The organism is Mesorhizobium sp. M0800 (genome assembly GCF_040320095.1).
Lineage (GTDB): Bacteria > Pseudomonadota > Alphaproteobacteria > Rhizobiales > Rhizobiaceae > Mesorhizobium.
This window is the reverse complement of the sequence record NZ_JAMYOZ010000021.1, coordinates 54,185-110,761: the sequence shown is the minus strand read 5'-3', so window position 1 is coordinate 110,761 and position 56,577 is coordinate 54,185. Positions and strand designations below refer to the sequence as shown.

The following is a 56,577-nucleotide window of genomic DNA, read 5'->3' as shown; positions in this document are numbered from 1 at the left end:
ATCGCCGGCCAGCGTGCGGGCCGAGACATTGCCCGAATGCGACGCGCCGCGCATGACGTTCGGCGCGCCCATCAATACGCCGAGCCCTGCCTTTTTCGAAGCCCGCGCCGCCTCCTCGGTGGTTGGGAACTCGGCGACACGGACGCCTTGCTCGATTGCTTCGTCGACATGGCCGACGGTTGCGTCGTCATGGCTGGCGAGCACGATGCCGCGCTCTTGGCAGGCAGCGGCGATGAAGCTGCGGTTCGGGCTCGAATTCCTCGCCGATTCCGCCATCCGCTTTTCGCAGAATTTCTGGAAATCGCGATCGGTCAGCTTCAGCTTGCGCTGGTAGTAATAGGCGTAGGTTTCCAAATTGACGAACTGGCGCTGTCCGGGCGCATGGTCCATCAGCGACGCCAGCCTGACCCGCTCGTCGCCGTCGAAATTGGCGAAGGCCGTGAGGCAGTCCGGCGCCGAAACCTCGCAACGCAGATGGAGGAAATGGTCGGCCCTGAGCCGGTCCTGCTGCACGCTGTCCTCGATCGCGTCGGCCAGCTTGCGTATGTCGGCGGCCGTCAGGTCGGCATCCTCGTCCATGCCGACACGCAAGGCGTCGAGCACGGTGGTGATGCCGGCGGTCGCCACCTGCGCGTCATGGGCGAGCACCGCGGCGATCGGGTTCCAGCGCACTTTCGGCCGTGGCGCGTAATGGCCTTCGAGATGATCGGTGTGGAGCTCGACCAGGCCAGGGATGATGAAGTCGCCGCCCATGTCCTCGCCGCTGCGGCCGGGTCCGGCATCGATGGCGGTGATCATGCCGTCGCGCAGCACGATCGACCCTTCGACGATCTGGTCGGCCAGCACAATACGGGCATTGTCAAGAACGGTCTCGGCAGTCATTTCAGGCAGTCCTTGCAGCATTTTGCAGCCAATTGAAAATGAATTGGCGTCGCACCATGCGGTTAAAGCAAATAGTCATTTAGGCAGTTCTTCTGGCCGGGCGGCGCCCGAGCGCGTGATGGGACAGCACCATGAACGGTGCGCCCGGTTCAGTTTCCACAAACAGCGTCAGCGCGTCCACCGCCACCGGCCGTTGCAGCACGTCCGCAAACAGGCTGTCGATTGCTAGGCGAAGACGAGGGCTTTCCTGTGACGACACCCGGCCGGACAGCGTCATATGGAAGCGAAACGTCTCGAAGACATAGGGATAGCCCCACTGGCACAGATTGCGGAACTCGTCGGGCTTCAGCGAATCGGGGCTGCGCCGTTCGATCTCGGCTTCCGTCAACGGCGCGCGAAAGCGGTCGAAGTCGCGCACCACGTCGTCGGCGAAGCGGTTGAGCGCCGGCAGCGGTGCTTCCGGCAACAGCGCGAAGAAGCCGTCGATCTGGCTGACGATGAGGCGCGGGATCGTAACCACCGGCGTCGCCTCGGCAAAATCGTCGAGTGCTGCACGAAGCGACGTTTCCGTCTCGTTGGAGGCCAGTCTGAAGGGCGCCTTCAGTGTCGCATGAAAGCCATAGCGGCGCGCCGAGGCGGTATGGAAGGCAACTTCTGCCGCCGACAACTCGCCCGCAGCCTCGACCGGCTTTGTGGCGGCACCGAATGGGTCGCGGCCGAGCCAGTTGGCGGCGATACGTGCCAGCGGTTCGTCTTGTCGGGGGGTGAAATAGATCGCGTAGCGCATCGAAAGTCCTCGTCAGCCCCGCTGCCATAGGTGATTTCCATGACGAATTGACGAAGCTTTGCGGCGTTTTCGGTAACAAAACCACACAGCCGGGTCGTTAGCCGACGATTTTTCGCTTGGACCAGCGGTTGGGGCGAAGGGGAAGTGGTTAGGCCTTCATCAGCCATTCGTGCTCGGGCGCGTTATGGAATTTCCACGTCCGCTTCGGTCCGGCCATGACGTTGAGATAATAGAGATCATAGCCGTGGCAGGCTGCGCAGGGGTGATAACCCTTGGGGACCAGCACGACGTCGCCGTCCTCGATCGCCATCGTCTCGTCGAGCGAACGAGCACCGTTCTCGTCGGCATCGGTGTAGACGCGCTGGAAAGCAAAGCCCTGTGGCGGGTTGAGACGGTGGTAATAGGTCTCCTCGAGATAGGATTCAGCCGGCAGATTGTCCTGGTCGTGCTTGTGCGGCGGATAGCTCGATGTGTGGCCGCCGGGTGTGATGACCTCAACCACCAGCAAGGAATCGGCCGGCTTGCCCTCCGGCAGGATGTTGGTGACATAGCGCGTGTTGGTGCTTTTGCCGCGAACCTCCTGGCCGAGATCGTCGGGCCCGATGACACGGACCGGCAGACCGCCGCCCAGTCCCGGCGCCGAGCAGACGGCAAGTTCGAGATCGGTATCGGCGCTCACCGACCACTCCGAGCCCTGCGGCACATAGACCGACCAAGGTTTGCCGTCGAAGGGCGACATGCGTTCGCCGAGTAAGCCGAGATCCTTGCCGCCGGCCTTGGCCTTGCCCTTGCCGGTGACGAACACCAGGCAGACCTCACGATCCGCGGTTTGCCCGGAAGCGCTCTCGCCGGGCCTGAGCCGATGCAGATCGAAGCCGACATAGGTCCAGCCGGCGCTTTGCGGCGTCACATGGGCGATGCGGCCGTGGCCCTTGTTGGCTTTGACGAGCAGTTTCGACATGGTCATTCCTTCGGTTTGGCGTCTGCCGATGGCTCGTCCTCGTCAGCCGGCTTGTAGGGGTAGAAAAACTGCCAGACGGCATAGCCGGCGAAGCCGAGCGCGATCACGCCCCAGAACGGCGTGCCGGTGGCGAATTCGATCACCGACCAGACCAGGCAGACCGCGACAACGGCGACGCGCCGCCACAGCGGCCGGAAAAACGGGTGCTCGGAGTCTTTCATCGGATCAACACCTTTCCTTGCGAACTCTCAAGCATTGGGAAAGCCCTGTGTCTCCACCGTATAGCCGGCCGCCGTCATAGCCCGCATCAATTCCTTGTAGCCGACCTGCGCCATCTTGAGCGGCGGGTTCTTCTTCGGATCCTGCTCGGCCTCGACCACGAACCAGCCTTCATAGCCATGGTCGGCGAGCCTCTGGACGATGGCGCCAAAATCCAGCGAGCCATCTCCCGGCACGGTGAAGGCGCCAAGTGCCACCGCGTCGAGGAACGATTGCTTCTCGCGATCCAGTCCCGCGATCACCTCCATGCGCACATCTTTCACATGCACATGGTTGATGCGCGGGTGGTGGTTATCAATAGCGCGCAGCACATCGCCGCCGGCAAAGGCCAGGTGACCCGCGTCGAGCAGCAATGGAATGCCTTCTCCCGAATAGCGTATGAAGGCATCTAGCTCTGGCTCGGTCTCAACTACTGCCGCCATATGATGATGGTAGGAGAGCGGCATGCCTTGCTCTGCACACCATTCGCCGAACTGGGTGAGCCGCCGCGCGTAGGCTTTCATTTCCTCGTCCGAAAGCCTGGGCTTGCCGGCGAGCGGCTTCGAGCGGTCGCCCTGGATGGAGCGGCCGACTTCACCATAGACGATGCATGGCGCGTTCACCGCCTTGAACAGGTCGATCATCGGCTGGATACGATCCTTGTTCTTTGCCATGTCTTCGTCGACCAGCGTCCCCGAGAACCAGCCGCCGCAAAGCGTCACGTCGGCCTCTTTCAGGATCGGCAGCATGATTTGCGGATCGTTGGGAAAGCGGCGGCCCATTTCCATTCCGGTAAAGCCAGCCGAACGCGACTGGCGCAGGCACTCCTCCAGCGACACATCATCGCTGAGTTCCGCAAGATCGTCGTTCCACCATGCAATGGGGGACATGCCCAGTTTGGCTTTCAAGTCGTCACTCCAGTTTCTGACATTCGAGGCGGCGTTGGCGGGCGCGTTAAAACCGCCGCCCGCTCAGCGCTTCCTCATATTTCTTGCGCGCCGCGTTCACTTGCGGCCGCACTGAGACTTCCGGCACGGCGACATCCCACCAGCTTCCACCGGCTTCGGTCGAAACCAGCGGATCGGTATCGATGACCAGTACCGTCGTTCGTGGGTTCTTCTTCGCTTGCGCCAGCGCCGTTTCCAACCCGGCGATCGACGGCACTTTTTCGGCAATCGCACCCATGCTCGCAGCATGCGCGGCGAAGTCGATCTCGGGCAAGGTTTCGTGACGGGCGTCCTTCAGCAGATTGTTGAAGTTGGCGCCGCCGGTCGCCATCTGCAACCGGTTGATGCAGCCATAGCCGCGGTTGTCGAGCAGCACGATGGTCAGCTTGAGGCCGAGCATCACCGAGGTCGCGATCTCGGAATTGAGCATCAGGTAAGAGCCGTCGCCGATCATCACCACGACCTCTTCGTCCGGCTTGGCCATCTTGACGCCAAGCCCGCCGGCGATTTCATAGCCCATTGTCGAGAAGCCGTATTCTGCGTGATAGGAGCCGGGCGCGCCCGCCTGCCATAGCTTGTGCAATTCGCCGGGCAAGCCGCCGGCGGCATGAAGCAGTACCACGCCGGAGCCCACGGCGCGCTGTACTGCGCCGATCACTTGCGCGTCGGACGGATAGGCGGCATTGGTCGACGCCGTCACCCTGTCGGCATCCGCTTGCCAGTTCTTCTTGCCCGTGATCGCATTGTCGGTCCAGCCTGAAGGGGCTTTCCAGCCTTTCAGCGCCGCAGCGAGTTCGGCGAGCCCTTCCGCCGCATCGGCGACCAGCGGCAGCGCCTGGTGCTTTCCGGCGTCAAAAGGCTGCACGTTGAGCCCGATGATGGTCCTGCCGGTATGCTTGAACAATGCCCAGGAGCCGGTGGTGAAATCCTGCAGTCTGGTGCCGACGGCAAGCACGACGTCGGCCTCTTCGGCCAGCCTGTTGGCCGCCGAAGTGCCGGTAACGCCGACCGCGCCCATGTTCAACGGATGATCGTCCGGGAGCGAGGATTTGCCGCCTTGCGTCTCACAAACTGGAATGCCGGCGCCTTGGACCAGTTTTGCCAACTCCTCGGACGCCTGCGAATAGAGTACGCCGCCGCCCGCGATCACCAGCGGCTTTTTCGCCGCTTTGAGTACCGCGACTGCGGCCGCCAGTTCGTTGCGGTCCGGGCGCTGCCGTCGCGGCGTCCAGAGTCGCTCGGCAAAGAAACTCTCGGGGTAGTCATAGGCCTCGGCCTGCACGTCCTGGCACAGCGCCAGCGTCACCGGGCCGCATTCGGCGGGATCGGTCAGCACCTGCATGGCGCGGTTGAGCGCCGGCATGATCTGCTCCGGCCGCGTGATGCGGTCGAAATAGCGCGACACCGGGCGGAGGCAGTCATTGACCGTCGCCGTGCCGTCGGAAAAATCCTCGGCCTGCTGCAGGACGGGATCGGGAATGCGATTGGCGAAGACGTCGCCTGGCAGAAACAGGACAGGCAACCTGTTTACATGCGCAAGTGCCGCAGCGGTCACCATGTTGAGCGCGCCGGGGCCGATCGAACTGGTCGCGGCCATGAAGCGACGGCGGAAATTGGCCTTGGCGTAGGCGATCGCCGCATGCGCCATTGCCTGCTCGTTATGGGCACGGAAGGTCGGCAGTTCGTCGCGAACCTGGTAGAGCGCCTCGCCGACGCCGGCGACATTGCCGTGGCCGAAGATCGCCCAGACGCCGCCGAAGATCGGCACTTTCTTCCCGTCCATCTCGGTCATCTGTCGAGCAAGAAAGCGGGTCAGCGCCTGCGCCATCGTCAGGCGGATTGTCTTGGTCATGTCGGTTCCTCCGCAGTCCTTATGCCGCGCCTTCTTATGCTGCTTTGCGGCCGCGCGCCGCAAGCCATGCCTCGGTCAGTCTCTCGAAGCGAGATGCCATGTCGGCAACCGCTTCATCGTCTGACATCTTGCCGGCAAGCCATTGTTCGGCCGCGTTGATGAAGATGGTGCGGCCGACGGCAAAGCCCTTGACGATAGACGCCTTGGCGGTGGCAGCAAAGGCCGCTTCCAATTCGTCCTGCGGCGCTTCGAGGCCAAGCAGCACAATCCCGCGGCACCACGGATCGTTCTTCAGGATCACCGCCTCGATCTTTGCCCATGCGCCGGCCGATGCCTGCGGTTCGAGCTTCCACCAATCGGGCTTGATGCCGAGTGCGTAGAGTTCCTCGAGCGCGCGCGGGATGGTCATGTCGTCGAGCCTGCCGTGCTTGCCGGCGATGATCTCCACCAGAAGTTCTCTGCCCACTTTCCGCGCGGCCTCGAACAAAGCGCGCAGTTTCTGCTGCTGTTCGCTCTTCAGCGCCGCGGGATCGTCGGGATGATAGAAGCACAGGCACTTGATGCAGTGGTCGACCGGCCATTCGGTCAGTTGCGAACCTATGTCTTGCGAGAACTCGAAGCGAAGCGGCCGCGAACCCGGCAACTCGACCGGCCGGCCGAGCCAGGCGAAGGAATGGTGGGCGAATTCGAACATCGCCTCGCGTCCGTATTTTTCGTCGAGCAGCATGCCGTAGCCGGCGCGGCCAGCCGCAACCTTGGCCGCAGCCTTGACCGTCAGCACCTTGAAAGCTGGGATTCGCGACGGATCGGCGCCGGCTTTTGCCGCGACATCCTCCAGCTGGACGCGGTGGTCGCAGGCGAACGCCATCAGCGAGGGGATGTCGCGCCGGCGCGTGGTCGCCCAATGGATGTGATTGATCGCCTCGTCCTTGCGCAGCGCTAGATGCTTGCTGCCGTTTTTCAGGAAGAACTGCAATTCCTCGAAAGTCGGGTATTCCGGTGCGCAGAGCAGCCGCGACACGGCAAAGGCGCCGCAGGCATTGGCCCAGGTCGCCGCCGTCGCCAGGCCTTCCTCGCCGAGCCAGCCGCGCAGGAAGCCCGACATGAAGGCGTCGCCGGCGCCGAGCACATTGTAGACCTCGATTGGAAATCCCTTGCCGACGATACCGTCCTCGAGGTCGTCGCTGATCGGCCCGTCATAGACGATGCAGCCCATGGCGCCGCGTTTCAGCACGATGGTTGCCGCCGACAGCGAGCGGATGGTTTTCAGCGCGCTCAGGCAATCGTCTGCACCCGAGGCGATCATGATTTCCTCTTCGGTGCCGACGATGAGATCGCAATCGGGCAGCACCGTCTTCAACTGCGCCGAGACGCGGTCGGATTTCACATAGCGCTCGAAGCCTTCGGCGTGGCCGGCGAGACCCCAGAGATTGGGGCGGTAGTCGATGTCGAACACCACCTTGCCGCCCTTGGCTTTCATGACACGGATCGCCTTGCGCTGGGCGGCGTCGCTGTTGGGCCGTGAAAAATGCGTGCCGGTGACGACGACCGCGCGTGCCGAAGCGATAAACGCCTCATCGATATCGTCTTTCGAAAGCGCCATGTCGGCGCAATCGCTGCGATAGAAGATCATCGGCGAGACGCCTTCATCCTCGACCGACAGCAGCACCAGGGCGGTCAGCCGCTCCGGATCGGTCTTGAGGCCTTGGACCGAAACGCCCTCGCGGGTCAGCTGCTCGCGGATGAAGCGGCCCATCTGCTCATTGCCGACGCGGGTGAGCAGCGCCGAGCGCAGGCCGAGCCTGGCAGTACCGACCGCGATATTGGCCGGACAGCCGCCGACCGACTTGGCAAAGGAAGTAATGTCCTCGAGGCGCGAGCCGATCTGCTGACCATAGAGATCGACGGAAGCGCGGCCGATGGTGATGATGTCGAGCGGCGAATATTTCGCTTCCACGGCTTCGCCCATTCGAACCTCCCATCGGCTTTGTTGTCTTGAGTAACACGCGCGAGCGGCAGCGTGGCGCCGGCAATATGAAATAATAATTCCAATCCATAGTCAATATGGAACGAGCATTCCCAAGGCTGAAAAGTGCTGTGCAAGGCTCGCGCGTTCAGAAACTTTGAAGTCAGACGAACGTCAAGTGTCTACCACTGAAACCAGCTGATTTACCAAGGAAGCGGGCCATCATCGTTGAAGTACCCGGCGGTCGGGCCATCGGCGTCCAAGGTCGCCAGGTGAATGACGATCTCGGCCGCCTGCTGCACCGTGCGGTGACCTTTATACCCGTTGAGATCGGTGGCAGTGTAGCCGGGCGCCGCGGCGTTGACCTTGATGCCTTGGGGCGCGAGCTCCCTGGCGAAGGCCACCGTGATGGCATTCAAGGCTGTCTTGGAGCTGCCGTAGCCCATCATGTTAACGGCGTGGTTCGCAGTGGCGGGATCGAGCGCCCGGCCGATGGACCCGGTGGAGCTGCTCACCATCACGATCCGGGCAGCAGGTGCTGCTAGCAGCAGCGGCAGGAATGCCTGGGTCACGCGGATCGGGCCGAAGACATTGACGTCGTAGGTGGCCTGGATGTCGGCGATCCGCTGCTGGCTCGGCGGCAGGTCGTAATTGATGGCGACGCCGGCGTTGTTCACCAGCACGTCGAGGCAGGGGCTGGCCTGCCTGAATGCCTCGGCTGCCGCCTTCACACTGTCATCCCGCGTGACGTCCAGCTCAAGCCACTCCACGTCGAGGCCTTCGGCGCGCAATGCCTGCGCCGCCGCCATGCCGCGTTCGGCGCTCCTGGCGCCGAGCCAGACCTTGAAGCCCATGGTCGCCAGTCGCCGGGCGATTTCACGGCCTATACCCTTGTTGGCGCCGGTCACCAGCGCGCTTTTCGATGTTCTCATAATCGGTGTCTCCATTTTTCTTGTGGAAGACCCACAAATGGTGCGAGGCAGCGGGCGTTGCGCGCCGGAAATTCTCCGGCTCTTGCCTAATCCTCTCACGCTGTTGCGCCGCCGGTGCGAATGCGCGATGCTGGCGCAATGAGCGAGGCGCTGCAGGAGTTGATCGAGATCGCCGGCCGCCATGCGCGCGGGCGACGAACAAGAACGGCGGTTCCCCGCGTTTCGATCGGCCGCAGCGAAGTCGCCACGGCGCCAATGCCAGGGGTGTGGGGGTCGGGGATCTTATTCGTACTGCAGGGCGCGAAGACGGTTCTGATCGGCGACCGGGCTCTTCGTTACAATCCGGCCAGCTATTTCATCTATACTGTCGAGACGCCCACCATCAGCCAGATAATCGAAGCGAGCGCGGCGCGTCCTTACCTAGCCATTGGCTTGACCCTTGACCTGCAGGCCGTCGCCGCGCTCCTCGTCGAGCACGCGCCGGCCCTCAGTGGCGACAGTTTCTCCACCTCTCCCGCTGATGACGATCTGCTCGACGCGTTGCGTCGAATGATGCGGCTGCTTGACCGGCCAGCGGAGATTCCCGTGCTCGCGACCATGATCGAGCGAGAGATGCTGTTTCGGCTCCTGCAAGGCCCCCAAGGCGGAAAGCTTCGTGAACTTGCGCGCGCCGATGGCTATCTGTCCCGGATTGGCCGGGCGATCGCCTGGATCCGTTCGCATCCCCATCAGCCGGTCCGGGTCGGCGATCTGGCCGAGATTGCCCGTATGAGCAGTGCTGCGTTTTATCGTCATTTCAAGGCGGCGACGGCCATGAGCCCAATCCAGTATCAAAAGCAAATCCGCTTGCTGGAAGCCCGCCATCTGCTGATTACCCAGCCGGGCAACGTCGCACGTGTCGCCTTCGCCGTCGGCTATGAGAGTGCTTCCCAGTTCAGCCGGGAGTATGCCCGCCAGTTCGGGTCGCCGCCTGCCCGCGACGCAGCGCGGCTTTCGGCAGAAGGCGAAACGGCAATAGAGGTGATCTAAGGCTTGCGCTTCTTGCCAGTATCGCGCCGCTTCTCGCCGACCGCGACGGTCAGCGCCATAGCCAAAGCCATCGTCGCCGACAGCGAGCGGAAGCCGGCGAAATCGGCCTCGGCGACCTCGAACCAGACCCTGGCGAATTGGGCGAGTGGCGAAAAGGAGCTGTCGGTAATCGCCACGATCGGCACGCCTTGCTCCGAAATGACGCGCGCCTCCTCGATGGTGGCCGGGGCATAGGGCGAAAAGCTGATGGCGATCACGGCGTCCCTTAGAGAGGCAAAGCCGATCATCTCTGCATTGAGGCCGGCGGCCGATTCGATCAGCTGGTTGCGGATCTTGAGCTTGCCCAATGCATAGGCGATATAGGAGGCGACCGGGTAGGAGCGCCGCTTGGCCAGCACGTAAATGGTTTCGGCCTTGGCCAACACGGTGATCGCATCTTCGAAATGGTCTTCATTCAGCGTGCGCGAAATGTCGTTGAGCGAGGTACTGGCTGCGGCAACAAAACCGTCGAAAATCGCGCGGTGGCCGGCGCCTTCCTCGGCCTTGGCGCGCAATGCCGCCAGCCTCTCATCATAGGATGAGTTGCGCTCGCGCAGGCGCTCGCGAAACACCAACTGCAGGCTGGTGAAACCATCAAAACCAAGCTGCTGGGCAAAGCGGATCAGGGTCGAAGGCTGGACACCGGCGGAAGCGGCGATGCTGGCAGCGGTGCCGAAGGCGATATCGTCTGGGTTGTCGAGCGCATAGGCGGCAATCTGGGCGATACGTTTCGGCAGGCTGTGGCGCCGCTCCAGGATCGTCGCCCGCAGCGTCTCGAAATCGCGCGGCACCCGTTCGTCCATCGTCGCTCCGCCCAGGCTCATCGTCTGGTTCCCTCTGTGCCCCATCATAGCGGGCCTGTGCAAGAACACCATAAAAAATGAGACAAGCGTTCCATCTGCAGACAAAATGGACTAATTCATCCACACAATTTTGCACACAGGGAGGCAAGCGGATGGTCGGGGTAGGTCTTATCGGCACGGGTTTCATGGGCAAGTGCCACGCCATTGCCTGGAACGCGGTCGGCACCGTCTTTCCCGATGTGGCCAAGCCAAGGCTGGTCCATCTGGGCGAGGTCAACGAGGATCTTGCCAAACGCCGTGCCAGCGAATTCGGCTTCGCCAAGGCGTCCGGTGACTGGCGCGCCGTCGTCGACGACCCGGATGTCGATGTCATCTCGCTGACCACGCCGAACCAGTTCCACCCGGAAATGGCCATCGCCATCCTCGAAGCCGGCAAGCATCTGTGGTGTGAAAAACCGATGGCGCCAAGTTTTGCGGAGGCGCAAGCCATGGCTGCGGCGGCCCAAAAGTCCGGCAAGATGGCCGCGCTTGGCTATAACTATATTCAGAACCCAGCGATCCGCCATATCGGCGCGCTGCTCGACGAGAAGATCATCGGCGAGGTCAACCATCTGCGTATCGAGATGGACGAGGACTTCATGGCCGATCCGGAGGCGCTGTTCTTCTGGAAGCACGAGGCGGCGTCCGGCTACGGCGCGCTCGACGATTTCGCCGTGCATCCGTTGTCGCTCATCGCCGTGCTGTTCGGCCGCGTCGCCCGCGTCATGTGCGACATGGCCAGACCCTATGCCGACCGCCGTGTCGCCTCGGGCGGGCGCCGCGCGGTGGAAACCTACGACATCGCCAGCATCCTGATGCATCTCGAAAACGGCATCGCCGGCACCTTGCTGGTCAACCGTTCGGCCTGGGGCCGCAAAGGACGGATCGCCATCCAGATTTTTGGCTCGAAGGGCTCGATCCTGTACGACCAGGAGCGGATGAATGAGTTCCAACTCTATCTGACGGCCGACCGGCCGACCGAGCAAGGCTATCGCACCATCCTGGTGGCGCCGCATCATAAGCCTTATGACGCCTTCCTGCCGGCGCCCGGCCACGGCCTTGGCTTTAATGACCTCAAGATTATCGAATGCCGGGAACTGTTGACGCGACTTGCCGGCAAGCCGGCGCGGATCATCGATTTCGACGAAGGCCTGGAGATCGAGCGCACGGTGCACGCGATGGCGCGCTCGTTCGCGGAACAGCGCTGGATGGAGGTGCGGTAGTAAGCCCGCGCTGGTTTCCCTTCTCCTCCTGTGGCAGAAGGTGGCCGAGCGAAGCTCGGTCGGATGAGGGGTGTTGGACGGATCGCTACAGCAAAGAAATAAGCGCTTCAAATCCCTCAATATTTTTGCGCCGAGTTTCTTCCAGCACCCCTCATCCGGCTCGGCGCTGCGCGCCGATCCACCTTCTCCCACAAGGGGAGAAGGAGAAGTGCTCAGGCGGCTCCTGGCCGGCCGGCGATCATGGCGCGGCGCGCCGACCGGCGCTGCTCGACGGCGTCGGCAAGGCCGTGCAGCACCGTTTCGGTAGTTTCCCAGTCGATACAGCCGTCGGTGATGCTCTGGCCATAGACGAGCGGCTTGCCGGGCACGACGTCCTGCCGGCCGGCGACGAGGTTGCTCTCGATCATGATGCCGATGATGCGCTCGTCGCCTGCCGCTACCTGGCCCGCCACGTCAGCCGCCACCAGCGGCTGGTTTTCCGGCTTCTTGTTGCTGTTGGCATGACTGACATCGATCATCAGCCGAGGTGCCACGCCGATCCGGCCGAGCTCAGCGGAGGCAGCAGCTATGCTTGCCGCGTCGTAGTTGGGCACAATGCCGCCGCGCAGGATGACGTGGCAGTCCTCGTTGCCGGTGGTCGTCGCGATGGCGCTGCGCCCGCCCTTCGTCACCGCCATGAAATGATGCGGCTGGGCGGCGGACTTCACCGCCTCGGCGGCAATCCGCAGATTGCCGTCAGTGCCGTTCTTGAAGCCGACCGGGCAGGAGAGGCCCGATGCGAGCTCGCGGTGGATCTGGCTCTCTGTTGTGCGCGCGCCGATCGCGCCCCAGGCGACGAGGTCGGCGATGTATTGCGGAGTTGTCATGTCGAGGAATTCCGTCGCCGCCGGCAGGCCGAGATTGTTGACGGCGGAGAGCACGTTGCGTGCCATCCTCAGGCCCCTGTCAATGTTGAAGCTGCCGTCCAGGTCGGGATCGTTGATCAGGCCCTTCCAGCCGACCGTCGTGCGCGGCTTCTCGAAATAAACCCGCATCACGATCTCCAGCCGGTCCGACAGGTTTTCACGCAGCGATGCCAAACGGCTGGCATAGTCTACGGCGACGGCCGGGTCGTGGATCGAACAGGGGCCGACGACGACCACCAGCCGATCGTCGGTGCCGGTCAGCACGGCGTGGATCGCATTGCGTGACGCGGCAACGGTGCGCGTCGCCGTCAGCGTGCGCGGTATCTCCCGCATCACCTCGTCCGGCGTGCTCAATTCCCTTATTTCTTTGACCCGAAGATCGTCTGTGGTCGTCAACACGGCTTATGCTCCTGATTGGGAGACCTGCCGGCTGAAACAAAAAAGCCGCCAGGTCTGGCGGCTGTTCGGATATTGTTGCTGCAATCTTCAGATCGAGCGCAATCCTCCCGCCGCCAGCGAGCTCATAAAGTACCAATAGGTGGCGGTCAGGTTGATCATGAGGGCTGATATAGTCGATGCGGAGGCGCTTGTCACGTGCCTGGTGAGGAGGAGGTCTACTCCAGCCCATTCGCGATTGGCTGAAGCCCCCCGAACTTCGTCATCCCAGGGCGAAGCAGGAGCGGAGCTCCGTCGCGGAGACCCTGGGATCCATGCCGTTGCCTTGGCCAAGGAGTGCTGCGGAACTAAATTCTGCATTGTAGCGACGCCTAGATGTCACGGCATGGATCCTCGGGTCTGCGCCGCGTCGCTGCGCTCCTTGCTCCGCCCGTGGATGACGAAGTGATGGGCGGCGTTCCGCTAGACTTGCCGGCGTTATTCCGGTGACGCCCCGGCGATGCTCTGATCGTAGTCGACCAGCGACCCGGTCATGACGCCGGACTGCGGGCTGATCATATAGCTGATCAACCGGGCAAGCTGCGCCGGTTTCACCAATTGGCCCGTCGGCTGCGCGGCTTCGGCCTTCTCCAACCAGTCCTCCGGCGCGTCGTGCCATTTCTTCTGCACGATCGCCTCGCCCTCGGTGTCCATCCAGCCGGGCAGCACCGCATTGCAGCGGATGCGATTGCCGCGATAGGCATTGGCGACATTCTTGGTGAGTGTCGCCAGCGCTCCCTTGCTCGACGAATAGGGCGCCAGGAACGACTGGCCGCAATGCGCCGACATCGACAGCACGTTGACGATCGAGCCCGGTGCCTGGCGCGCCAGCAAATGCGCCACCACGCCCTGCATCAGGAAAAACGGGCCGCGCACATTGGTCTGGAATATCTGGTCGAACAGATCCTCGGAGGTCTCGACCAGCGAGCCGCGAGCCGAGGTGGCAGCGGCGTTGACCAGCGCGTTGACGGTACCAAAATGGCCAATCGCCGTTTCGACCGCACGCTTGCAGTCGGCCACTTTTGAGACGTCGGCGCTGATGAAGATGGCATCGACGCCTGCCCCCTTGAGGATGGCGACAGCCTTGTCGCCCTTCTCCTGCGAGCGGCCGATCAGCGCCAGCGCCCGGCAGCCCTCATCCGCCAGCGCTTCGGCGACGGCAAAGCCGATGCCTTGTGCGCCGCCGGTGACGATGGCGCGTGTTTCGGAATTGCGACCGGCTGAACCGTTCATCGCCTTGCTCCTGTGCTTGATAGTCAGATTGTTTTGTCGAGGCGGACGGTCTTGCCTTCCTTGGCCGATTTCAGCGCCGCATCCGCCAGCCTGAGCGCCACCAGCCCGTCCTTGCCGCTCGGCGCCGCCTTCTTGCCTGACGTCGCTGCCGCGATGAAGGCAGCGATCTCGTTGGCATAAGCGTCGAGATAACGGGTCATGAAGAAATCGTGCAGCGGCGGCCGCGTATAGCCTTTCTCATTGGCCAGTTCGATCGACACCGGCCGCTGGTTCTCGGCCGCAATCATGCCTTTCGAGCCATGCACCTCGATGCGCTGGTCGTAGCCGTAGGTGGCGCGGCGTGAGTTGGAGATAACGCATTGCTTGCCGGAGGCAGTTTCGAGGATGACGCTGACGCTGTCGAAGTCGCCGGCCTCGCCGATCTTCTTGTCGACCAGCACCGAAGCATGCGCGCTGACCGCCACCGGCTCCTCGCCGAGCAGGAAGCGCGCCATGTCGAAATCATGAATGGTCATGTCGCGGAAGATGCCGCCCGAGCGGCCGATATAGTCGAGCGGCGGCGGGCCGGGATCGCGCGAGGTGATTGTCACCATTTCGACAGTGCCGATGGCGCCGTCGTCGATCGCCTTGCGCACGGCGGCAAAATGCGGATCGAAGCGGCGGTTGAAGCCGACCATCAGGGTGGCGCCGGCCTTGTCGACGACGGCCAGGCAACGTTCCACCCGGGCGGCGTCGAGGTCGATCGGCTTTTCGCAGAAAATCGCTTTACCCGCTTTGGCGAAGCGTTCGATCAGATCGGCATGGGTATCGGTCGGCGTGCAGATGACGACCGCATCGATATCGCCGGCCTTCTCGATGGCATCGATGCTGCGCACTTCGGCGCCATAGGCAGAGGCCAGATCGGTCGCCGCCTTCTCGAAGGCGTCGGCAACTGCGACCAGCCTGGCCTCAGGATTGGAACCGACGGCGCGAGCATGGACCTTGCCGATACGGCCGGCACCGAGAAGAGCAAAGCGAAGAGGCATGGAGAGTTTTCCTTTGAGAATGGTTCGGAAGGGAGGGCGTGTCAGCGCCTGTGGCTCGGCGTTGGCCGTTACGCCGCAAGTTCCGCCTGCCCGGTCTTGGCGCCGGTGATGTAGGAGACGATATCGTTGCCGTCGGTGTCCTGCTTGCGCAAATTGGCGACGATGCGGCCGCGCCGGAAAACGACGATGCGGTCGACCAGATCGAACACCTGGCGCATGTTGTGAGAGATCAGGATCAGCGGTTCGCCATTCTCCTTCAGCGTGCGGATGATGTTTTCGACCTGCATCGTCTCCTGCACGCCGAGTGCCGCCGTCGGCTCATCCATGATGATGAGCTTGGAAGCAAAGGTCGCGGTTCTGGCAATTGCTACGCACTGGCGCTGGCCGCCCGACATATGACGGATGGTGTTGGAAAGATTGGGGATCTTGACCGCTGTCCGGACCAAGGCTGCCTCGGTCGCCTTGCGCATGAACTTGCGATCGAGGATCGAGAAGGGCCCGAGATTGAAAAGCACCCGCTCGCGGCCGAGGAACAGGTTCGACGGCACGTCGAGGTCGTCGGCGAGCGCCAGGTTCTGGAACACCGTCTCGATGCCCGCCTCGCGGGCTTCGATGGGGCCGGCAAAATTCACTTCCTTGCCGTCGAACCACATCCTGCCGCTGGTGCGCTGCTCGACGCCGGTGATCTGGCGTACGAAGGTCGATTTGCCAGCGCCGTTGTCGCCCATGATGGCGACATGCTCGCCCTTGCGCAGCTCGAAGTTGGCACCCTCCAGCGCATGGACGCCGCCATAATACTTGGTCAGGTTTTCGGTCTTCAGGACGATGTCCGACATGATCAAGCCCTCATCGCCCGCAGGCGTTGGCGCCACTGGTCGAGTACGACTGCGCCGACGATGATCACGCCTTTGACCATCTCCTGATAATAGGCGTCGAGGCGCAGAAAGGTGAAGCCGGAGATGATGACGCCGAAGATCAGCGAGCCGATCACTGTCCCGATAATCGAACCGCGGCCGCCCGACAGCGAGACGCCGCCGATAACCGCCATGGCGATCGCGTCGAGCTCGTACATTACACCCATGCCGGCCTGGGCCGTGAGATTCTTGGAGCTCAGCACCACGGCGGCGAGCGCGGCGAGGACGCCGGCAATGACGTAGACGAGGATCTTGTGGTTGGCGATGTTGATGCCGGACATGCGCGCGGCGTCCTCATTGGAGCCGATTGCATAGCAGTGCTTGCCATATTTGGTGTAACTCAGGATCAGCTGGAACAGCACTGCGAGCGATATGAAAATGATGACCGGCATCAGCCCCTTGCCGATGGCGGCGAAACTCTCGGTCGGAAACGAGATCGGCTGCCCCTTTGACCACCATTTGGCGATGCCGCGTGCGGTGACCATCATGCCGAGCGTGGCGATGAACGGCGGGATGCGCGTGTAGGCGATCAAAGCGCCGTTGACCAGGCCGGCCAGCAGGCCGCAGCCGATCGCGACCAGCACGGGCACGATCACCGGCAGGTCGGTCCAGCCCTGGGCGATGAACATCGCCTTCGGGTTCGGGTTGCCATTGACGGTCGCCACCTGGGCGAAGCTCATGGCTATCATCGCCGTGGCGCCGACGATCGAACCTGAGGACAGGTCGATGCCGCCGGTAATGATCACCTGCGTCACGCCGATGGCAATGATGCCGACTATCGACACCTGCAGGATGATGATCTGCAGGCGCGCTTCGTTGAAGATCGCATCGATATTGTCGCGGGTGTTGAACAGGAAGCTGTCGCCCAGGAAAACCCGGCCGATCAGCTCGAAAGCGCCGACCAGGATGACGAGCGCCAGGAAGACGTTGAATTCGGCCGGCCATGCGCGCCGCTTCGCATCATAGCTGAGCCCGCCGACGCCGTGAGATGTCTGTGCCAATCGTGCTTCCTCCGTCAGCCACGGTCTCCACTCGGCGCTGTTCAGGCCGAGAGGGAAAAAGCGGAGCGGCGCTGTCTTACCTTGGCGCGCCGCTCCGTATCGGACAGGTCCGCCTCAGTTCTTCTTCAGGAACTTGTCGATATTTGCCGGCGTGACCAGCTGGAACGGGATGTAGACCTTGTGCTCGACCTTCTCGCCCTTCGCCAGCTTGAGCGCTGCGTCAAGCGCGCCGGCACCCTGGCCGGCCGCGTCCTGGAACACCGTCGCATCGAGGTCGCCCGCCTGCATCGCGGCAAGCGCATCCTGGGTAGCGTCGACCCCGCCGACGACAACCGACTTCATGTCGATGTTGGCGGCCTTCATCGCCTGGATGGCGCCGATGGCGCTTTCGTCATTATTGGCGATGACGCCGTCGAACGGCTTGCCGGTCGACAGCCAGTTGGTCATCAGGTTCTGCGCTTCTTCGCGCTTCCAGTTCGACGTCTGCTTGTCGATGATCTTGATGAAGCTGCACTCCGGCGTGGCGATCACGTCGTCAATGTCCTTGGTGCGCTGCACCGCTGCCTGGTTCGACAGCTCGCCCATGATCACATAGACGTTGGCTTCAGTCTTGCCGGCCTCCTTGAACAGGCGGCAGACCTCCTTGGTCTCGAGCGTGCCGGAATCGGCTTCGTTCGAGGCGACGAAGGCCTGGTTTTCGGGCAGCGTGTCGACGTTGACCGGCTCGCGATTGACATAGACCAGTGGAATCTTGGCAGCGGCGGCTGCGTCCGACATCGCCTGAGTCGCCGAGGTGTCGACCGGGTTGACGATGATAGCGTCGACGCCTGAGGCGGCGAAGTTCTTGATCTGGTCGAGTTGCTTGGCGACGTCGTTCTGCGCATCCTCCACCTGCAGCTCGACGCCGTCCATGCCCTTGGCCTGTTCAATCATGCCGTTGCGCAGCACTGTGAGAAAATTGTCGTCGAACAACGCCATCGACACGCCGATCTTGGCAGCAAAGGCGGACGAACTCATCAGCGCCGCGAACGCGACGCCCAAAAGCAGTTTTTTCATTTTATTTCTCCTCCACATTGGTGTCCGGCTGCACCGATCTACCCGGAATCCCCGATCTCGCAGGGAATTCTCTCCCGATTGCCATTTTTAGTTCCGGAGGCATTTGCCTGAAACAGATCTTCCGGAACGAAAGAACCAAAATTCTCAGTTGGTGAAATATTTATTCCATTTCGCTTGGGCGTCAAGCGAGATTTCGCCATGACGAATGGATTTTCGGCATTTCGAGCGCTTTTAGACGGACGCTAACGCAAGCCAGGCCTGAAAGCGTTCTGATAGATTACATCATGTCTGCCGCCGATGACCGCGACGTCAGATGTTTTCCGGCAGATAAATGTCGAAGGGCAGAAAGGTCTGGCCCGGCGCATTCGCAGCGCCGGTCTCGATGGCATGCGCCATCAGCCCGACAAGCTCGCGGCAAAGCGCCGCCAGTGGCGTCGAGATCACCATGGTCAGGAAATTATCTGCCAGCGCCGCGCGGGAGTCGGGCGTGATCTCGTTGCAGACGACCGCCGGCATCTCAGCCGGCTTTGCCTCCCTCAGCGCCGAGATCGCGCCTTCCATGCCGCCACCGGCGACATAGCAACCGGCGAGATCAGGGTGGCGGGCCAGAAGCTCGATCATTGCATCATGCGTGATCTGGTTCGCTTCCAGATTGACCAACGTCTCGAGGAGAGTGAATTCCGGCGCCTGCTCGCGAAAGAAGGAGCGAAAACCGATCTCGCGAAGCTCATGGCCATGGAAGCGATGGCTGCCGACGAAGAGGGCAACCTTGCCAGGTCTCTTCGCGGCCTTCGAGATCATCCAGGCAGCGGTGCGGCCGACCTTGCGATTGTCCAGGCCAACATAGCCCTCGCGAATACCGGACGCAAAGTCGGAAAGCAGGGAGAACACCGGTACGCCATTGGCTTTGAGAGCTTCGACGGCGACCGTCAGCGTCGGGTGATCAGGCCCGACCAGGGCGACGGCCCTGGATTTGGCGGCCAGCTTGCGCATCCGCTCGACGATCTCGTCCGGCGCCAGCGAAGCGGCGAAGTCGATGGTGGCCACGCCGCGAAAGCGCGGCGACTGCGATACCGCCAGTTCAAGCTCGCGGGCAAATTCACTGTAGAAGACGTCCTCCCGTCTCAACAGCAGGAACCCGAGCCGGTATTCGGGCAATTCATGGCGCATCCGCTGCTTGATCAATCCGGCTGCGTGATAGCCGATGCTGGTCGCGGCCTCATAGACGCGGCGCGCGGTTTCCTCGCGCACCGGCAAGCGGTTGTTCAGCACCCGGTCGACGGTGGCAACGCTGACCCCCGAAATGCGCGCCAGGTCGGTGATCGTCGGCCGTTTCGCCATCGCTGCCTCATTCCACTGTTTGGCCCTTTTACACCATTATGATGGAAAATGATAGAAACTATCTTTGTGATATTGAGCCTATCAGGGCTCGGCGTTATTTTGAACGCTGACCGAATATGATCGAGGCCTCCGCTATGGTGGATATTGGACTCCGAACCGGGAATACGAGCTCCGCAGCGGCGTCCCGACGCGACTATAGCCTGATCGGCCGCGACGCGAAGCTTGCCGTCGAGAGCGGGCTGGCGGCGGCCGAGTGGTATCACACCGACGTGCCGCGCAAGCAGATGAAGGAGCTGATGCAGCGCTCCGACGGCCCGGCGATCCGCGATACCATCGTCTGGCTCGGCGCCATGATCCTCAGCGGCGCCGGCGCCGCCTGGTTCTGGGGCAGCTGGTGGTGCGTGCCGTTCTTCTTCGTCTACGGCGTCCTCTACGGTTCCTCCACCGATTCACGCTGGCACGAATGCGGCCACGGCACCGCTTTCAGGACGCAGTGGATGAACGACGTGGTCTATCAGGTCGCCTGCTTCATGATCATGCGCAACCCGGTGACCTGGCGCTGGAGCCACACGCGCCATCATACCGATACCATCATCGTCGGCCGCGATCCGGAGATCTCGGTGATGCGTCCGCCCGATCTGCTGCGCGTGGTGCTCAACTTCGTCGGCATTCTCGACGCCTGGCATGCGATGAGCGACATGCTGCGCAATGCAGCCGGTATCGTCAGTCCGGCCGAAAGAACCTTCATTCCCGACCAGGAGCAGCCGAAGGCAATTCGCATTGCCCGCATCTGGACGGCGATCTATGCCGCGACCGTTGCGCTGGCGCTCTACACGGGCTCGCTCCTGCCGCTGATGCTTGTCGGGCTGCCCAGGCTTTACGGCGCGTGGCACCATGTCATGGTCGGCCTGCTGCAGCATGGCGGCCTGGCTGAAAACGTCACCGATCACCGGCTCAACAGCCGCACCGTCTACATGAACCCGATAAGCCGCTTCATCTACTGGAACATGAACTACCATGTCGAGCATCACATGTTTCCCATGGTGCCCTATCACGCGCTGCCCAGGCTGCACGAACTGATCAAGCACGATCTGCCGGCGCCGACACCGTCCATCCTGGCCGGCTACCGCGAGATGATACCGGCTTTCCTGCGCCAGCTGCGCAATGAGGATTATTTCATCAAGCGCGAACTGCCGCCGACGGCGAGGCCCTATCGCGAGGATTTCCACAGCGATAACGCTGCTGTTGCGGTGGCTGCTGAATGACAAGCCCATGCCAAGGCACCAAACATCGAGGGACCCGTAAATGAGCGACTGGGTCGAGGCCTGTGACGCCGAGGACATCGACGAAGAGGACGTGATGCGCTTCGACCATGGCGGCCGCACCTTTGCCATCTATCGCAGCCCCGACGACGGGTATTTCGCCACCGACGGGCTTTGCACGCATGAGAAGGTGCATCTGGCCGACGGGCTGGTGATGGACGATATCATCGAATGCCCGAAGCATAATGGCCGCTTCAACTACAAGACAGGGGCTGCCAGGGGCGCGCCGGTCTGCGTCGATCTCAGGACCTATCCGGTCAAGGTCGACGCCGGCAAAGTCCTTGTCCGGATTGGTTGATGATGACGAAGGGAATGGTCATCATTGGCGCCGGCGAATGCGGCGGGCGCGCCGCCCTTGCGCTGCGCGAGCTCGGCTTTAATGGACCGGTGACGCTGGTCGGCGACGAGCCGCATCTGCCCTATGAGCGCCCGCCGCTGTCGAAAGACGCGATGGTTGCCGACGCGCCCCTGCTCAAGGCAATCGCCACCGACGCGATCCTGGCCGAAAGATCGATCAGGCATATCCATTCGGTTCAGGCGGTGGCGATCGACCACGCGGCGCATGTCGTGCGCCTCTCGGACGGTTCCGTCCTGGCCTACGACAAGCTCCTGCTGGCGACCGGTTCGGTGCCGCGCAAGCTGCCGATGCCGGGCCTTGGCGGGCGCTGCGTCTACCTCCGGACCTTCAACGACGCGCTGGCCATTCGCGCCCATCTCAGCGCCGGAAATCGCATCGCCATCATTGGCGGCGGCTTCATCGGGCTTGAGCTTGCCGCGGCGGCACGCAGACTGGGTGCGGCGGTCACAGTTATCGAGGCGCTGCCGCGCATCTTGATGCGCGGCGTGCCGGCCGAGATCGCGCAAATCATCCATCAGGCGCATGAAGCCGAAGGCGCGAAAATCCTGTGCGGCGAGGGCATCGCCGCCATTGCCGATGATGGCGCCGAAGTGCGCATCGCGCTCGCCGGTGGACACGACATTGTCGCCGATCTTGCCGTGATCGGCATCGGCGCCGTGCCGGTGACCGGACTTGCCGCGGAGGCGGGGCTGACCGTCGACAATGGTGTCGCCGTCGACGCCGAGCTTCGCACCAGCGACCGGGATATCTTTGCCGCCGGCGATTGCTGTTCGTTTCCGCTCGCCATCTATGGCGGCCGGCGCGTGCGGCTCGAAGCTTGGCGCAATGCACAGGAGCAGGGCGCGCTCGCCGCAAGGAATATGCTTGGCGCCGGCGAGTCCCATGCGGCGGTGCCGTGGTTCTGGTCGGATCAGTACGGCCTGACCTTGCAGATCGCCGGCCTGTCGGACGAAGGCCGCAGCATCGTGCGCCGCGACCTCGGCGACGGCGCCTTCATCCTGTTCCACCTCGCCGAGGACGGCAGGCTGGTTGCGGCAAGCGGCATCGGCCCCGGCAACGCGGTCGCCCGCGACATAAGGCTGGCCGAGATGCTGATTGCAAAGCAGGCAAGGCCGGCGCCGGAAGCGCTAGGCTCGCAGACCGTCAAGTTAAAGTCGCTGCTGGCGGCTTGATCCGCCGCGTGGATAATTGGACGAACGCGTTCGGCTAAAACAGCGCCTTCAGCTCCGGCAGCTTGTCGTTGACCAGCCAGCCATAGTAATTTTCCTCGGGCAGCTTTTCCGGTTCGCCCGCAGCGCGGCGCTTGTCGTTCTCGGCTTTCAGCGCATAGGCGCGCTGTTCGGGATTGCCGACATTGTAGAGCGTCGACGTGATGCCGGGATTGCCTGAGATGTCGAAGCCGGCAATGCTTCTATAGGCGTCGATCGACTTCCTTATCGTCGCTGCGACATAAGGCAGTGTGAGGTCAGGGTCCATGATTGTCTTGTAGACCGCATTGGGGTCGCCGACGTCGAGCTGCGGCAGGCCGGAAACCTTGTGCACGAGGTCGCTCATCTGCAGTGCCGTCAGCGGATTGAGCTGGCCAAGGCCAAAAGTCTGGCCGGCATAATAAGGCTGGAAGAAAGTGGCGCCGAAGCGGTCGTTGGGAAAGCTCTCGCCGTTGACGGTTTTGCCGCGGAACGACCGGTTCCACACCTGTTCGCGGCACTCCCACAGATCGTAGCTGTCGGACTTCCCTGCGCATTTCGCAAATTGCGGCCGTTGCACGAAATCGGTGATGTCCTCGCCATCATAGGCAAAGGAGAGCTTGCTCGACAGATACGAGATCGCCTTGACGTAATAGGTCTGCAGCCGGTCATAGGCATCGACATTGTAGGTGTGCTCGCCGACGATGGCTCCAACGATATGCATTGGGTCGATGTCATAGGCCGCGGCTGCCTGCTTGATCTTGCCGCGCAGTTCGGCATCGTTCTGGAGCAGCGCAAAGACTTTGCGGTATTTCGCCTGGAAGGTGGTGTTGGTCGCCTGGGTGCGCCGGCTCGAAGCGCCCGGTATGTCGGGCTGCTCGGTGTTGCGGTTGCCCGGCGGCACCATCGTTGCCGCTTGCGCGGCGAACATGGCTGCCGCCAGCGTCAGCCCCAAAATGACGAGGATCAGTTTTTTCATGCGCCGCCGCCCAAATAGTCGCCGGCAAACTAGGTAATGCTCCACCGGGAGTCGAGAGACGCCTGCACCCGACGGGACGAAAGCTTGCCGGATGCTTCCATTTGGCCACACATCGGGAATGCTGGGCCAAATTGGGGAGGCCGGGAGCAATTCCCCGACCCTCTTCGAGAATGAAGCGTCTCCTACAGGATGAAACGCGACAAGTCCGTGTTTCTGGAGAGGTCGCCGACATGCTTCTCGACATAGGCGGCATCGATGGTCACCGAGGTGCCGTTGCGGTCCGGCGCGTCATAGGAGATATCGTCCAGCACCCGTTCCATCACCGTCTGCAGCCGCCTGGCGCCAATATTCTCGACGCTGGCGTTGAGGTCCACGGCGATGCCGGCCAACGAATCGATGGCGTCGTCGGTGAAGACCAGATCGACGCCTTCGGTCTTCATCAGCGCGATATACTGCTTGATCAGGCTGGCTTCGGTCTCGGTGAGGATGCGGACGAAATCGCCCTTCTCCAGCGCCCGCAGCTCGACGCGGATCGGCAGGCGGCCCTGCAATTCCGGCAGCAGATCGGAGGGCTTGGCGACGTGGAACGCACCCGAGGCGATGAACAGGATGTGGTCGGTCTTCACCGGTCCGTATTTGGTCGCAACCGTGGTGCCTTCGACCAGCGGCAGCAGGTCGCGCTGCACACCTTCACGCGAAACACCGGCACCGATGCCGCCTTCGCGCGAGGCGATCTTGTCGATCTCGTCAAGGAAGACAATGCCGTCATTCTCGGTCGATTCGAGTGCCCTGCGCACCACTTCGTCCTGATCGAGCAGCTTGTCGGACTCGTCGCTGATCAACAGCCCGTAGGACTCCTTGACGGTCGTCTTGCGCAACTTGGTCTTCTTGCCGCCCATCGCTTTCGACAGCATATCGTTGATGTTGAGCACGCCGATATTGGCGCCCGGCATGCCGGGGATCTCGAAGCCGGGCATGCCGCCATTGCCGGTATCGGCCACTTCGATCTCAATCTCCTTGTCGTCGAGCTCGCCGTCGCGCAGCTTCTTGCGGAAACTGTCACGGGTGGCCGGGCTCGCCGTCTTGCCGACGAGCGCTTCGAGCACCCGTTCCTCGGCGTTGATGTGGGCACGCGCCTTGACGTCCTCGCGCATCTTCTCGCGAACCAGCCCGATGGCGATCTCGACCAGGTCGCGGATGATCTGCTCGACATCGCGGCCGACATAACCGACCTCGGTGAACTTGGTGGCTTCGACCTTGACGAAAGGCGCACCGGCAAGGCGTGCCAGGCGGCGCGAAATCTCGGTCTTGCCGACGCCGGTCGGGCCGATCATCAGGATATTCTTCGGCATCACCTCTTCGCGCATCTGGCCCTCGAGCTGCTGGCGGCGCCAGCGGTTGCGCAAGGCAATCGCCACGGCACGCTTGGCGTCTTTCTGGCCGATGATGAAGCGGTCGAGTTCCGAAACGATTTCGCGAGGAGAGAAGGTGCTCATGTCACTAAATTCCACTTTGCCACTGCCGAATGGACTCGAACGGATGCAGCAGCATGATCACGTTGAGTGTCAGATTGTCCCGGATGAGATAGCCGACACCGAATTCGAAGATGAGGGCGAGGGTTACGACCACCCATATAGGAAGCCTTCGCGCCATGACAAACCCCAGCACCATGGCCAGTGTGTCCGACACCGAATTGATGATGCTGTCGCCATAATAGTCGAGCGAGATCGTGCCGGCGCGATAGCGATCGATGATGAAAGGGCTGTTCTCGAGCAGCTCCCAGCCGCCCTCTATAACCACCGCAAAGGCCAGCCTGAGCCCGATCGGCGAGCGCGGGAAAAGGAACCACGCCAGCGCATAGAACAGGAAACCGTGAATGATGTGCGAGAAGCTGTACCAGTCGGAAATATGCTGGGAATTCTCCGAGCTTTGCACGATGCCGTGCCACAGCTTGACATAGCCGCAGGTACAGATCGGCGTCCGCCCCATGCCGTAAAGGACCCCGGCCTGGAAGATGACCAGGCCGAGAACCAGCAGAAGCCCCATTCGCCAACTGTCGTAGTAGGCCGAGACGGTTTTGTCGCTGGATACGCTCATGCTGCTATTGCCCCTCTTCTGCGTCACCCTGTCCGGCATCACCCTCTGGGGCATCAATCGCCATCAGCACGGCATCGCCATATTCCGACTTCTTGCGATCGATAGCCGTGAAACCGGCCTTTTCATAGGCACGGATAGCCCGTGCATTGGCGGGGTCCGGGTCGATGATGACGCGCGGCGTACCTTCCTCGAAAAGCTGCTCGACGAACTGCCGGACGATCGCCGAGCCGTGGCCGACCCCGACAAGCTCCGGCACGCCGATCGACAGATCGATGCCGAGCGTGCCGAACGGCTGGTCGCTATAGGGATGGCCGTCCTCCAGATGCGGATCGTAGCTCTGCAAATAGCCGATGGGCTTTCCGTCGAGCTCGATAATCAGCGGCTCGACCGAAATGCTGTCGATATGCTCGCGGATCTCCGCAATCTCGGTCTCTGGGTCGTTCCACCATTCGGCGACATGCGGCTCGGCAAGCCAGCCGGCGATCATCGGCAGGTCCCTCTCGGTCACCGGCCGAAAACCATAGCGGAGGCTCCGCTCAGGCGGCATCGAGGGTTTCGACGACGAAGTTGTTGTTGGTGTAGACGCAAATGTCTGACGCGATCTGCATCGCCTTGCGGGCGATCTCCTCTGCGCCCTTGTCGCTGTCCACCAGCGCGCGTGCCGCTGCCAGCGCGTAATTGCCGCCCGAGCCGATGGCCATGACGCCAAATTCGGGCTCCAGCACGTCGCCGGTGCCGGTCAGCGCCAGCGACACCGACTTGTCGGCCACCAGCATCATCGCTTCCAGCCGCCGCAAATAGCGGTCGGTGCGCCAGTCCTTGGCAAGCTCGACGCAGGCGCGTGTCAGCTGGTCGGGATATTGTTCGAGCTTGGCTTCAAGCCGCTCGAGCAGAGTAAAGGCATCGGCGGTGGCGCCGGCGAAACCGGCGATGACGTTGCCGCCCTTGCCGATGCGGCGCACCTTCTTGGCGTTGCCTTTCATGATCGTCTGGCCGAGGCTGACCTGGCCGTCGCCGGCGATCACCACCTTGCCGCCCTTGCGCACGGTCAGGATGGTCGTGGCATGCATGGTCAGTTCATTCGACATTTTCTGCTCCGATAAGCACCGATCCCATCGAGGCGATCGGCGCGTTACGAGTGACTTGATCGGCCATATGTATGCATAGGCCGGACGATTGCAAACCGGCCATCCGCCGGGCCGGACTGTGCTCCGCAGCGGTAACTGGCAATCGCCGGATCATGCTGCTAGAAGGCTTTCGTTTTCAGGCATGTGAACGCCTGAATCGTGCAAAATCTGAGACAAGGATGAGGTCATGGCGCCCCGTTCCGCCGAGATATGCCGCAAGACCAGGGAAACCGACATCGCCGTGTCGGTTCAGGTCGACGGCTCGGGCAAATCCGACATTTCGACGGGCGTCGGCTTCTTCGACCATATGCTGGACCAGTTGTCGCGCCATTCGCTGATCGACATGACCGTGAAGGCCAAGGGCGACCTGCACATAGACGACCACCACACGGTCGAGGATACTGGTATCGCGCTTGGGCAGGCGCTGGCCAAGGCATTGGGCGAGCGGCGCGGCATCATGCGCTATGCTTCGATCGATCTCGCCATGGACGAGACGCTGACGCGGGCGGCAATCGATGTCTCCGGCCGGCCTTTTCTGGTCTGGAATGTTTCATTCTCGTCGCCGAAGATCGGTACGTTCGACACCGAGCTGGTGCGCGAATTCTTCCACGCGCTGGCGCAGAATGCCGGCATCACGCTGCATGTCACCAATCATTACGGCGCCAACAACCACCACGTCGCCGAGACGTGCTTCAAGGCCGTGGCGCGTGCGCTGCGTTCGGCGCTTGAGCGCGACCCGCGCCAGCCGGACGCGGTTCCCTCCACCAAGGGATCCCTGAAAGGATAGCGTCATGGCCATCTATGTCGTGATGGAGCCGCCAGGCCGCAGCGAAAGCGTGGACACTACCTTTATCCGTGACGGCTTTGCCTGGCTCGGCTTCTTAGTGCCGCCGCTGTGGCTGGCCTGGCACCGGCTGTGGGTCGAGGCGGCATTGGCGTTTGTCGCCATGGGCCTGCTCTCGATGCTGGGCGAAAGGCTGGACCTGGAAACAGCCGGCTCGCTTTTATCCCTGCTTGTCATGCTCTTTGTCGGACTGGAAGGGCAGGGCTTGCGGATCGCAGCCCTGCGCCGTCGCGGCTGGCATGAATGGGGCGTGGTCGAGGCCGACAGGCTCGACGACGCAGACGTCCGCTATGCATTGGAAGCCGATGCTCAGTCGGATGAACAACCGACGGTGCAACGCATCGTCCCAGACGCAGCACATGCCCGGTCGGCGCAGATGGGCCTGGCGCTGGGGCTGAACCATATTCCGGGAAAGCCCTGAGATGAGGGTGGCGATCATCGATTACGGGTCGGGCAATCTGCGCTCGGCCACGAAGGCCTTCGAGCGTGCCGCGCATGAAGCCGGCATTGCCGCCGCGATCGAACTCACCGCCGATGCCGAGCGGGTCAGGACCGCCGACCGCATCGTCCTGCCCGGCGTCGGTGCCTATGCCGATTGCGCCGCTGGACTGCGTGCGGTCGCCGGCATGTGGGAAGCGGTCGAGGAGGTGGCGATCGCCAAGGCTCGGCCGTTCCTCGGCATCTGCGTCGGCATGCAGCTGATGTCGGAGCGAGGCCTGGAAAAGACCGTCACAAAGGGCTTTGGCTGGGTCGCCGGCGACGTCAAGGAGATCACGCCGGCCGATCCGACACTGAAGATCCCGCAGATCGGCTGGAACACGATTGACCTGAAGCGCAAGCATCCGCTGTTTTCCGGCATTGCGACGGGTGGCAAGGGACTGCACGCCTATTTCGTCCACTCCTACCATCTCGATGCACGGAAGGAGGATGAGGTGCTGGCGGTTGCCGACTATGGCGGCCCGGTAACGGCCGCTGTCGCCCGCGACAACCTAGCCGGAACGCAATTCCACCCCGAGAAGAGCCAGGCGCTGGGCCTTGCGCTGATCACCAATTTCCTAGGCTGGAGGCCCTGAACCATGAGCAAGAAGGGCTATTGGATGGCAATGGTCGATGTCCACGATCCCGAGATCTACAAGCAGTACATCGAGGCCAATGCCGCGGCTTTCGCGAAATACGGCGCGAAGTTCCCGGTGCGCGCCGGGCGGTACACCAGCCCGGAAGGACCGGCAGGCAATCGCCACGTGCTGGTGGAATTCGAATCCTATGAAAAGGCGCTGGAATGCTACGGCTCGCCTGAATACCAGGAGGCCTTGAAGTACAGGCTCGCCGGCTCGACCGGCCACTTTGTCATCGTCGAAGGCGCCTGAAGGTGTTTCTGTTTCCGGCGATAGACCTCAAGGACGGCAAATGCGTGCGCCTCAGGCATGGCGACATGGCGACCGCCACCATCTACAATGACGATCCCGCCGCTCAGGCGCGCGCCTTCGAAGAGCAGGGCTTCAAATGGTTGCACGTCGTCGACCTCAACGGCGCCTTCAAGGGCCAGAGCGTCAACAGCGCCGCGGTCGGCGCCATCCTGAAGGCGACGAGCAATCCGGTGCAGCTCGGCGGCGGCATCCGCACCTTGGCGCAGATCGAGGACTGGCTCGACCGTGGGCTGGCCCGCGTCATTCTTGGCACCGTGGCGGTGCGCGATCCGGATCTGGTCAGGCAGGCCTGCAAGGCATTCCCGGGCAAGATCGCCGTCGGCATCGACGCCAAGGGCGGCAAGGTCGCGGTCGAAGGCTGGGCTGAAGCCTCGAGCCTCGGCGTCATTGAACTGGCGAGGAAATTCGAGGGTGCCGGCGTCGCCGCCATCATCTACACCGATATCGACCGCGACGGTGTGCTGACCGGCATCAACTGGGACGCCACCATCGATCTCGCCGACGCGGTGTCGATCCCGGTTATCGCCTCGGGCGGGCTCGCCTCGATCGCCGACATCGTGCGCATGACCATGCCCGATGCCCGCAAGCTCGAAGGCGCGATCTCCGGACGCGCCCTCTACGACGGCCGCATCGACCCGGCCGAGGCATTGGCGATCCTGCGTGGCAAACCGATGGCAGGGGTGTGAAACGTGAAGGTCTCGATTATCGTTGCTCCCTACGACAGCGGGCACTATCACGAAGGGTGCGGCCAGGGGCCGGACGCCATCATCGGCGGTGGGCTGGTCCAAGCCCTGACCGTGGCTGGCCATGACGTCGCCGTCGAAGATATCGGCAAGGTCGGAGACGAGCAGGGGCGCGAAATTGCAACCGGCTTCGCCGTCTGCAACGCCGTCGCGACCAGGGTTAACCTCGCCCGCGATGGAGGACGCTTCCCCATTATCCTTGCTGGAAATTGCCTGACCGCCGCCGGTGCGGTCGCCGGTGAAGTTGCGGATTCGATCATCTGGATCGACCAGCATGGCGATCTCAACACGCCGGAGACGTCCTCCTACGGCTTTCTCGACGGCATGGCGCTGGCGGCGGCGCTCGGGCTCTGCTGGCATCCGATGGCGGCAGCAATTCCGGCGTTCCGGCCGATAGACCCGGCGCGCTGCATGCTGGTCGATGCCCGCGACCTCGATCCCGACGAAAAGCGACTGCTGGAAACTTTGCCGATCGTGCGCACCGAATGTGCCGGTGCACTCGATATGATCGGAAAGCTCACGGCGACAGGGACTGTGCGGGCGCATCTGCATCTCGACCTGGATGTCCTCGATCCGGATGTGTTGCAGGTGAACCGCTACGCGCACCCGGGCGGCCCGAGTCCGGAACAGCTACGGCAGCTTGCCTGCGGACTGGCCAGGTCAATCCCAATCGTCGGCGTGACGCTCTCGGCCTACGACCCGGCCTTTGATTCCCAGTCCGAAGTTCCGCCCGTCGTCGGCCAGCTGCTTGTCGACTTTCTTGCGGCGATCGAGAGGATCTGATGCTGAAAGCCCGCGTCATCCCCTGTCTCGACGTCAAGAACGGCCGTGTCGTCAAGGGCGTCAATTTCGTCGACCTGGTCGATGCCGGCGATCCCGTCGAAGCGGCAAAAGCCTATGACGCGGCCGGCGCCGACGAGCTCTGCTTTCTCGACATCACCGCCTCGTCGGAAAACCGCGAGACCATTTTCAATGTCATCGCCCGCACCGCCGAACAATGTTTCATGCCGCTGACCGTTGGCGGTGGCGTCCGTCAGGTCGCCGACATCAGGAAGCTGCTACTGGCCGGCGCCGACAAGGTGTCGATCAACACGGCGGCGGTGAAGACCCCAAATTTTGTCGCCGAGGCTGCCGACAAATTCGGCAACCAGTGCATCGTCGTCGCCATCGATGCCAAGAAAGTGTCCGCTGCGAGCGAGGCTGATCGCTGGGAGATATTCACCCATGGCGGCCGCGAGAAGACCGGCATCGACGCCGTCGAGTTCGCTCGGCGAGTGGTCGATCTCGGCGCCGGCGAGATCCTGCTAACATCGATGGACCGCGACGGCACCAAGGCCGGCTACGACATAGCCCTTACCCGCGCGGTCGCCGATGCCGTACGCGTGCCGGTCATCGCTTCCGGTGGCGTCGGCACGCTCGACCACCTTGTCGAAGGCATTCGCGACGGCCATGCCGGCGCGGTGCTGGCGGCGTCGATCTTCCATTTCGGCACCTACAGCATCGCTGAAGCCAAGCTGCACATGGCTCAGGCCGGACTGCCGATGCGGCTGGACTCGCCGGGTAATCGGTCCTAGAGCCTTTCCGGCTAAGAAGAGGCTGTAAACGCCGTCATGACCGAGTTCTCGCTCTCCGATCTGGAGAAGATTATTGGCGAACGCGCACGTTCCGGCGATCCGGATTCGTGGACGGCCAAGCTCTTTCAGCGTGGCATGAGCAAGGCAGCGCAGAAACTCGGCGAAGAGGCAGTCGAAACGGTGATCGCAGCCGTCAGCGACGACCGGGACGCGCTTGTTTCGGAAAGCGCCGATCTCATTTATCATTGGCTTGTCGTTCTCGGCATAGCGGACATTCCGCTGAGCGATGTGCTCAACGAGCTTGAACGCCGCACCGGTCGTTCGGGCATCGCCGAAAAGGCGTCTCGGCTGGACCGGGGCTGATCGCTGCGGAGGAACTCGATGGACCAGCTCGCTCCTACCGAGAAGTATTCACCCTATCGTTTCTTCTCGGCCGAGCAATGGTCGCGGTTCCGCGCCGATACGCCGATGACGCTCACCGAGGACGAGGTCCGTCGTCTGCGGTCGCTGAACGATCCGGTCGATCTCCACGAGGTCGAGCGCATCTATCTTTCGATGTCACGGCTGTTGTCGGCTCATGTCGAAGCCAGTCAACTCCTGTTCAGGCAACGCCAGGCCTTCTTCAACGCGCTGGACGCGGCCAAGACACCGTTCATCATCGGCATTGCCGGTTCCGTGGCGGTCGGCAAATCGACCACGGCGCGCGTGCTAAAGGAGCTGCTGGCGCGCTGGCCGTCGAGTCCCAAGGTCGACCTGGTCACCACCGATGGTTTCCTGCTGCCGAACGAAGTCCTGCGCCGCAACAATCTGATGGAGCGCAAGGGCTTTCCGGACAGCTACGACGTCGGCGCGCTGCTGCGCTTCCTGTCCGGCATCAAATCGGCGCAGCGCAACGTCCGCGCGCCGGTCTATTCGCACCTGACCTATGACGTCATTCCGGGCGAGTTCCAGACCATCGACCGGCCCGACATCCTGATCTTCGAAGGCATTAATGTCCTGCAGCCGGGCAAGCTGCCGAAGGACGGCAAGATCGTGCCTTTCCTGTCGGATTTCTTCGACTTTGCCATCTACATCGATGCCGAGGAGGCGCTGATCCATCACTGGTATATCGCCCGCTTCATGCGGTTGCGCGAAACCGCCTTCCGCGACCCGGCCTCCTTCTTCCACCGCTATTCGCAACTTTCCGAGGATGCGGCCCGCGCCATCGCCGAGGGCCTGTGGACCAACATCAACCTGAAGAATCTGCGCGAGAATATATTGCCGACCCGCGCCCGAGCCGATCTCATCCTGCGCAAGGGCGCCAACCATCTGGTCGAGGAAGTGGCGCTCAGGAAACTGTGAAATCCCGGGACATTCCTTAAAGTCATCTTAACCCAGTCTTTCTATTGTCGGGCCTGATCTGCGGGCTCGGCAAACAAATGAATGCGCCATTCCTAAACATCGATCGGCCGGCAGCTGACCGCATCGCACGTCCGGGCAGCGGCGGCGCAACGATTGCCCTGATCGTGCCTGTCCACAATGAGGAAGGCGCAATTGCTCCATTCCTGAAGGCGGTATGCGAAAGCACCGCGCCGCTGAAGGACAAAGGCGTTGCCCTCGAGTTCATCTTCGTCAACGACGGCAGCAGCGATACGACGCTCGAAAAGCTGATCGAAGCCCAACAAATCGATCCACGCATCCACGTAATCGACCTTTCACGCAATTTCGGCAAGGAAGCCGCGATGACCGCGGGGCTCGACAGCTGCGATGCCGATGCAGCGATCCCGATGGATGTCGATATGCAGGATCCGCCGCATGTCATTCCGCTGCTTGTGGAAAAGTGGCGCGAGGGTTTTGAGGTTGTTCTGGCCAAGCGAGCCAATCGGTCGAGCGACAGCTTTCTCAAGCAGCGCTCCGCCTCGATGTTCTACCGCGTTCACAACTGGATCGCGCAGCAGAAGATCCCGCACGATGTCGGCGACTTCCGTTTGATCGACCGCCAGGTCATCCAGGCGCTGCGGTCTTTGCCCGAACGCCGTCGTTTCATGAAGGGCCTGTTCGCCTGGGTCGGGTTCCGCACCGCAAGCGTCGAATATGTCCGCGATCAGCGCATCGCCGGCCAGTCGAAATTCTCCGGCTGGAAGCTGTGGAACTTCGCGCTCGAAGGCATCACCAGCTTCTCCACCGCTCCGCTTGAAATCTGGACCTATGTCGGCGCGACGATTTCCGCGCTGTCGTTCCTCTACGGCCTGCTGATCGTCGCCAAGACAATGATCTTTGGCGTTGATGTGCCCGGCTACGCCTCCCTGCTGGTCAGTGTTCTTTTCCTTGGCGGCATCCAGTTACTCGGCATCGGCATTATCGGACAATACCTCGGCAGGGTCTACGCCGAGATCAAGCAGCGTCCGATCTACATCGTGCGCCGCAAATATGAGGGAATGAGCTGATGGAGATCGACGCCTACCGACAGATGGCCGCCACCGAAGACGAGCATTGGTGGTTCTGCGGGCGTCGCGCCATCGCCGAGGCGGTCATTCGCAGCATCGGCCTGCCTGAAAACGCGCGCATCGTCGAGATCGGCGCCGGCACCGGCGGCAACATCCGGATGCTGGAGCAGTTCGGCGCAGTGACGGCAGTCGAGATGAGCGATCTCGCGCGCAGGATTGCCTGGGAAAAGACCGGCCGCGACTTCCTCGCCGGACATCTGCCGGACAACATTCCTGTCGCGCCGCAAAGCTGCGACCTCGTCTGCCTGTTCGACGTGCTGGAGCATGTCGCCGAAGACGAGGCGTCGCTTGCCGCGATCCGCCAAGTGCTGAAACCGGGCGGCAGCGTCGTCCTCACTGTGCCCGCACACCAATGGTTGTGGAGCACGCATGATGTGGGGCTGCATCATATGCGGCGCTATTCACGCAATCTGCTGCGTGAACGAATCGAAAGGGCTGGTTTCGCGATCGACCGGCTGAGCTACACAAATGCCGCGCTCTTCCCGGTAGCGGCGCTGGCACGACTGGTGGACAGGTTGCGCAAGTCGGCCTTGCCAGCCGGCCATGCCACGCCGCCAAAACCACTGAATGCGGCGATGAAGGCAGTGTTTTCGGCGGAAGGCCGCATCATACCAAATGCAAGCTTGCCCTTCGGGGTTTCGCTGCTGGCGGTATTCCGCAAGGACAGCGCCGTCGAAACCGCTCGCCTCGACGAGAAATTGGCAGCTTGACCGCGTCATGGGCACCGGCTCGTATCGTCGACTATCGCGCTTTGCGCTGATTGGCATCGCGTCGACGCTGATCTACGCCGGTTGCGCTTTTCTGCTGTCGCGTGGACAGGCAACGGCGGCCCTGCCGGCGGCGCTCACATCGTTTGCGGCCTACGCCGTCGCCGCGCTGTTCTCCTACACCGGGCATAAATATTTCACGTTCACCTCGGGCGGCAGCCACGCTATGGAATTGCCCCGCTTCCTCCTGCTCACCGCTTCCGGCCTCGCCGTCGCGATCGCCCTGCCGGGGCTTTTGACCCAGATGCTCGGCGTCCCTGCCGCAATCCCGATCCTGCTCACCTGCATTGCCGTGCCGGTCATCAACTATGTCGTCCTCGGGCGGTGGGTGTTTCGTGGTCTCTAGCGCGCGATCCCTCAGTGAACTGCTGCCCGGCGCCAACCGCTTCTCGCCCTTTGTGGGCGTAGCGGGTGCTCCGTTGCTGCTGGCCAGTCTGGTCGTCACATACGCCGTCTGGCTATCGACCGTTGCAATTCCGACCAATGTTGACGTGTCATGGCTTCTGGTCGTCTGCGACCGCCTGCTTGGCGGAGAGCGGCTCAACACCGACATCGTGGAGACCAACCCCCCTTTCTCGATCTGGCTCTACATGCCGTTCATGCTCCTGGAAAAGCTCACTGGCATGCGTGCGGAATTCTGGCTGACGCTTGGCGTCGTTTGCCTGAGCCTGGCCAGTCTTTCCGTTTCCGTCCGCATTCTCGCGCGCGATGAACCGGTCTACCGGCAGCCCCATGCGTTGTGGGCGGCAGCGGCGGCCCTGTTTTTGATCCTGTGTTTCATGCCGGATCTATTCGGCCAACGCGAGCACTTCGCATTGATTGCCATTCTGCCTTGGGTGGCGTTGCAATGCACACGTCAGCGGAACCTGGATTTCAGCGCGGGCTCGCGCCTGGAGCACATAGTCGCGGGCTTCGGCGCGGCGGTCGTGGTCATGGTCAAGCCGCCCTATTTTGTGCTGGCCTTCATGTTGCCGTCGCTCTGTCTTGCGCTTGAAAGGCGGTCGCTGAGACCGCTCTTCGTCGCAGAGAACCTGGTGGGTGCTGCGATCGTGGCCGCCTATATCGCGTCCATCGCGCTCTTCGACCGCGCTTACGTCAGCGACGTCCTGCCCTTGGTCAGGGAGGTCTATCTTCCGTTGAGGGCCTCTGCCGCCGATATGCTGGCAAACTGGCCGAAAGTGGTGCTGCTTCTGGCCGCCGCCACCGTGCTCGCGGCCGGCGGCCTGAGAAAGACGAACTGGGACGTCAGGATTCCGCTCCTGACCGCCCTGGGGTTCATTCCGGCCTTCATCGTCATGGGCAAGGGTTGGCCCAATCACGCGCTGCCGATGGTCGTTGTTGCGACACTTGCATTTGGCATCCAGCTTGTGCGGTTCGGCACATTCGGCAGTGCAGGCTTCGTTCGCAAGGCCGCCCTGATCTTCGGCTGCGTGTTGGTGCTGCAAATAGCGGTCAGGGCACAGTACGCGGCGCTGACGACGGATAACGGCCCGATCGCCCGGTCTGTCGCCGCGATCCGCGCAACGGTCGAAACCCCGACCATCATGTCGATTGCCGACCAGATGCAGGTTGCCCATCCCCTCGCCAGGCTGGTCGGCGGCAGGTTCATATCACGCCATCCGAGCGCCTGGGCGGTCTCCAACGCGGACACGCTCGCCCGCATCACCGGCGATCTCGAACGGAGACCGGAACTTGAAAGCATCCGCGATCGGGTGATCGGCGAAAACGCCGCCGAGATATCAGCGAAGAAGCCCGATATCGTGCTGTCAGGCTCGCCCGCGTGGACTGCCCTGATGCTGCAGGACAAGCGGATCCAGGTCGCCTTGGCCGACTATCGTCTGCTGCACGCCGAGCCGGAAATCACTGTCTATCTGCGTTACACGGCGCCTGCGCCGCTCCAAACCGATTGAGCAGGAGCCCCCGGAAACCCATGACACGGCTGGATCCAATCGCTCCGCCGGACGACATATGGCTCGATCTCGAGAGCCTCGGTGCAACAGCATGAGCGTCTCGAACGACATTGGCGGCTTGAGCCGCTGGCGCGACCGGGACATTGCGGCGTCGCTGCTTCCTAGCCGCAATGTCCTGGCCATTGCCGCAGTCACCGTCTTCTCGATCTTCTGGCAGCGACGTTGGGGGACTGTTCCCGACACTAGCTGGCTGATCACGGTCTGCGAGCGCATGCTGTCCGGTGAGCGGCTTTACTCGCAAATCTACGAGACCAATCCCCCATTCAGCATCTGGCTCTATCTGCCGCCAGTGGCTGCGGCCAGATTGCTGGGCACCGCCCCGGAAATCCTGGTTGAGGCCTGGACATACCTTGCCGTGCTTATCGGACTCTCGCTCTCGGGCGTGATCGTCAAGCGTGCGGGTTTCACCGAAACTGCATCATTGTTTGCACTGGGGCCAGCGTTTTGCGCAATGTTGGTGGTCTTCCCCGGAAATGCCTTCAGCGAGCGGGAGCATATCGGCATGGCACTTTTCATGCCGCTGCTTGCGCTTCATGCCTGGCGCGCGCGCAGAGATGCAGCTGCCCAACCAGACCCTGGGCTCGCCGTACTCGCCGGCCTGTCGGGCAGCATTCTGCTGCTGGTCAAGCCCTACTATGCGATCATGGTGTTGGCGCCGGCGCTGGTCGTTGCAGTGCGCCGGCGCAGTCTGAAATCGATCTTCGCCCTGGAACACTGGGTCATTGGCGGCATCTGCGTTGTCTATCTTGGCACCGTCACGCTGATCCATCCGGAATTCGTGCGCGACATCTATCCCCTCTTGGCGGACGTTTATGCAAAGATCGGCATCTTTTGGCCGATTGTGATCGGCTACGGTTTCTCGTGGTGTTTCCTTGTCTTCCTGATCTGGTGGCTGTGGCCTGCCAGACGGTTTCCAGAACTGGCGGCGGTAGCGTTGGCGGCATCGATCGCTGGCATGTTTCCCCTGTTCTACCAAGCCAAAGGCTGGTCTTATCATGCTTATCCCGCGATCCTTTGCGCTGTGGCAGCCATTTTCTGCCTGTTGGCACTGCCCAGGATCGTGCAGCAGCCGTCGAAGCTGTTGACGTTCGTGACGGCTCCTTCGCGAGCTTGGGCATTGGCGGCGGTGGCAATCGCTTTCTTGCCGTACTGGAGCACCCAGAAACCAGGGCCGGCGCTGGTTGCCGCAATTCGCGCCGCCACCGATCGGCCGACCGTAGCGTTGGTCAGTTCGGATATTTCCTCGGGACATCCGTTGAACCGTATGATCGATGGGCAGTTCGTTTCGACCCACGTCAGCGATTGGCTTGGAGCGTTCGCACTTTCCCTGTCCCGGCAGGCAGCTCTCTCGGGTGACACCGCCGAAGCCATGCGTTACCAAGCCATCATGGCGCGCTACGTCGAAAGCAAACGCGAAGAGTTCGTGCGTCTGCGCCCGGATATCGTCGTCTTCAAGAAAAACAACACGATGTGGACAAGCCAACTGATGGGGCATTTTGGCTTTGACGCCATCCTGGCGCACTACCGCATTCTTATCGAGGACGAGACCGAGCGCATCTATCTGCGCGACGATTATGTCCGCCCGGGCCCCCGGCCACCCGAACAGCCTATTTCGGCATCGTCACCCGTCGCAGCGTCAGATTGATGCGGCCGCCACTCCTGAGCAATGCCGAGGTCGACGGGTAGATACGGTCGACGCCGTGAAAGCAGAGCCGCCCTTCGCCGCCAAGCACGACGACGTCGCCGCTCCTCAGCCTGAACGATTTGGTGGCGCCGTCGCGCGTCGTCTGGCCGACCCGGAACAGGCAATCGTCGCCGAGCGACACCGAGACGACAGGCGCGGAGAAATCGCTCTCGTCGCGGTCCTGGTGAAGACCCATCTTGGCATCCTGCGAATAGAAATTGACCAGGCAGGCTTCCGGCGGGTGCGCATAGGCAGATACATCCCGCCACAGTTCGAGCAGCATCTCCGGGATCGGCGGCCAAGGCCTTCCGGTCACCGGGTGGGTCGGCTGGTAGCGATAGCCGTGCTCCTTGTCGGTGACCCAGCCCAGCGGACCGCAATTGGTCATGCGCACGCTCATCTCCTTGCCGGTACGCGGCATCGCCGGCACGAACAGCGGCGCCTTCTGCACGACCTGCCTGATATCTTCCACCAGCACTTCCTGCATGGCGCGCGACAGGTAGCCGGGCATATGGCGGACGCCTTTGGGCAGTACGAGCATCGCGTCGCTTAATCCGTTGGTCTGGACAAATCAGAATGCCACCGTCAAATGAAAACGGCGACCCGAAAGCCGCCTCCGACGGTGGCTGCGCGCTTTAACCGGCGATCTGAGATCCGAAGCCGCTTCGGCTGTCACTCATCCCCGACCCGGCCGCGCAGTTTCTTGATCGAGCCGCGCCCGGCCTTGCTCTTGAGCCGTCTTTCGACCGCGCCTTTGGACGGCCTGGTCTTCTTGCGCGGCGGTGGTGGTGGTTCGGCGGCCTTGGCGACCAGTGCCGTCAGCCGCGCCCGGGCGTCCGCCCGGTTCTGCTCCTGGGTGCGGAAGCGTCCGGCTTCAATGACGATGACGCCGTCCTTGGTGGCGCGCTGGCCGGCAAGCTTGATGGTCCGTTCGCGCACCCGCTCCGACAGGCCAGCCGCATTGGCGGCATCGAAGCGCAATTGCACTGCCGTCGCCACCTTGTTGACGTTCTGGCCGCCCGGGCCGGACGAACGGATGAAGTCCTCGTGCAGGTCGCCCGGATTAATCACCGCATCGTCGGTAATGATGATCTTGTCGTCGGCGTTCATGCCGCACTCATGGCGCGGCAGGCGAAAAAAGAAAAGGCCCGATCGAAGCCGGGCCTTGAAGCATCACCAGGGGCGACGGCTATTCAGCCGCTACCTGCATGCGCGGTGCGGCGCCGAGCACGGTGGCGTCGACATGGGCTTCGAACTTTTCGAAATTGTCGACGAACATGCCGACGAGCCTTGCCGCCTGCCGGTCGTAGGCGGGCTTGTCGATCCAGGTCGATCTAGGGTCGAGAATGGCGCGGTCGACGCCGGCAACCGTCACCGGGACGTCGAAACCGAAATTGGCGTCGGTGCGGAAGTCGGCCGCTTTCAGCGAGCCGTCGAGCGCCGCCGCAAGCAGCGCCCGCGTTGCTTTGATCGGCATTCGCTTGCCGGTGCCGTAGGCGCCGCCGGTCCAGCCGGTGTTGACCAGCCAGCAATCGACGCCGTGGCGGGCGATGAGCTCGCGCAGCAGATTGCCGTATTCCGACGGATGCCGCGGCATGAACGGTGCGCCGAAGCATGTCGAAAATGTCGCTTCGGGTTCCGTAACGCCCTTCTCGGTCCCCGCCACCTTGGCGGTGTAGCCGGAGAGGAAATGGTACATGGCCTGCGCCGGGGTCAGCCGCGCGATCGGCGGCATCACACCGAATGCGTCGGCGGTCAGCATGATGATGTTCTTCGGGTGGCTGGCGCGCGCCGTCTTGCTGGCGTTGGGGATGAAGTGGAGCGGGTAGGCGCAGCGTGTGTTTTCGGTCAGCCCGCCGTCGTCGAAATCCGGCACGCGGCCTGCGTCGAGCGCGACATTCTCCAGCACCGTGCCGAAGCGCTGGGTGGTGGCGAAGATCTCCGGCTCGGCTTCGGCCGAAAGCTTGATCGTCTTGGCATAGCAGCCGCCCTCGAAATTGAAGATGCCGTGCGGTCCCCAGCCATGCTCGTCGTCGCCGACCAGCGTGCGCGACGGGTCGGCCGACAACGTCGTCTTGCCGGTCCCGGAAAGGCCGAAGAAAACGGCCGCGTCGCCGACGGGCCCTTCATTGGCCGAGCAGTGCATCGGCATCACACCTTTTGCCGGCAGCAGGTAGTTGAGCACGGTGAACACCGACTTCTTCATCTCGCCGGCATACGAGGTACCGCCGATCAACACGATCATGTGCGAAAGATCGACGGCAATCACCGTTTCGCCGCGCGTGCCGTGGCGGGCGGGATCGGCGCGGAACGACGGCAGGTCGATGATCGTCAAATCGGGCATGAAATGCTCGAGTTCGGCGGCGGCCGGTCGGATGAGCAGATTGCGGATGAACAAGGAGTGCCAGGCAAGCTCCGTGATCACCCTGGTCGGCAGCTTCAGCTCCTCGTCGGCGCCGCCGACCAGGTCCTGCACATAAAGGTCCTTTCCAGCCGCGTGGGCGCGAAAATCGGCAAGCAGCGTATCGAACTGGATCGGCGAAATCGCTTTGTTGTTGTCCCACCACACGCGCCGTGCGGTGCTTTCGTCGCGCACCACGAATTTGTCCCTGGGCGAGCGACCGGTGTGCTGCCCGGTTTCGGCGGCAAGCGCGCCATGCGCGGTGAGTCGGGCCTCGCCACGGCGGATTGCCTCCTCGTAGAGCGCGGCCGCGCCGAAATTATAGCGCACCACGCCCGTGGTTCTTAGGCCGATCCGATCGATTGCACATGCAGGATTGCGTTTGCCGGCTTCCGACATGGGTGTCCCTTCTTCGATTTACCGCGTCTTTACCGGCGAATTCCGGAACTCCCATTGCAGGAGCTAAAAACGTCAAAACCAGAAAAGGCGAATGATATCAAATCATTAATCGATTTAAATATTTTGAAAGTTGTTTAAATCGTTTATATGTGCAAAAACACTGATGGTTGCCCAAAGGATTGGCGATGTTCATTCGTCCAATCCATATCGAGGTACAATTGTGGCCGTCGACATGCCGCGCGTGACAGCGGATACAGCCTATGCCACATTTTGTACCTAATTTGTCCTGCAAAAGCCCCTTCTCGACGAAAGAAGGGACAGCTCATGAGGGAGCCGCTTGAAATGGCAACAATCGCGCTTGTCGACGACGATCGCAATATTCTGACTTCGGTTTCGATCGCCCTCGAATCCGAGGGTTATCGGGTCGAAACCTACACGGATGGGGCATCGGCGCTGGAGGGACTGGCGGCGCGCCCGCCGAACCTCGCCATCCTCGACATCAAGATGCCGCGCATGGACGGCATGGAGTTGCTGCGCCGGATGCGTCAGAAATCCGACCTGCCGGTGATCTTCCTGACCTCCAAGGACGACGAGATCGATGAACTGTTCGGCCTCAAGATGGGCGCCGACGACTTCATCCGCAAACCCTTCTCGCAGCGTCTTCTGGTGGAGCGCGTCCGCGCCGTGCTGCGCCGCGCCAGCACCCGTGAGGCGGCTGCCAAGGCGCCCAACCAGCAGGCTCGGTCGCTTGAGCGCGGCCAGCTTGTCATGGACCAGGAGCGCCACACCTGCACTTGGAAGGGCGAGCCGGTGACGCTTACCGTCACCGAGTTCCTCATCCTGCATTCGCTGGCCCAGCGTCCGGGCGTTGTAAAAAGCCGTGATGCGCTGATGGATTCGGCTTATGATGAGCAGGTTTATGTCGATGACCGCACCATCGACAGTCACATCAAGCGGCTGCGCAAAAAGTTCAAGGCCGTTGATGATGACTTCGAAATGATCGAAACCCTTTACGGAGTCGGATATCGGTTCCGCGAAGCTTGAGTCGAGCGGGAGCTGCTATTCGATGGCAGTGCAAGTAGAGCGAGTGAGACGGTCGGGCGCCGCCAGGCGCCCGCCGCGGATTCTGCCCGCCTTCGTGTCGAAAATTACGGTGCCGATGCGCCGGTTTCTCGGCCATCACATCTTTTCCAGCCTGACGCGGCGTATCCTCTTTCTCAACCTTGCCGGCCTTGCCGTCCTGGTCACCGGCATTCTCTATCTCAATACCTTTCGCGACGGGCTGATCGACGCCCGTGTCGAGAGCCTGATGACTCAAGGCGAGATCATCGCCGGGGCGATCGCCGCCTCGGCGACGGTCGAGACGGATTCGATCAGCATCGATCCGGAGAAGCTGCTCGAGTTGCAGGCCGGCGAAAGCCTCGGCCCGGGCTCCGATCAGCTCGACAACCTCGATTTCCCGATCAATCCGGAGCGCGTGGCGCCGGTGCTCAGGCGGTTGATCTCGCCGACGCGCACACGCGCCCGCATTTACGACCGCGACGCCAACCTGCTGCTCGATTCCCGCCATCTCTATTCGCGCGGCCAGATCCTTCGCTACGACCTGCCGCCGGTCGAAGAGGAGCAGCCGGACCTTCTGGAGCGCATCCAGAAATTCGTCTTTGATTTCTTTCGCAACAAGCAGCTGCCTGTCTATCGCGAGCAGCCAGGTGGCAACGGCGCCGCGTTTCCTGAAGTGGTCAAGGCGCTTACCGGCAGTCCGTCGACGATCGTGCGGATCTCGGAGCAGGGCGAGCAGATCGTTTCAGTGGCGGTACCGATCCAGCGCTTCCGTGCCGTTCTCGGCGTGCTGATGCTGTCGACCGAAGGCGGCGACATCGACAAGATCGTCGCGGCCGAGCGCAAGGCGATCCTGCGCGTGTTCGGCATTGCCGCCCTGGTTACCGCCATCCTGTCGATGCTGCTGGCCTCCACCATCGCCAACCCGCTGCGCCGGCTTTCCGCGGCGGCCGTCAGGGTTCGCCGCGGCGTCAAGAACCGCGAGGAAATCCCCGACTTCTCCGACCGCCAGGACGAGATCGGCAATCTGTCGATCGCCGTGCGCGACATGACCAATGCGCTCTACGCCCGCATCGAGGCGATCGAAAGTTTTGCCGCGGATGTCTCGCACGAGTTGAAGAACCCGCTTACCTCGCTGCGCAGCGCGGTGGAGACATTGCCGCTGGCCAGGAACGACAATTCGCGCAGCCGGCTGATGGATATCATTCAGCACGATGTGAGGCGGCTTGACCGTCTCATCACCGATATTTCCGATGCCTCCCGTCTCGATGCCGAGCTGGCGCGGGAAGATGCGGGAACCGTCGACCTCAAGAAGTTCATCACCGATCTGGTCGCCGTCTCGCGCGAGGCCACGCGCAACAAGAAGGCGGTCGAGATCGAATTCAAGGTCGCCAAACTGCCACAGGGCGTGAAAGGCTACTTCGTCGTCGGTCATGATCTGAGGATCGGCCAGGTGATCACCAACCTGATCGAGAATGCCCGCTCGTTCGTTCCCGAGGAACGTGGCCACATCACCATATCGCTGGCGCGCGCCGGCAAGTTCAACATCGTCACCATCGACGACAATGGACCCGGTATCCGGGCCGATAACATCGATCGCATTTTCGAGCGGTTCTATACCGATCGGCCGGCCGGCGAGGCGTTCGGTCAGAACTCGGGCCTTGGCCTGTCGATATCCAGGCAGATCGTTGAAGCCCATGGCGGCACGCTGAGCGCCGAGAACATCCCGGGCACCAAGCCTGGCGAGATCAAGGGCGCGCGCTTCGTGGTGACGCTGCCGGCGGAAGGCTGACGGATGAATTCCAATCACGCCTGGTCCTATTGTGCAGCCTGAAAATATTCACGGCACCGCGATCCTGATAGGTGATCGCGGCATTCTCATCACCGGACCGTCCGGCTTGGGCAAGACGACGCTGGCGCTCGCCTTGATTGATCATTGCAGCCAGCGTGGGCTGTTTTCCCGGCTGATCGGCGATGACCAGCTCTATGCTGCAGATTGCGACGGGCGGCTGGTCTGCCGCGCACCAGCCAGTATAGCCGGCCTCGTCGAGGTGCCGGGATTCGGCCCCAAACCGTTACAGTTCGAGCCAAGCTGCGTGATCGACCTCATTATCCGGTTGGTGCCAGCCGGCAAAATGGCCCGCTTCCAGGAAGACTGCAGCGAACTCGTTGTCGGCGTACCAGTGCGGCGCATCGATCTTGCCGGGCGCAATGTAGCGGCGGCCTTGCCGGCAGTGATGTCGCGCCTGTCGATTGCGCCTTTCCTGTGATCCGATTTCGATTTTTTGCTGCAATGCGTCAAATTGGCTTGGGCCGGCGCAATTTTGGGCTTGTCAACGGGCCTTGCGTCGACAAGATAGCGCTCCCGCCACCTGGAACGGTCGGCGAGCATAAAATGCGCCTGTGAAGCGGCGATGACGGGAGCCACCAAAGAATGATCGGACTCGTGCTTGTAACGCACGGTCAACTGGCCGCCGAGTTCCGCAATGCCGTGGAACATGTCGTTGGGCCACAAGACAATTTCGAGACCGTGGCGATCGGTGCCGACGACGATATGGAACAGCGCCGCCGCGACATTATCGAGGCAGTCGGCCGCGTCGATACGGGATCAGGCGTCATCGTTTTGACCGACATGTTCGGCGGCACGCCCTCTAACCTCGCCATTTCCGTGATGGAATCCGGGCGTATCGAGGTCATTGCCGGCATGAACCTGCCGATGCTGATCAAGCTGTCCAGCGTTCGCAAGGGCGACAACATGACGGCCGCGCTGGATGAGGCGCAGGCTGCCGGCCGTAAATACATCAATGTCGCCAGTCAACTCCTGAGCAGCAAATGAGCGCGCTGTTGCCGGAAAAGGACAAGATCGTTCGCGACTTTCCGATCGTCAACCAGCGCGGCCTGCACGCACGCGCCTCGGCCAAGTTCGTTCAAATCGCCAGCGGCTTCAACGCCACGGTCCAGGTCGAGAAGGACGGCGTCAAGGTCGGCGGCACCTCGATCATGGGCCTGATGATGCTGGCGGCGAGCCCCGGTTATTCGATCCGCGTCACCGCCACCGGCCCGGAGGCCGAAGAGGTCATCGATGCGCTGGAGCAACTGGTTGCTTCCCGTTTTGGCGAGGAATGCTGACGTGCTGATCGCTTCTGAAGACATGCACGGATAAAGATTTCTTTATATCCCATTGTCGTCCGACTCCCGATCTGCTAGTCAGGCCGGCACCTCGCGCCCTCCGACACGCTTTCGGGGCGGGCGCGTCCCGCAATCAATTCGCATCGGAGCACTGCCATGACGGGTAGCAAGGACCATGTGGTCGCAGACATCGCGCTTGCCGGCTGGGGCCGCAAGGAGATCGAGATCGCCGAAACCGAAATGCCGGGCCTGATGGCCTGCCGCGAAGAATTCGGCGACAAGAAGCCGCTCAAGGGCGCCCGCATCACCGGCTCGCTGCACATGACCATCCAGACGGCGGTGCTGATCGAAACGCTTAAGGCGCTCGGCGCCGATATCCGCTGGGCTTCCTGCAATATCTTTTCGACCCAGGACCACGCTGCCGCGGCCATTGCCGAGGCCGGAATTCCGGTGTTTGCCGTCAAGGGCGAGACGCTGGAGGATTATTGGGTCTACACCGACAAGATCTTCCAGTGGGCCGATGGCGGCACCTCCAACATGATCCTCGACGACGGTGGCGATGCCACCATGTACATCCTGATCGGCGCCCGCGCCGAGGCCGGCGAGGATGTGCTGTCCAATCCGGGCAGCGAAGAGGAAGAGATCCTGTTTGCCCAGATCAAGAAGCGCATGCAGGCATCGCCCGGCTTCTTCACCAAGCAGAAGGAAGCGATCCGCGGCGTCACCGAAGAGACGACGACCGGCGTCAACCGGCTCTATCAGTTGCAGAAAAAAGGCCTGCTGCCGTTCCCGGCGATCAACGTCAATGATTCCGTCACCAAGTCGAAATTCGACAACAAATATGGCTGCAAGGAATCGCTTGTCGACGGCATTCGCCGCGGCACCGACACGATGATGGCCGGCAAGGTCGCGGTTGTCTGCGGCTATGGCGACGTCGGCAAAGGCTCGTCGGCTTCGCTCAAGGGCGCCGGCGCCCGCGTCAAGGTCACCGAGGTCGATCCGATCTGCGCGCTGCAGGCGGCGATGGACGGTTTCGAGGTGGTCACGCTCGAAGACGCAGCGCCGACGGCCGACATCGTCATCACCACCACCGGCAACAAGGACGTCGTTACCCTCGACCACATGCGCCTGATGAAGGACATGGTGATCGTCGGCAACATCGGTCACTTCGACAACGAGATCCAGGTGGCCTCGCTGCGCAACCTGAAATGGACCAACATCAAGCCTCAGGTGGATATGATCACCTTCCCGGACGGCAAGCGGATGATCCTTTTGTCGGAAGGCCGCCTGCTCAACCTCGGCAACGCTACCGGCCACCCGAGCTTCGTCATGTCGGCGTCCTTCACCAACCAGGTGTTGGCCCAGATCGAGCTGTACACCAAGCCCGGCCAGTACGAGAACCAGGTCTATGTCCTGCCGAAGCATCTCGACGAAAAGGTCGCGCGCCTGCATCTCGACAAGCTCGGTGCCCGCCTGACCGAACTGTCCGGCGAACAGGCCGCCTATATCGGCGTCACTCCGCAGGGACCGTTCAAGCCGGAACACTACCGCTATTAACCACGGCGAAACTTGCCACTAGATATTGAAGCCGGGCGATTGACTTTTCGCCCGGCTTTATTTTTGCGCTGATTGATTCTTCACGCCGATTCGCGCAAGCGCTATGGTGCTGATTCGCGGTCCGGGGACGAGGCCCGGGCGCACGCATCAGGGCGGTCTTGCATTCAGGCGGCGAAGAGGACCAAGACATGCCGGGGGATAACCCGCCTTGCGCGGGACAGGCCGTTTCCGGCGGCCATAACGATTCGATCACGGGCTCCGCTGCCAGAGGCGGCAGCCTTCTATGGCGCGCCGGCAGCCGTGTCGGGGTGCTGCTTGCTTCTTCCGCGCTGGTTGGTCCGCTGCTTGGCTTTACTGCACATGCCCAAACCCGCGTGGCGCAAAAGGCCGGGCTGTCGGTCAGCACGGTCGAGGTCATGCAACTCGCCATGTTCGTCGGCGTCATGGGGGCGGCATTGCTGTCGGCCATCTTTCTGATCCGCGAACGGGCGCGCACCGCGGCGGAAAATGCCGAGCTCAGGACCCGTATCGCCGACGTCAATGCCGCGCTGCAGCGCTCGGAGGCGCTGCTCCATTCCCGCGATCAGCGCGTGGTGGTATGGGCGGCCGAGAACAAGAAGCCCGAGCTTGTCGGGACATTGCCGATCGAGAGCGGCGCGCCGGAGGACCGGGCGGCCTTCCTGGCTTTCGGCCGCTGGCTGATGCCGCGTTCGGCGGCCGCACTCGAACATGCCGTCGCGGCACTGCGGGACAAGGCAAAGCCGTTCGATCTTGTCATCGAATCGCAGGCCGGCCAGCCGCTCGAGGTTCACGGCCGCAAGAGTGCGGCGCATGTGCTGGTTCGCTTCGTCTCGCTTTCGGAGACACAGCGAAGCCAGGCCAGGCTGAAGATCGAGAACCAGCGCTTAGCCGCCGACCATGAGACGCTGATCGGTCTTCTGGATGCGCTCAAGATGCCGTCATGGCTGCGTACTGTCGACGGGCGGCTGAAATGGGTCAACCGCGCCTATGCCGAAGCGGTCGAGGCCGAGAATGCCGAAGCGGCGGTCCGCGATGGCAAGGAATTCCTCGGCGGCCAGGCGCGCGACACGATCGCTGCGCAGCACAAGTCGCGCGCGGTCTTTGAACAGACGCTCTCCACGGTCATCGAAGGCGACCGCCGTATGTTTGCCGTGACCGATTTTGCCGGGGCGGATGGTTCGGCTGGTCTTGCCTGCGACATCAGCGCGATCGAGGCCATTCGCGCCGAATATGAGCGGACCATGCAGAGCCACGCCGACACGCTCGATCAGCTCAACACCGCCGTGGCGATTTTCGACACCGACGAGAAATTGCGGTTTTTCAATCAGGCGTTCCAGAAACTATGGGGCCTCGACAGCGGCTTCCTGCACAGCGCGCCGGACAACGCCTTGCTGCTTGACCGCCTGCGCAGCGAAGGCAAGATCGCCGAGCAGCCCGAATGGCGGCGCTGGAAAGAGAGCCTGCTCGGCGCTTACCGCGCGGTTGAATCGCAGGAGCATTGGTGGCATCTGCCGGACGGCAAGACCATTCGCGTCGTCGCCAATCCGCAGCCCAAGGGCGGCGTCACCTGGGTGTTCGAGAACCTGACCGAGAAGATGGACCTTGAAAGCCGCTACCAGACCGCCGTCCGGGTCCAGGGCGAGACGCTCGACAACCTCGCCGAAGGCGTCGCTGTGTTCGGCCCCGACGGCAGGCTGAGATTGTCGAACCCGGCGTTCGCGGCATTGTGGGGGCTGGATGCCGATGCCTCAAAACCCAACGTCCATGTCTCGACGATCCGCGACCTTTGCGACCGCCGTGCCGTCGACAGTCCGTGGGGCGGGTTCGTTGCCGCCATCACCGGCTTCGACGACGAGCGCCGCGACCGCCACGGCCAAACCGAATTGAACAACGGCACCGTTTTGCGCTACGCCGTCATCCCTTTGCCCAACGGCCAGGTGATGATGACCTTCGTCGACGTTACCGACAGCGTCAATGTCGAGCGGGCGCTGAAGGACAAGAATGAGGCGCTGCAAAAGTCCGACCAGATCAAGAACGAATTCGTGCAGCACGTCTCCTATGAGCTGCGCTCGCCACTCACCAACATCATCGGCTTTACCGAGCTTCTTTCACTGCCGTCGACTGGTCCGCTGAACCAGAAACAACGCGAATATATCGGGCATGTCGGCTCGTCCTCCTCGGTCCTGCTCACCATCGTCAACGACATCCTCGACCTGGCGACGGTGGATGCCGGCATCATGGAACTCGACATTTCCGAAGTTCACATCGATCGAACCATTACGGCTGCCGCCGAACTGGTCGCCGACCGGCTGGAGGAACATGCGATCAAGCTTAGGATCGACGCGGCGGCCGCGCCGAAAACCTTCCACGGCGACGAGATCCGCGTCCGCCAGATCCTCTACAATCTGCTCAGCAATGCCGCCAATTACGCGCCGGAGGCGAGCACCATAACGCTCGCCTGCCGCCAACTTGCCGACGGCGTGGAATTTTCCGTTCACGATGACGGCCCCGGCATGCCGCCGGACCTGCTTGACTCAGTGTTCCGGCGCTTCGAGCCGCGCACCAATGGCGGCCGCCGCCGTGGCGCCGGGCTCGGCCTGTCGATCGTCAAGAGCTTTGTCGAACTGCATGGCGGCAGCGTCCGCATCGAGACCGGCAGGGACAAGGGCACCACGGTTGTTTGCACCTTTCCCGACACGCCGTCCGGCATCCGCGCGGCGGCCGAGTAGCGCGTTCGATGGCGGTATTGGTGCTGGAGCATTTTCTCGCCGACGAGGCTGCGACGGCAAGGTTCGGCGAGGATCTCGCCATGTCGCTGCGCATTGGCGACGCGCTCGCCCTCAAGGGCGATCTCGGCGCCGGCAAATCGACCTTGGCACGGGCGCTGATCAGGGCAGTGGCCGACGATGCCGGACTCGACGTGCCGAGCCCGACCTTCACGCTGGTCCAGAGCTACGACACGCGTGTGCCGGTTCATCATTTCGATCTCTACCGCTTGGGCATGGCATCCGAGCTGGACGAGCTGGGCTTCGACGAGGCGCTGACGCAAGGCGCCGCGCTGGTCGAATGGCCGGAGCGGGCAGAGGCATATCTGCCGAAAACCTCGGTGCTGGTCGAACTTCTCCAGCAGGGCGACGGCCGACTGGCGAGACTATCGGGAGAGGGCGCCGCCTTCGAGCGCGCGGCGCGATCGCTGGCAATGCGCGATTTTCTCGGGCAGGCCGGTTGGGGCGAAGCGCAGCGACGATATTTCATCGGTGATGCCTCGGCTCGCTCCTACGAGATCGTCACGCTCACCAGATTTCCGCCGCGCGTGCTGATGAACTCGCCAAGGCTGGTGCTCGGACCGCCAGTCCGCGACGGCAAACCCTATGCCGAGATCGCTCACACCGCGCAATCCGTTTCGGCGTTCGTCGCCATCGACCGGGCCTTGCGGGCCGGCGGCGTCAGCGTCCCGGAAATCCATGCCCAGGATCTCGACCAGGGTTTTCTCCTGCTGGAGCATCTCGGTTCCCAAGGGTTTCTCGACAAGCGCGGCCAGCCGGTGGCCGAGCGCTACGCTGCGGCGGCCGAACTGCTTGCCATGATGCACGGCAAAACATGGCCGACCCGTATGCAGGCCGGCCGCGGCGTCTTCCACGAGGTGCCGCCTTTCGACCGCGACGCCATGATGATCGAGGCCGAATTGTTGGTCGACTGGTATGTCCCGGCGATATCAGGCGCTCCGCCTAGAGAGGCGCTGCGCGCCGGTTACCGCAGCGAATGGAGTGCGGTGCTCGATCGGCTGGAGGGGCGCGAATACACGCTGATGCTGCGCGATTTCCATTCACCCAATCTGATCTGGCGCGCTGACCGTTCCGGTCACGATCGCCTCGGCGTCGTCGATGTCCAGGACGCGCTGATCGGGCCGTCCGCCTACGACGTCGCCTCGCTCGCCATGGACGCGCGCGTCACTATCTCACCCGAAATCGAAAAGCACACGCTCGCCGCCTACATCGCCGCGCGACGCGCTGCCGGCGCCTTCGATGAGAACGAATTCCGCGAAACCTATGCAATCATGGCCGCACAGCGCAATTCCAAGATCCTCGGCATCTTCGTGCGGCTCGAAAAACGCGACGGCAAGCCTTATTATCTGAAGCATCTGCCGCGCATCCGCGACTATCTTCGCCGGGCACTGGCGCATCCGGCGCTGGCTGGGCTGCAGGATTTCTACATCGCCCACGGCTTGCTGGAGGAACGCTCGATTTGACGGCTAAGGATTTGGGCCTGAAGGCGTCGGATGAGCAGCCGATGCCGACGACCGCCATGGTGCTCGCCGCCGGGCTCGGCAAGCGCATGCGGCCGATCACCGACACCATGCCGAAGCCGCTGGTCAAGGTCGCCGGCAAGACATTGCTCGACCGGGGGCTGGACTGCCTAGCCGAAGCCGGCGTCGCCAAGGCCGTCGTCAACGTCCATTACCTCCCGCAACAGATCGTGGACCATGTAGCCCGCCGCAGTGCGCCGAGAATCGTCATCTCGGATGAGAGTAGGGGCTTGCTTGACTCCGCCGGTGGTATCGTCAAGGCATTGCCCAGGTTAGGGGCGCCCTTCTATGTGCTCAACGCCGACACCTTCTGGATCGACAGCGGCGTTTCCAATCTCAGGCGTCTTGCCCTTGCATGGGAGGGCGCGACAATGGACATTCTGCTGATGCTTGCGGATCTCCAGTCGGCAACCGGACATAGCGGCGGCACCGATTTCCTGGTGGCGCCGGACGGCGCCTTGCGGCGTGCGAACAACGATCCGGCCGGCCTGATCTATGCCGGCGCCGCAATCGTTCATCCGCGCATCTTCAAGGATGCGCCGGCCGGTCCACACTCTCTCAACGCCTATTTCGATGCGGCAATCGCCGCCGGCCGCCTGTTCGGCATGAAAATGCAGGGTCACTGGATTACTGTCGGCACACCTGACGCGATCCCGCGGGCGGAAGCAGCGGTCGCCGCCGCGGTTGCCGGCACGCCCAATGCTGTTGCTGAGGCACCCGGCGCTCTTACCGAGTCGAAATGAGTGGCTCCCGCCGCGTTTTCTCGATCCCGCCCGGAGCGCCGTTCCTGCCGACGCTGGCCGAGGCGCTGCTTGCGGGGCGCTTGGTTCCCGGCTTCGCCTATGACGGCGATCCGCTGGCCCTGGCCGATCTCACCATCTATGTGCCGACGCGCCGTGCGGCGCGGGCGCTTCGCGGCGTCTTCGTCGATGCTCTCTCGCGCTCGGGAAGCCGCTCGGCGATCCTGCCGGTCATCCGCCCGCTTGGTGAGTTCGATGAAGATGAAGCCGCCTTCGAGGCAGGAGATTCGGTCGCCATCGACCTTGCGCCGCCGATCGCCCCGGTCGAGCGTCTTCTGCTGCTTGCGCCGCTGGTGCGGGCGTGGAAACGCCGCCTGCCGGCACATGTCGCGGCATTGTTCGACGAGGAGATCGTCATACCGGCCTCCGCCGCCGACGCCATCTGGCTGGCGCGCGACCTTGCACGCCTGATGGATGAGATCGACACCGAAGGCACGGATTGGGCAAGGCTCGCCGACCTTGTAACCGGCAATCTTGCAGGCTGGTGGCAGGTGACACTCGACTTCCTGACCATCGTGACGGAGAACTGGCCGAACCTGCTCGAGGAACGCCATCGTTCCAATCCGGCCGCGCATCGTAATGCCCTGATAAGGCTGGAGGCGGCGCGGCTGAAGCGTAATCCGCCAGCCGGACCGGTGATCGCCGCCGGTTCCACCGGCTCCATTCCCGCCACGGCCGAGCTGCTTGCCGTGATCGCCGGTCTGCCCAATGGCGCCGTCGTGCTGCCCGGGCTCGACCGGACACTGGACGAGCCGTCTTTTGCCGCCATCAGTGCATCTGGTGCGCGCCCGGCCCTGCTTGGCCACCCGCAATACGGCCTGGCAAAGTTGATCGGCAAGATCGGCGTGCCGCGCGCCGATGTCGAGGAGCTTGCCGTTGCGCCGCGGCCGCTTGCACTGCGCGCCGCACTTGTCGGCGAAGCGCTGCGCCCGGCGGAGACCACCGAGCTCTGGGCCGAGACGCGCGCCCGCTTTAGGGCCGGCGATATTGCCGAGGCCTTCGCCGATGTGACGCTTCTCGAAGCCGCCAGCGAACGCGACGAAGCCGTGGCGATCGCCGTCGCGCTCAAACAGGCCGTCGAACGGCCCGGCCAGCGCGCCGCACTCGTCACCGGCGACCGCGCTCTAGCGCGGCGCGTCTCAGTCGAGCTGCTGCGCTTCGGCGTTGCCGCCGACGATTCCGGCGGCACGCCGCTGATCAACACACCAGCCGCCAGCCTGCTCAGGCTGGCGCTGCAGGCAGCCTTCCGCCCGGGCGACCCCGTCGCCCTGCTGTCGCTGCTCAAGCATCCCCTGCTTGGCCTCGGCCTGGAGCGGGCAAGCGTGCGCTATGCGGCCGAAATCGTCGAACTCGTGGGGCTGCGCGGCGGCACAGGGCGTCCGGACGTGGCGTCGCTGCCGCAGCTCTTCGACACCCGGCTCCTCGAATTAGACGGCGGCAGCAATCGCCGCCCACCCTTCTGGTGGCCGCGGCTTTCGCTCAGGCGCATCGAACAGGCGCGCGACCTGCTGATCCGGCTAACGGCCGCGCTGGCGCCGCTGGTTGCTTTTCGCGGCGACGAGAATGCCGATCTTGCCACCCTTGTGCGCGCCAGCGTCGTTGCGCTCGAAAGTCTCGGCCGCGCCGCTGACGGCAGCCTGAGCGAACTCTATGCGGGCGATGCCGGCGAAAAGCTCGCCGAGCTCTTGCGCGGGCTGGTCGCGGCCTCGGTGTCGTTCTCCTTCGCCGCTGACGAATGGCCTGACGTGATGGAGGCGCTGATCGCGCCCGAGACGGTCAAGCCGGCGCAGGGCACCGACAGGAACATCGCCATCTGGGGTGTGCTGGAAGCGCGGCTTCAAGATGTCGACACGCTGGTCGTCGGCGGGCTCAACGAAGGCGTGTGGCCGCGCAAGCCGGAGAGCGACCGCTTCATGTCGCGGCTGATGAAGACCGGCATCGATCTTGAACCGCCCGAGCGGCGCATCGGCCTTGCCGCCCATGATTTCCAGATGGCCATGGGCGCCAAAAAAGTGGTGCTGGCTCGCTCCGGCCGCTCCGGCGACGCACCGTCGGTACCTTCGCGCTGGCTGCAGCGCATCCTTACATTCGTCGGCGAGGACCACGCTGCTGCACTTCGCCGGCGCGGCGACGAACTGCTTGCCTGGGCGCGTGCGCTCGATGCCGGCGAAAAGCAGGACTTTGCGCCGAGGCCGCAGCCGAAACCGCCGCTCGCCGCGCGGCCGCACCACTTCTCGGTCACCGAGATCGAAACGCTACGCCGCGATCCCTATGCGGTCTATGCCAGAAGGATACTCGGCCTGATGCCGCTCGATCCGGTCATTCGCGATCCGGGCGCCGCCGAGCGTGGCACGCTGTTTCACGCCATTCTGCACCTCTTCTCGGCGAGGGTGGCCGACCCGCGCGCGCCGGAGGCGCTGGACGGGCTCATCGCCGCAGGCCGCTCCTGCTTTGCCGACGCGTCCCTGCCCGCCGATGTCGAGGCGGTGTGGTGGCCGCGTTTTGAAAAGCTTGCCGCCGGCATCATCGAATGGGAGCGCGGCCGGGCCGCAGCCGTGGCACGGCGGCACGCCGAGGAACGCGCCGAAAAGACCGGTGTGGGCCGATCCGGTGTGACCCTGTCCGGCTATGCCGATCGCATCGATCTGCTGGCCGGCGGCATGGCCGACATCCTCGATTACAAGACCGGCTCCTCGCCATCTAAGGCACAGGCGCACACGCTGCTCGCGCCGCAACTGGCGCTGGAGGGCGCGCTGCTGCGTCGCGGCGCCTTCAAGGAGCTTGGCGCCTGTGAGCCGTCGCAACTGGCTTTCGTGCGGCTGAGGCCGAATGGCGAGGTGTTCGAAGAATCGATCCTCGAATACAACCGCAAGCCGCGAACCGCCGCCGATCTCGCCGAAGAGGCCTGGGCGAGGCTGGAAAAGCTGCTGATCCACTATGCCGACCCGACGACCGGGTATCTGTCGCGGGCGTTGCCGTTCCGCGAGGGTGAGACCGACGGCGATTACGACCATCTCGCCCGCGTGCTCGAATGGTCGGCCGGCGGCGATGCCGACGACGAGGGAGGGGAGGCATGAAAAAGGCCTATCCCATTCCAAGCGACACTGTCGCCAGTCAGGCAAGCGCCTCCGATCCGCGCAATTCCGCATGGGTGTCGGCCAATGCCGGATCCGGCAAGACCCATGTACTCGCCCAGCGCGTCATCCGGCTGTTGCTGCGCGGCACCGATCCGTCCAAGATCCTGTGCCTGACCTATACGCGTGCCGCCGCCGCCAACATGTCGAACCGGGTGTTTTCGACCCTGTCGCAATGGACGGCCCTGGGCGATGCCGAGCTCTCGACACGGATAGAGGCGCTGGACGGCCGCCAGCCCGACCGCGAAACCATGCGCCGGGCGCGGCGGTTGTTTGCCGAGGCGCTGGAAACACCGGGCGGGCTGAAGATCCAGACCATCCACGCCTTCTGCGAATCGGTGCTGCATCAGTTCCCGCTGGAAGCCAATATCCCTGCGCATTTCGAAATGCTCGATCCGCAAATGGAGGCATCGCTGTTTGCCGCCGCCCGCCGCGACATGATTTCGGGCGGCGTTGCAGGCGATGCGGCATTGTCCGACGCCTTCGCCACCGTGCTGGAGCGCGGCGGCGAGCATGGGCTCGACGCACTGCTGGCCGAGATCGTGCGCAAGCGCGATGGTTTGCGTGCGTTCATCACCGCGGCCGGCGGCGATGGTTTTCAGGCGCTGTTCGACGAGTTCCATTTCCGCGCCGGCCAGACGGCCGAAGGTATAGCCGCCTCGGCCTGGCCGCTGCCCGGCTTCCTGCCGGATTATCTCGTCACCTTTTCACGGGCGGCCGAGGCCGCCGATGCGCGCATCGTGCTGAACAATCTGCTGCCATACGCCCGCCTTGCCTTTGCCGAGGAGCATCCGGTACGTCGCCTGAATTTGCTCTCCAAGGCTTTCCTGAGGGCCGACGGCGAGCCTTACGATCCGGCAAAGACATTTAAAAGGGCATTGCTTGACCGGCTGCCCGATCTTGCCGAACGTTATCTGGCGGCGGTCGACGCCATTCTCGAAATCTCCGACCGGCTGGCCTTGTTCAGGATGCTGGAAGGCACGCGTGCGGCGCTGACCATCGCCGACTGGCTGATCGCCCGTTACGAGCAATTGAAGCGCGCCCGCGGCTTCCTCGACTTCAACGACCTGATCACCCGTACGGTCAACCTTTTGGCACGGCCCGATGCCGGCCCTTGGGTGCAGTACAAGCTCGACCAGGGCATCGACCACATCCTGCTCGACGAGGCGCAGGACACCAGTCCCGACCAGTGGGAGGTGGTCAAGCGGCTGGCAGAGGAGTTCTTTGCCGGGCTCGGCGCACGCGACGCGGTCCACCGCACCATCTTTGCTGTCGGCGACGAAAAGCAGTCGATCTATTCCTTCCAGGGAGCCGCCCCGGATTCCTTTGCCGACAGCCGGCTTTTGTTTGCCGGCAAAGTTAGATCCGCCGCCGCCGCCTTCGCCGATCTCAAGCTGACCTGGTCGTTCCGCTCGACCGAAGATGTTCTTGCCGCCGTCGACCGGGTCTTTGCCGACCCGAACGTACGGCGCGGCATCAGCCACGATCCTGATCCGCTCGACCACAAGGCGATCCGCACCGATGCGCCGGGTCATGTCGAGGTCTGGCCGTCGATCGGCGCCGACGTCGTCGACGAAC

At 62.8% G+C, this 56,577-nt stretch carries 54 protein-coding genes (2 of these 54 only partly in view); 30 read left to right on the top strand and 24 right to left on the bottom strand.

Annotated features, from left to right (window positions below):
- The 8 genes from NKI18_RS22625 to NKI18_RS22590 form a co-directional block, all read right to left on the bottom strand.
- Positions 1–882: the 5' portion of an alpha-D-ribose 1-methylphosphonate 5-triphosphate diphosphatase gene (locus NKI18_RS22625; RefSeq protein ID WP_352619338.1), read on the bottom strand. The gene continues 258 nt to the left of window position 1, outside the view; only the first 882 of its 1,140 coding nucleotides appear in the window; the start codon lies at positions 880–882; its stop codon lies beyond the left edge, outside the window.
- A 79-nt stretch (positions 883–961) separates the two neighbouring features.
- Positions 962–1,669: a DUF1045 domain-containing protein gene (locus NKI18_RS22620; protein ID WP_352619339.1), complete on the bottom strand. Its 708-nt coding sequence runs from the start codon at positions 1,667–1,669 to the stop codon at positions 962–964.
- 148 nt (positions 1,670–1,817) lie between these two features.
- Positions 1,818–2,630, bottom strand: coding sequence for a 5-deoxy-glucuronate isomerase (gene iolB, locus NKI18_RS22615; RefSeq protein ID WP_352619340.1), 813 nt, complete (start codon positions 2,628–2,630; stop codon positions 1,818–1,820).
- Positions 2,631–2,632: 2 nt separating this feature from the next.
- Complete coding sequence (locus NKI18_RS22610; protein ID WP_352619341.1) at positions 2,633–2,851, bottom strand: DUF3329 domain-containing protein; 219 nt, start codon at positions 2,849–2,851, stop codon at positions 2,633–2,635.
- Positions 2,852–2,878: 27 nt separating this feature from the next.
- Positions 2,879–3,796 (bottom strand): myo-inosose-2 dehydratase, encoded by a 918-nt coding sequence (iolE, locus tag NKI18_RS22605; RefSeq protein ID WP_352619342.1) that lies wholly within the window; start codon positions 3,794–3,796, stop codon positions 2,879–2,881.
- Between the two features lie 46 nt (positions 3,797–3,842).
- The gene (gene iolD / locus NKI18_RS22600; RefSeq protein WP_352619343.1) at positions 3,843–5,687 is read right to left on the bottom strand and encodes a 3D-(3,5/4)-trihydroxycyclohexane-1,2-dione acylhydrolase (decyclizing); all 1,845 of its coding nucleotides are present in this window, start codon (positions 5,685–5,687) and stop codon (positions 3,843–3,845) included.
- Positions 5,688–5,721: 34 nt separating this feature from the next.
- Complete coding sequence (locus NKI18_RS22595; RefSeq protein WP_352619344.1) at positions 5,722–7,656, bottom strand: bifunctional 5-dehydro-2-deoxygluconokinase/5-dehydro-2-deoxyphosphogluconate aldolase; 1,935 nt, start codon at positions 7,654–7,656, stop codon at positions 5,722–5,724.
- A gap of 200 nt (positions 7,657–7,856) precedes the next feature.
- Entirely contained in the window at positions 7,857–8,585 is a 729-nt protein-coding gene (locus tag NKI18_RS22590) for an SDR family oxidoreductase (RefSeq protein ID WP_352619345.1), read from the bottom strand.
- Between the two features lie 138 nt (positions 8,586–8,723).
- On the opposite strand from NKI18_RS22590, the gene NKI18_RS22585 reads away from it, so the two are divergent.
- Positions 8,724–9,614 carry an AraC family transcriptional regulator gene (locus tag NKI18_RS22585; protein ID WP_352619346.1) on the top strand — a complete coding sequence of 297 codons (891 nt, stop codon included), beginning with the start codon at positions 8,724–8,726 and terminating at the stop codon, positions 9,612–9,614.
- Here the strand turns inward: NKI18_RS22585 and NKI18_RS22580 are convergent.
- Positions 9,611–10,456, bottom strand: coding sequence for a MurR/RpiR family transcriptional regulator (locus NKI18_RS22580; RefSeq protein ID WP_352619401.1), 846 nt, complete (start codon positions 10,454–10,456; stop codon positions 9,611–9,613). The two genes, NKI18_RS22585 and NKI18_RS22580, sit on opposite strands and share 4 nt — an antisense overlap.
- Positions 10,457–10,608: 152 nt before the next feature.
- Between NKI18_RS22580 and NKI18_RS22575 the strand changes: the two genes are divergently transcribed.
- Positions 10,609–11,718 (top strand): Gfo/Idh/MocA family protein, encoded by a 1,110-nt coding sequence (locus NKI18_RS22575; protein WP_352619347.1) that lies wholly within the window; start codon positions 10,609–10,611, stop codon positions 11,716–11,718.
- A 212-nt stretch (positions 11,719–11,930) separates the two neighbouring features.
- Here NKI18_RS22575 and NKI18_RS22570 read toward each other — a convergent pair whose 3' ends face one another.
- The 7 genes from NKI18_RS22570 to NKI18_RS22540 form a co-directional block, all read right to left on the bottom strand.
- Positions 11,931–13,022 carry a 3-deoxy-7-phosphoheptulonate synthase gene (locus NKI18_RS22570; RefSeq protein ID WP_352619348.1) on the bottom strand — a complete coding sequence of 364 codons (1,092 nt, stop codon included), beginning with the start codon at positions 13,020–13,022 and terminating at the stop codon, positions 11,931–11,933.
- Positions 13,023–13,496: 474 nt separating this feature from the next.
- Positions 13,497–14,291 carry an SDR family oxidoreductase gene (locus tag NKI18_RS22565; protein WP_353020495.1) on the bottom strand — a complete coding sequence of 265 codons (795 nt, stop codon included), beginning with the start codon at positions 14,289–14,291 and terminating at the stop codon, positions 13,497–13,499.
- A 23-nt stretch (positions 14,292–14,314) separates the two neighbouring features.
- Positions 14,315–15,316 carry an inositol 2-dehydrogenase gene (iolG, locus tag NKI18_RS22560; protein WP_352619349.1) on the bottom strand — a complete coding sequence of 334 codons (1,002 nt, stop codon included), beginning with the start codon at positions 15,314–15,316 and terminating at the stop codon, positions 14,315–14,317.
- Positions 15,317–15,384: 68 nt separating this feature from the next.
- Positions 15,385–16,152: an ATP-binding cassette domain-containing protein gene (locus NKI18_RS22555; RefSeq protein WP_254815918.1), complete on the bottom strand. Its 768-nt coding sequence runs from the start codon at positions 16,150–16,152 to the stop codon at positions 15,385–15,387.
- A gap of 2 nt (positions 16,153–16,154) precedes the next feature.
- Complete coding sequence (locus NKI18_RS22550) at positions 16,155–17,231, bottom strand: ABC transporter permease (RefSeq protein WP_292655972.1); 1,077 nt, start codon at positions 17,229–17,231, stop codon at positions 16,155–16,157.
- Positions 17,232–17,345: 114 nt separating this feature from the next.
- Positions 17,346–18,287, bottom strand: coding sequence for a sugar ABC transporter substrate-binding protein (locus NKI18_RS22545; RefSeq protein ID WP_352451673.1), 942 nt, complete (start codon positions 18,285–18,287; stop codon positions 17,346–17,348).
- 309 nt (positions 18,288–18,596) lie between these two features.
- Positions 18,597–19,628, bottom strand: a complete 1,032-nt coding sequence (locus NKI18_RS22540) for a LacI family DNA-binding transcriptional regulator (protein ID WP_023677522.1) — start codon at positions 19,626–19,628, stop codon at positions 18,597–18,599.
- 137 nt (positions 19,629–19,765) lie between these two features.
- On the opposite strand from NKI18_RS22540, the gene NKI18_RS22535 reads away from it, so the two are divergent.
- From NKI18_RS22535 to NKI18_RS22525, 3 genes are read left to right on the top strand one after another with little or no spacing between them, the layout of a single operon-like run.
- Positions 19,766–20,893 carry a fatty acid desaturase family protein gene (locus NKI18_RS22535; protein ID WP_352619350.1) on the top strand — a complete coding sequence of 376 codons (1,128 nt, stop codon included), beginning with the start codon at positions 19,766–19,768 and terminating at the stop codon, positions 20,891–20,893.
- Positions 20,894–20,933: 40 nt separating this feature from the next.
- Positions 20,934–21,248, top strand: a complete 315-nt coding sequence (locus NKI18_RS22530; protein ID WP_352454826.1) for a MocE family 2Fe-2S type ferredoxin — start codon at positions 20,934–20,936, stop codon at positions 21,246–21,248.
- Positions 21,249–21,250: 2 nt separating this feature from the next.
- Positions 21,251–22,480 (top strand): NAD(P)/FAD-dependent oxidoreductase, encoded by a 1,230-nt coding sequence (locus NKI18_RS22525; RefSeq protein ID WP_352619402.1) that lies wholly within the window; start codon positions 21,251–21,253, stop codon positions 22,478–22,480.
- Between the two features lie 34 nt (positions 22,481–22,514).
- Here the strand turns inward: NKI18_RS22525 and NKI18_RS22520 are convergent, their stop codons facing one another.
- The 5 genes from NKI18_RS22520 to hslV form a co-directional block, all read right to left on the bottom strand.
- Positions 22,515–23,474, bottom strand: coding sequence for a DUF1402 family protein (locus NKI18_RS22520; RefSeq protein WP_352619351.1), 960 nt, complete (start codon positions 23,472–23,474; stop codon positions 22,515–22,517).
- Positions 23,475–23,656: 182 nt separating this feature from the next.
- On the bottom strand, positions 23,657–24,970 hold the full coding sequence (hslU, locus tag NKI18_RS22515; protein ID WP_352454824.1) for an ATP-dependent protease ATPase subunit HslU: 1,314 nt from the start codon (positions 24,968–24,970) through the stop codon (positions 23,657–23,659).
- A 4-nt stretch (positions 24,971–24,974) separates the two neighbouring features.
- The gene (locus NKI18_RS22510; RefSeq protein WP_023677528.1) at positions 24,975–25,571 is read right to left on the bottom strand and encodes a DUF2585 domain-containing protein; all 597 of its coding nucleotides are present in this window, start codon (positions 25,569–25,571) and stop codon (positions 24,975–24,977) included.
- Positions 25,572–25,575: 4 nt separating this feature from the next.
- The gene (locus tag NKI18_RS22505) at positions 25,576–26,118 is read right to left on the bottom strand and encodes a GNAT family N-acetyltransferase (protein ID WP_352619353.1); all 543 of its coding nucleotides are present in this window, start codon (positions 26,116–26,118) and stop codon (positions 25,576–25,578) included.
- Positions 26,108–26,659, bottom strand: coding sequence for an ATP-dependent protease subunit HslV (gene hslV / locus NKI18_RS22500; protein ID WP_023677530.1), 552 nt, complete (start codon positions 26,657–26,659; stop codon positions 26,108–26,110). Before hslV ends, NKI18_RS22505 begins: the two co-directional genes overlap by 11 nt.
- A 226-nt stretch (positions 26,660–26,885) precedes the next feature.
- Here hslV and hisB point away from each other — a divergent pair, with 226 nt between their 5' ends.
- From hisB to NKI18_RS22430, 14 genes are all read left to right on the top strand, one after another.
- The gene (hisB, locus tag NKI18_RS22495) at positions 26,886–27,485 is read left to right on the top strand and encodes an imidazoleglycerol-phosphate dehydratase HisB (protein ID WP_352619354.1); all 600 of its coding nucleotides are present in this window, start codon (positions 26,886–26,888) and stop codon (positions 27,483–27,485) included.
- A 4-nt stretch (positions 27,486–27,489) separates the two neighbouring features.
- Positions 27,490–27,963, top strand: coding sequence for a DUF2628 domain-containing protein (locus NKI18_RS22490; protein ID WP_023677532.1), 474 nt, complete (start codon positions 27,490–27,492; stop codon positions 27,961–27,963).
- Between the two features lies 1 nt (position 27,964).
- Positions 27,965–28,615: an imidazole glycerol phosphate synthase subunit HisH gene (gene hisH, locus NKI18_RS22485; protein ID WP_023677533.1), complete on the top strand. Its 651-nt coding sequence runs from the start codon at positions 27,965–27,967 to the stop codon at positions 28,613–28,615.
- Positions 28,616–28,618: 3 nt separating this feature from the next.
- The gene (locus tag NKI18_RS22480; RefSeq protein WP_023677534.1) at positions 28,619–28,909 is read left to right on the top strand and encodes a DUF1330 domain-containing protein; all 291 of its coding nucleotides are present in this window, start codon (positions 28,619–28,621) and stop codon (positions 28,907–28,909) included.
- Positions 28,910–28,911: 2 nt separating this feature from the next.
- Positions 28,912–29,655 carry a 1-(5-phosphoribosyl)-5-[(5-phosphoribosylamino)methylideneamino]imidazole-4-carboxamide isomerase gene (gene hisA, locus NKI18_RS22475; RefSeq protein ID WP_352619355.1) on the top strand — a complete coding sequence of 248 codons (744 nt, stop codon included), beginning with the start codon at positions 28,912–28,914 and terminating at the stop codon, positions 29,653–29,655.
- Between the two features lie 3 nt (positions 29,656–29,658).
- Positions 29,659–30,495 (top strand): arginase family protein, encoded by an 837-nt coding sequence (locus NKI18_RS22470; RefSeq protein WP_352619356.1) that lies wholly within the window; start codon positions 29,659–29,661, stop codon positions 30,493–30,495.
- Positions 30,492–31,286 (top strand): imidazole glycerol phosphate synthase subunit HisF, encoded by a 795-nt coding sequence (gene hisF / locus NKI18_RS22465; protein ID WP_352619403.1) that lies wholly within the window; start codon positions 30,492–30,494, stop codon positions 31,284–31,286. The genes NKI18_RS22470 and hisF overlap by 4 nt, the downstream gene beginning before the upstream one ends.
- Before the next feature lie 36 nt (positions 31,287–31,322).
- Positions 31,323–31,649 carry a phosphoribosyl-ATP diphosphatase gene (locus NKI18_RS22460; RefSeq protein ID WP_352619357.1) on the top strand — a complete coding sequence of 109 codons (327 nt, stop codon included), beginning with the start codon at positions 31,323–31,325 and terminating at the stop codon, positions 31,647–31,649.
- Positions 31,650–31,667: 18 nt separating this feature from the next.
- Complete coding sequence (gene coaA / locus NKI18_RS22455; RefSeq protein WP_352451662.1) at positions 31,668–32,627, top strand: type I pantothenate kinase; 960 nt, start codon at positions 31,668–31,670, stop codon at positions 32,625–32,627.
- 77 nt (positions 32,628–32,704) lie between these two features.
- On the top strand, positions 32,705–33,712 hold the full coding sequence (locus NKI18_RS22450; RefSeq protein ID WP_352619359.1) for a glycosyltransferase family 2 protein: 1,008 nt from the start codon (positions 32,705–32,707) through the stop codon (positions 33,710–33,712).
- The gene (locus NKI18_RS22445) at positions 33,712–34,482 is read left to right on the top strand and encodes a class I SAM-dependent methyltransferase (protein ID WP_352576335.1); all 771 of its coding nucleotides are present in this window, start codon (positions 33,712–33,714) and stop codon (positions 34,480–34,482) included. The genes NKI18_RS22450 and NKI18_RS22445 overlap by 1 nt, the downstream gene beginning before the upstream one ends.
- A gap of 7 nt (positions 34,483–34,489) precedes the next feature.
- Positions 34,490–34,885, top strand: coding sequence for a GtrA family protein (locus NKI18_RS22440; protein ID WP_352619360.1), 396 nt, complete (start codon positions 34,490–34,492; stop codon positions 34,883–34,885).
- Between the two features lie 73 nt (positions 34,886–34,958).
- A complete protein-coding gene (locus NKI18_RS22435) occupies positions 34,959–36,449 on the top strand; it encodes a hypothetical protein (protein ID WP_352619361.1) in 1,491 nt (496 codons plus the stop codon).
- Positions 36,450–36,567: 118 nt separating this feature from the next.
- A complete protein-coding gene (locus NKI18_RS22430) occupies positions 36,568–38,154 on the top strand; it encodes a hypothetical protein (protein ID WP_352619362.1) in 1,587 nt (528 codons plus the stop codon).
- On the opposite strand, the gene NKI18_RS22425 is transcribed toward NKI18_RS22430, so the two are convergent.
- The 3 genes from NKI18_RS22425 to NKI18_RS22415 all read right to left on the bottom strand — a co-directional run bounded on the left by NKI18_RS22425 (position 38,117) and on the right by NKI18_RS22415 (position 40,993).
- Positions 38,117–38,734, bottom strand: coding sequence for an alpha-ketoglutarate-dependent dioxygenase AlkB family protein (locus NKI18_RS22425; RefSeq protein ID WP_023677544.1), 618 nt, complete (start codon positions 38,732–38,734; stop codon positions 38,117–38,119). The genes NKI18_RS22430 and NKI18_RS22425 overlap by 38 nt on opposite strands.
- A 131-nt stretch (positions 38,735–38,865) precedes the next feature.
- Entirely contained in the window at positions 38,866–39,303 is a 438-nt protein-coding gene (gene arfB / locus NKI18_RS22420; protein WP_023677545.1) for an alternative ribosome rescue aminoacyl-tRNA hydrolase ArfB, read from the bottom strand.
- A gap of 79 nt (positions 39,304–39,382) precedes the next feature.
- Positions 39,383–40,993, bottom strand: coding sequence for a phosphoenolpyruvate carboxykinase (locus NKI18_RS22415; protein WP_352619363.1), 1,611 nt, complete (start codon positions 40,991–40,993; stop codon positions 39,383–39,385).
- 342 nt (positions 40,994–41,335) lie between these two features.
- On the opposite strand from NKI18_RS22415, the gene NKI18_RS22410 reads away from it, so the two are divergent.
- The 11 genes from NKI18_RS22410 to addA form a co-directional block, all read left to right on the top strand.
- Positions 41,336–42,037 carry a response regulator transcription factor gene (locus tag NKI18_RS22410; protein ID WP_023677547.1) on the top strand — a complete coding sequence of 234 codons (702 nt, stop codon included), beginning with the start codon at positions 41,336–41,338 and terminating at the stop codon, positions 42,035–42,037.
- A gap of 22 nt (positions 42,038–42,059) precedes the next feature.
- On the top strand, positions 42,060–43,844 hold the full coding sequence (locus NKI18_RS22405; protein ID WP_023677548.1) for a sensor histidine kinase: 1,785 nt from the start codon (positions 42,060–42,062) through the stop codon (positions 43,842–43,844).
- A 31-nt stretch (positions 43,845–43,875) separates the two neighbouring features.
- A complete protein-coding gene (locus NKI18_RS22400; protein WP_352619364.1) occupies positions 43,876–44,322 on the top strand; it encodes an HPr kinase/phosphorylase in 447 nt (148 codons plus the stop codon).
- 164 nt (positions 44,323–44,486) lie between these two features.
- Entirely contained in the window at positions 44,487–44,888 is a 402-nt protein-coding gene (locus NKI18_RS22395; RefSeq protein ID WP_023677550.1) for a PTS sugar transporter subunit IIA, read from the top strand.
- Positions 44,885–45,181 (top strand): HPr family phosphocarrier protein, encoded by a 297-nt coding sequence (locus NKI18_RS22390; protein ID WP_023677551.1) that lies wholly within the window; start codon positions 44,885–44,887, stop codon positions 45,179–45,181. Before NKI18_RS22395 ends, NKI18_RS22390 begins: the two co-directional genes overlap by 4 nt.
- 156 nt (positions 45,182–45,337) lie before the next feature.
- Positions 45,338–46,738 carry an adenosylhomocysteinase gene (gene ahcY / locus NKI18_RS22385; RefSeq protein ID WP_352619365.1) on the top strand — a complete coding sequence of 467 codons (1,401 nt, stop codon included), beginning with the start codon at positions 45,338–45,340 and terminating at the stop codon, positions 46,736–46,738.
- Between the two features lie 188 nt (positions 46,739–46,926).
- Positions 46,927–49,488: a sensor histidine kinase gene (locus NKI18_RS22380; RefSeq protein WP_352576324.1), complete on the top strand. Its 2,562-nt coding sequence runs from the start codon at positions 46,927–46,929 to the stop codon at positions 49,486–49,488.
- 8 nt (positions 49,489–49,496) lie between these two features.
- Entirely contained in the window at positions 49,497–51,008 is a 1,512-nt protein-coding gene (gene tsaE / locus NKI18_RS22375) for a tRNA (adenosine(37)-N6)-threonylcarbamoyltransferase complex ATPase subunit type 1 TsaE (RefSeq protein ID WP_352619366.1), read from the top strand.
- 56 nt (positions 51,009–51,064) lie between these two features.
- A complete protein-coding gene (locus NKI18_RS22370) occupies positions 51,065–51,808 on the top strand; it encodes a nucleotidyltransferase family protein (protein WP_352619404.1) in 744 nt (247 codons plus the stop codon).
- The gene (gene addB / locus NKI18_RS22365) at positions 51,805–54,942 is read left to right on the top strand and encodes a double-strand break repair protein AddB (protein ID WP_352619367.1); all 3,138 of its coding nucleotides are present in this window, start codon (positions 51,805–51,807) and stop codon (positions 54,940–54,942) included. Before NKI18_RS22370 ends, addB begins: the two co-directional genes overlap by 4 nt.
- Positions 54,939–56,577: the beginning of a double-strand break repair helicase AddA gene (gene addA / locus NKI18_RS22360; protein WP_352619368.1), read on the top strand. Its footprint extends 1,874 nt past the window's final position; the window shows 1,639 of its 3,513 coding nt (coding positions 1–1,639); the start codon lies at positions 54,939–54,941; its stop codon lies off the right edge, out of view. The genes addB and addA overlap by 4 nt, the downstream gene beginning before the upstream one ends.

What these genes read in the sequence shown, in the direction of transcription:
- ahcY (WP_352619365.1), top strand. Translation starts at nt 45,338, where the DNA reads ATGACGGGTAGCAAGGACCATGTGGTCGCAGACATCGCGCTTGCCGGC.
- NKI18_RS22405 (WP_023677548.1), top strand. Translation starts at nt 42,060, where the DNA reads ATGGCAGTGCAAGTAGAGCGAGTGAGACGGTCGGGCGCCGCCAGGCGC.
- hslU (WP_352454824.1), bottom strand. Translation starts at nt 24,970, where the DNA reads ATGAGCACCTTCTCTCCTCGCGAAATCGTTTCGGAACTCGACCGCTTC.
- NKI18_RS22395 (WP_023677550.1), top strand. Translation starts at nt 44,487, where the DNA reads ATGATCGGACTCGTGCTTGTAACGCACGGTCAACTGGCCGCCGAGTTC.
- hisB (WP_352619354.1), top strand. Translation starts at nt 26,886, where the DNA reads ATGGCGCCCCGTTCCGCCGAGATATGCCGCAAGACCAGGGAAACCGAC.
- NKI18_RS22390 (WP_023677551.1), top strand. Translation starts at nt 44,885, where the DNA reads ATGAGCGCGCTGTTGCCGGAAAAGGACAAGATCGTTCGCGACTTTCCG.
- iolD (WP_352619343.1), bottom strand. Translation starts at nt 5,687, where the DNA reads ATGACCAAGACAATCCGCCTGACGATGGCGCAGGCGCTGACCCGCTTT.
- hisH (WP_023677533.1), top strand. Translation starts at nt 27,965, where the DNA reads ATGAGGGTGGCGATCATCGATTACGGGTCGGGCAATCTGCGCTCGGCC.
- addB (WP_352619367.1), top strand. Translation starts at nt 51,805, where the DNA reads ATGAGTGGCTCCCGCCGCGTTTTCTCGATCCCGCCCGGAGCGCCGTTC.
- NKI18_RS22585 (WP_352619346.1), top strand. Translation starts at nt 8,724, where the DNA reads ATGAGCGAGGCGCTGCAGGAGTTGATCGAGATCGCCGGCCGCCATGCG.
- NKI18_RS22460 (WP_352619357.1), top strand. Translation starts at nt 31,323, where the DNA reads ATGACCGAGTTCTCGCTCTCCGATCTGGAGAAGATTATTGGCGAACGC.
- coaA (WP_352451662.1), top strand. Translation starts at nt 31,668, where the DNA reads ATGGACCAGCTCGCTCCTACCGAGAAGTATTCACCCTATCGTTTCTTC.
- NKI18_RS22555 (WP_254815918.1), bottom strand. Translation starts at nt 16,152, where the DNA reads ATGTCGGACATCGTCCTGAAGACCGAAAACCTGACCAAGTATTATGGC.
- NKI18_RS22565 (WP_353020495.1), bottom strand. Translation starts at nt 14,291, where the DNA reads ATGAACGGTTCAGCCGGTCGCAATTCCGAAACACGCGCCATCGTCACC.
- NKI18_RS22610 (WP_352619341.1), bottom strand. Translation starts at nt 2,851, where the DNA reads ATGAAAGACTCCGAGCACCCGTTTTTCCGGCCGCTGTGGCGGCGCGTC.
- NKI18_RS22510 (WP_023677528.1), bottom strand. Translation starts at nt 25,571, where the DNA reads ATGAGCGTATCCAGCGACAAAACCGTCTCGGCCTACTACGACAGTTGG.
- NKI18_RS22575 (WP_352619347.1), top strand. Translation starts at nt 10,609, where the DNA reads ATGGTCGGGGTAGGTCTTATCGGCACGGGTTTCATGGGCAAGTGCCAC.
- NKI18_RS22410 (WP_023677547.1), top strand. Translation starts at nt 41,336, where the DNA reads ATGGCAACAATCGCGCTTGTCGACGACGATCGCAATATTCTGACTTCG.
- NKI18_RS22595 (WP_352619344.1), bottom strand. Translation starts at nt 7,656, where the DNA reads ATGGGCGAAGCCGTGGAAGCGAAATATTCGCCGCTCGACATCATCACC.
- NKI18_RS22445 (WP_352576335.1), top strand. Translation starts at nt 33,712, where the DNA reads ATGGAGATCGACGCCTACCGACAGATGGCCGCCACCGAAGACGAGCAT.
- NKI18_RS22620 (WP_352619339.1), bottom strand. Translation starts at nt 1,669, where the DNA reads ATGCGCTACGCGATCTATTTCACCCCCCGACAAGACGAACCGCTGGCA.
- iolB (WP_352619340.1), bottom strand. Translation starts at nt 2,630, where the DNA reads ATGTCGAAACTGCTCGTCAAAGCCAACAAGGGCCACGGCCGCATCGCC.
- NKI18_RS22505 (WP_352619353.1), bottom strand. Translation starts at nt 26,118, where the DNA reads ATGCCGCCTGAGCGGAGCCTCCGCTATGGTTTTCGGCCGGTGACCGAG.
- tsaE (WP_352619366.1), top strand. Translation starts at nt 49,497, where the DNA reads ATGGCGGTATTGGTGCTGGAGCATTTTCTCGCCGACGAGGCTGCGACG.
- NKI18_RS22415 (WP_352619363.1), bottom strand. Translation starts at nt 40,993, where the DNA reads ATGTCGGAAGCCGGCAAACGCAATCCTGCATGTGCAATCGATCGGATC.
- NKI18_RS22520 (WP_352619351.1), bottom strand. Translation starts at nt 23,474, where the DNA reads ATGAAAAAACTGATCCTCGTCATTTTGGGGCTGACGCTGGCGGCAGCC.
- NKI18_RS22490 (WP_023677532.1), top strand. Translation starts at nt 27,490, where the DNA reads ATGGCCATCTATGTCGTGATGGAGCCGCCAGGCCGCAGCGAAAGCGTG.
- NKI18_RS22440 (WP_352619360.1), top strand. Translation starts at nt 34,490, where the DNA reads ATGGGCACCGGCTCGTATCGTCGACTATCGCGCTTTGCGCTGATTGGC.
- NKI18_RS22525 (WP_352619402.1), top strand. Translation starts at nt 21,251, where the DNA reads ATGACGAAGGGAATGGTCATCATTGGCGCCGGCGAATGCGGCGGGCGC.
- NKI18_RS22545 (WP_352451673.1), bottom strand. Translation starts at nt 18,287, where the DNA reads ATGAAAAAACTGCTTTTGGGCGTCGCGTTCGCGGCGCTGATGAGTTCG.
- NKI18_RS22580 (WP_352619401.1), bottom strand. Translation starts at nt 10,456, where the DNA reads ATGGACGAACGGGTGCCGCGCGATTTCGAGACGCTGCGGGCGACGATC.
- NKI18_RS22380 (WP_352576324.1), top strand. Translation starts at nt 46,927, where the DNA reads ATGCCGGGGGATAACCCGCCTTGCGCGGGACAGGCCGTTTCCGGCGGC.
- NKI18_RS22370 (WP_352619404.1), top strand. Translation starts at nt 51,065, where the DNA reads ATGGTGCTCGCCGCCGGGCTCGGCAAGCGCATGCGGCCGATCACCGAC.
- NKI18_RS22530 (WP_352454826.1), top strand. Translation starts at nt 20,934, where the DNA reads ATGAGCGACTGGGTCGAGGCCTGTGACGCCGAGGACATCGACGAAGAG.
- iolG (WP_352619349.1), bottom strand. Translation starts at nt 15,316, where the DNA reads ATGCCTCTTCGCTTTGCTCTTCTCGGTGCCGGCCGTATCGGCAAGGTC.
- NKI18_RS22540 (WP_023677522.1), bottom strand. Translation starts at nt 19,628, where the DNA reads ATGGCGAAACGGCCGACGATCACCGACCTGGCGCGCATTTCGGGGGTC.
- arfB (WP_023677545.1), bottom strand. Translation starts at nt 39,303, where the DNA reads ATGAACGCCGACGACAAGATCATCATTACCGACGATGCGGTGATTAAT.
- NKI18_RS22480 (WP_023677534.1), top strand. Translation starts at nt 28,619, where the DNA reads ATGAGCAAGAAGGGCTATTGGATGGCAATGGTCGATGTCCACGATCCC.
- NKI18_RS22425 (WP_023677544.1), bottom strand. Translation starts at nt 38,734, where the DNA reads ATGCTCGTACTGCCCAAAGGCGTCCGCCATATGCCCGGCTACCTGTCG.
- NKI18_RS22450 (WP_352619359.1), top strand. Translation starts at nt 32,705, where the DNA reads ATGAATGCGCCATTCCTAAACATCGATCGGCCGGCAGCTGACCGCATC.
- hslV (WP_023677530.1), bottom strand. Translation starts at nt 26,659, where the DNA reads ATGTCGAATGAACTGACCATGCATGCCACGACCATCCTGACCGTGCGC.
- NKI18_RS22590 (WP_352619345.1), bottom strand. Translation starts at nt 8,585, where the DNA reads ATGAGAACATCGAAAAGCGCGCTGGTGACCGGCGCCAACAAGGGTATA.